44 protein-coding genes, 7 tRNA genes and 2 pseudogenes (2 of these 53 cut by a window edge) are annotated in these 57,671 nt (G+C 51.1%); 34 read left to right on the forward strand and 19 right to left on the reverse strand.

The genetic code is table 11. The features are described from left to right. The 5 genes from cydA to sucA form a co-directional block, all read right to left on the reverse strand. Window positions 1–1,025, reverse strand: the 5' portion of a protein-coding gene (gene cydA, locus DQM29_RS10645) for a cytochrome ubiquinol oxidase subunit I (protein ID WP_111740677.1). The gene continues 547 nt to the left of window position 1, outside the view; the window shows 1,025 of its 1,572 coding nt (coding positions 1–1,025); it begins with the start codon at window positions 1,023–1,025; its stop codon lies off the left edge, out of view. Between the two features lie 738 nt (window positions 1,026–1,763). Beyond that, window positions 1,764–2,675, reverse strand: a complete 912-nt coding sequence (sucD, locus tag DQM29_RS10650) for a succinate--CoA ligase subunit alpha (protein ID WP_111740678.1) — start codon at window positions 2,673–2,675, stop codon at window positions 1,764–1,766. Further along, window positions 2,675–3,847: an ADP-forming succinate--CoA ligase subunit beta gene (gene sucC, locus DQM29_RS10655; protein WP_111740679.1), complete on the reverse strand. Its 1,173-nt coding sequence runs from the start codon at window positions 3,845–3,847 to the stop codon at window positions 2,675–2,677. Before sucC ends, sucD begins: the two co-directional genes overlap by 1 nt. A gap of 215 nt (window positions 3,848–4,062) precedes the next feature. Then, entirely contained in the window at window positions 4,063–5,298 is a 1,236-nt protein-coding gene (gene odhB, locus DQM29_RS10660) for a 2-oxoglutarate dehydrogenase complex dihydrolipoyllysine-residue succinyltransferase (protein ID WP_111740680.1), read from the reverse strand. Between the two features lie 13 nt (window positions 5,299–5,311). Then, complete coding sequence (gene sucA / locus DQM29_RS10665) at window positions 5,312–8,128, reverse strand: 2-oxoglutarate dehydrogenase E1 component (RefSeq protein WP_111740681.1); 2,817 nt, start codon at window positions 8,126–8,128, stop codon at window positions 5,312–5,314. Between the two features lie 644 nt (window positions 8,129–8,772). On the opposite strand from sucA, the pseudogene DQM29_RS10670 reads away from it, so the two are divergent. Next, window positions 8,773–10,069 (forward strand): annotated as a pseudogene (locus DQM29_RS10670) (citrate synthase). Window positions 10,070–10,159: 90 nt separating this feature from the next. Here DQM29_RS10670 and phsC read toward each other — a convergent pair. The 7 genes from phsC to DQM29_RS10705 all read right to left on the reverse strand — a co-directional run bounded on the left by phsC (window position 10,160) and on the right by DQM29_RS10705 (window position 16,261). Continuing rightward, a complete protein-coding gene (gene phsC / locus DQM29_RS10675; protein ID WP_111740682.1) occupies window positions 10,160–10,921 on the reverse strand; it encodes a thiosulfate reductase cytochrome B subunit in 762 nt (253 codons plus the stop codon). Next, window positions 10,918–11,487, reverse strand: a complete 570-nt coding sequence (locus tag DQM29_RS10680) for a 4Fe-4S dicluster domain-containing protein (protein ID WP_111740683.1) — start codon at window positions 11,485–11,487, stop codon at window positions 10,918–10,920. The genes phsC and DQM29_RS10680 overlap by 4 nt, the downstream gene beginning before the upstream one ends. An 11-nt stretch (window positions 11,488–11,498) precedes the next feature. Further along, complete coding sequence (phsA, locus tag DQM29_RS10685; RefSeq protein ID WP_111740684.1) at window positions 11,499–13,778, reverse strand: thiosulfate reductase PhsA; 2,280 nt, start codon at window positions 13,776–13,778, stop codon at window positions 11,499–11,501. A 246-nt stretch (window positions 13,779–14,024) separates the two neighbouring features. Then, window positions 14,025–14,816: an endonuclease VIII gene (gene nei, locus DQM29_RS10690; RefSeq protein WP_111740685.1), complete on the reverse strand. Its 792-nt coding sequence runs from the start codon at window positions 14,814–14,816 to the stop codon at window positions 14,025–14,027. A gap of 34 nt (window positions 14,817–14,850) precedes the next feature. After that, a complete protein-coding gene (locus DQM29_RS10695; RefSeq protein ID WP_111740686.1) occupies window positions 14,851–15,609 on the reverse strand; it encodes a Nif3-like dinuclear metal center hexameric protein in 759 nt (252 codons plus the stop codon). A gap of 89 nt (window positions 15,610–15,698) precedes the next feature. Beyond that, on the reverse strand, window positions 15,699–16,094 hold the full coding sequence (locus DQM29_RS10700) for a hypothetical protein (protein WP_145960360.1): 396 nt from the start codon (window positions 16,092–16,094) through the stop codon (window positions 15,699–15,701). After that, window positions 16,079–16,261 (reverse strand): hypothetical protein, encoded by a 183-nt coding sequence (locus tag DQM29_RS10705; RefSeq protein WP_111740688.1) that lies wholly within the window; start codon window positions 16,259–16,261, stop codon window positions 16,079–16,081. The genes DQM29_RS10700 and DQM29_RS10705 overlap by 16 nt, the downstream gene beginning before the upstream one ends. Before the next feature lie 196 nt (window positions 16,262–16,457). On the opposite strand from DQM29_RS10705, the gene DQM29_RS10710 reads away from it, so the two are divergent. Further along, entirely contained in the window at window positions 16,458–16,886 is a 429-nt protein-coding gene (locus DQM29_RS10710) for an EamA family transporter (RefSeq protein WP_111740689.1), read from the forward strand. An 89-nt stretch (window positions 16,887–16,975) separates the two neighbouring features. On the opposite strand, the gene pgm is transcribed toward DQM29_RS10710, so the two are convergent. Next, window positions 16,976–18,619 (reverse strand): phosphoglucomutase (alpha-D-glucose-1,6-bisphosphate-dependent), encoded by a 1,644-nt coding sequence (gene pgm, locus DQM29_RS10715; protein ID WP_111740690.1) that lies wholly within the window; start codon window positions 18,617–18,619, stop codon window positions 16,976–16,978. Between the two features lie 21 nt (window positions 18,620–18,640). Beyond that, on the reverse strand, window positions 18,641–19,168 hold the full coding sequence (seqA, locus tag DQM29_RS10720) for a replication initiation negative regulator SeqA (protein ID WP_111740691.1): 528 nt from the start codon (window positions 19,166–19,168) through the stop codon (window positions 18,641–18,643). 149 nt (window positions 19,169–19,317) lie between these two features. Here seqA and DQM29_RS10725 point away from each other — a divergent pair, with 149 nt between their 5' ends. Both DQM29_RS10725 and ybfE read left to right on the forward strand, forming a co-directional pair. Next, window positions 19,318–20,067 carry an alpha/beta fold hydrolase gene (locus DQM29_RS10725; RefSeq protein WP_111740692.1) on the forward strand — a complete coding sequence of 250 codons (750 nt, stop codon included), beginning with the start codon at window positions 19,318–19,320 and terminating at the stop codon, window positions 20,065–20,067. A gap of 141 nt (window positions 20,068–20,208) precedes the next feature. Next, on the forward strand, window positions 20,209–20,478 hold the full coding sequence (gene ybfE, locus DQM29_RS10730; protein ID WP_111742068.1) for a LexA regulated protein: 270 nt from the start codon (window positions 20,209–20,211) through the stop codon (window positions 20,476–20,478). Between the two features lie 45 nt (window positions 20,479–20,523). On the opposite strand, the gene DQM29_RS10735 is transcribed toward ybfE, so the two are convergent. Then, window positions 20,524–21,435, reverse strand: coding sequence for a LysR family transcriptional regulator (locus DQM29_RS10735; protein ID WP_111740693.1), 912 nt, complete (start codon window positions 21,433–21,435; stop codon window positions 20,524–20,526). Between the two features lie 105 nt (window positions 21,436–21,540). On the opposite strand from DQM29_RS10735, the gene eamB reads away from it, so the two are divergent. The 6 genes from eamB to fur all read left to right on the forward strand — a co-directional run bounded on the left by eamB (window position 21,541) and on the right by fur (window position 27,578). Beyond that, complete coding sequence (gene eamB, locus DQM29_RS10740; protein ID WP_111740694.1) at window positions 21,541–22,128, forward strand: cysteine/O-acetylserine transporter; 588 nt, start codon at window positions 21,541–21,543, stop codon at window positions 22,126–22,128. Window positions 22,129–22,293: 165 nt separating this feature from the next. Beyond that, window positions 22,294–22,809 carry a flavodoxin FldA gene (gene fldA, locus DQM29_RS10745; RefSeq protein ID WP_111740695.1) on the forward strand — a complete coding sequence of 172 codons (516 nt, stop codon included), beginning with the start codon at window positions 22,294–22,296 and terminating at the stop codon, window positions 22,807–22,809. A gap of 669 nt (window positions 22,810–23,478) precedes the next feature. Continuing rightward, window positions 23,479–25,545 (forward strand): carbon starvation CstA family protein, encoded by a 2,067-nt coding sequence (locus DQM29_RS10750; protein ID WP_111740696.1) that lies wholly within the window; start codon window positions 23,479–23,481, stop codon window positions 25,543–25,545. A gap of 71 nt (window positions 25,546–25,616) precedes the next feature. Further along, on the forward strand, window positions 25,617–25,811 hold the full coding sequence (locus DQM29_RS10755; RefSeq protein WP_111740697.1) for a YbdD/YjiX family protein: 195 nt from the start codon (window positions 25,617–25,619) through the stop codon (window positions 25,809–25,811). A 39-nt stretch (window positions 25,812–25,850) separates the two neighbouring features. Further along, window positions 25,851–26,912: a CobW family GTP-binding protein gene (locus tag DQM29_RS10760; RefSeq protein WP_111740698.1), complete on the forward strand. Its 1,062-nt coding sequence runs from the start codon at window positions 25,851–25,853 to the stop codon at window positions 26,910–26,912. Between the two features lie 216 nt (window positions 26,913–27,128). Beyond that, window positions 27,129–27,578, forward strand: a complete 450-nt coding sequence (fur, locus tag DQM29_RS10765; RefSeq protein WP_111740699.1) for a ferric iron uptake transcriptional regulator — start codon at window positions 27,129–27,131, stop codon at window positions 27,576–27,578. A 249-nt stretch (window positions 27,579–27,827) separates the two neighbouring features. Here the strand turns inward: fur and DQM29_RS10770 are convergent, their stop codons facing one another. The 3 genes from DQM29_RS10770 to nagE all read right to left on the reverse strand — a co-directional run bounded on the left by DQM29_RS10770 (window position 27,828) and on the right by nagE (window position 36,361). Continuing rightward, complete coding sequence (locus tag DQM29_RS10770) at window positions 27,828–30,458, reverse strand: autotransporter family protein (RefSeq protein ID WP_170126523.1); 2,631 nt, start codon at window positions 30,456–30,458, stop codon at window positions 27,828–27,830. A 2,030-nt stretch (window positions 30,459–32,488) separates the two neighbouring features. Continuing rightward, window positions 32,489–34,159, reverse strand: a complete 1,671-nt coding sequence (gene glnS, locus DQM29_RS10775; protein ID WP_111740701.1) for a glutamine--tRNA ligase — start codon at window positions 34,157–34,159, stop codon at window positions 32,489–32,491. A 243-nt stretch (window positions 34,160–34,402) separates the two neighbouring features. Further along, window positions 34,403–36,361 carry a PTS N-acetyl glucosamine transporter subunit IIABC gene (gene nagE / locus DQM29_RS10780; RefSeq protein ID WP_111740702.1) on the reverse strand — a complete coding sequence of 653 codons (1,959 nt, stop codon included), beginning with the start codon at window positions 36,359–36,361 and terminating at the stop codon, window positions 34,403–34,405. 380 nt (window positions 36,362–36,741) lie between these two features. Here nagE and nagB point away from each other — a divergent pair, with 380 nt between their 5' ends. From nagB to DQM29_RS10840, 12 genes are all read left to right on the forward strand, one after another. Continuing rightward, window positions 36,742–37,542 carry a glucosamine-6-phosphate deaminase gene (nagB, locus tag DQM29_RS10785; RefSeq protein ID WP_111740703.1) on the forward strand — a complete coding sequence of 267 codons (801 nt, stop codon included), beginning with the start codon at window positions 36,742–36,744 and terminating at the stop codon, window positions 37,540–37,542. Window positions 37,543–37,562: 20 nt separating this feature from the next. Beyond that, window positions 37,563–38,711: an N-acetylglucosamine-6-phosphate deacetylase gene (gene nagA, locus DQM29_RS10790; protein WP_111740704.1), complete on the forward strand. Its 1,149-nt coding sequence runs from the start codon at window positions 37,563–37,565 to the stop codon at window positions 38,709–38,711. A 19-nt stretch (window positions 38,712–38,730) separates the two neighbouring features. Continuing rightward, entirely contained in the window at window positions 38,731–39,954 is a 1,224-nt protein-coding gene (gene nagC, locus DQM29_RS10795; protein WP_111740705.1) for a DNA-binding transcriptional regulator NagC, read from the forward strand. Window positions 39,955–40,176: 222 nt separating this feature from the next. Beyond that, window positions 40,177–41,847, forward strand: a complete 1,671-nt coding sequence (gene asnB / locus DQM29_RS10800) for an asparagine synthase B (RefSeq protein ID WP_111740706.1) — start codon at window positions 40,177–40,179, stop codon at window positions 41,845–41,847. Window positions 41,848–42,070: 223 nt separating this feature from the next. Then, a tRNA-Met gene (locus tag DQM29_RS10805) sits at window positions 42,071–42,147 on the forward strand. A 3-nt stretch (window positions 42,148–42,150) separates the two neighbouring features. Further along, a tRNA-Leu gene (locus DQM29_RS10810) sits at window positions 42,151–42,235 on the forward strand. A gap of 27 nt (window positions 42,236–42,262) precedes the next feature. Continuing rightward, window positions 42,263–42,337: transfer RNA gene (locus DQM29_RS10815), tRNA-Gln, on the forward strand. 46 nt (window positions 42,338–42,383) lie between these two features. Next, window positions 42,384–42,458, forward strand: a tRNA-Gln gene (locus tag DQM29_RS10820). 194 nt (window positions 42,459–42,652) lie between these two features. Then, a tRNA-Met gene (locus DQM29_RS10825) sits at window positions 42,653–42,729 on the forward strand. An 11-nt stretch (window positions 42,730–42,740) separates the two neighbouring features. Beyond that, window positions 42,741–42,825: transfer RNA gene (locus DQM29_RS10830), tRNA-Leu, on the forward strand. Window positions 42,826–42,855: 30 nt separating this feature from the next. Continuing rightward, window positions 42,856–42,930: transfer RNA gene (locus tag DQM29_RS10835), tRNA-Gln, on the forward strand. A gap of 220 nt (window positions 42,931–43,150) precedes the next feature. Next, complete coding sequence (locus tag DQM29_RS10840) at window positions 43,151–43,525, forward strand: hypothetical protein (RefSeq protein ID WP_145960361.1); 375 nt, start codon at window positions 43,151–43,153, stop codon at window positions 43,523–43,525. 88 nt (window positions 43,526–43,613) lie between these two features. Here DQM29_RS10840 and ubiF read toward each other — a convergent pair whose 3' ends face one another. Beyond that, window positions 43,614–44,795, reverse strand: a complete 1,182-nt coding sequence (gene ubiF, locus DQM29_RS10845; RefSeq protein ID WP_111742069.1) for a 3-demethoxyubiquinol 3-hydroxylase — start codon at window positions 44,793–44,795, stop codon at window positions 43,614–43,616. A gap of 209 nt (window positions 44,796–45,004) precedes the next feature. Here ubiF and miaB point away from each other — a divergent pair, with 209 nt between their 5' ends. The 12 genes and pseudogenes from miaB to holA all read left to right on the forward strand — a co-directional run. Further along, on the forward strand, window positions 45,005–46,429 hold the full coding sequence (gene miaB / locus DQM29_RS10850; RefSeq protein ID WP_111740708.1) for a tRNA (N6-isopentenyl adenosine(37)-C2)-methylthiotransferase MiaB: 1,425 nt from the start codon (window positions 45,005–45,007) through the stop codon (window positions 46,427–46,429). A gap of 107 nt (window positions 46,430–46,536) precedes the next feature. Further along, a complete protein-coding gene (locus tag DQM29_RS10855) occupies window positions 46,537–47,592 on the forward strand; it encodes a PhoH family protein (RefSeq protein ID WP_111740709.1) in 1,056 nt (351 codons plus the stop codon). A 12-nt stretch (window positions 47,593–47,604) separates the two neighbouring features. After that, on the forward strand, window positions 47,605–48,072 hold the full coding sequence (gene ybeY / locus DQM29_RS10860; protein WP_111740710.1) for an rRNA maturation RNase YbeY: 468 nt from the start codon (window positions 47,605–47,607) through the stop codon (window positions 48,070–48,072). A gap of 24 nt (window positions 48,073–48,096) precedes the next feature. After that, complete coding sequence (gene corC / locus DQM29_RS10865; RefSeq protein ID WP_111740711.1) at window positions 48,097–48,975, forward strand: CNNM family magnesium/cobalt transport protein CorC; 879 nt, start codon at window positions 48,097–48,099, stop codon at window positions 48,973–48,975. Window positions 48,976–48,982: 7 nt separating this feature from the next. After that, the gene (gene lnt / locus DQM29_RS10870) at window positions 48,983–50,518 is read left to right on the forward strand and encodes an apolipoprotein N-acyltransferase (protein WP_111740712.1); all 1,536 of its coding nucleotides are present in this window, start codon (window positions 48,983–48,985) and stop codon (window positions 50,516–50,518) included. Between the two features lie 440 nt (window positions 50,519–50,958). Then, window positions 50,959–51,855, forward strand: coding sequence for a glutamate/aspartate ABC transporter substrate-binding protein (locus tag DQM29_RS10875; RefSeq protein ID WP_111740713.1), 897 nt, complete (start codon window positions 50,959–50,961; stop codon window positions 51,853–51,855). Window positions 51,856–51,941: 86 nt separating this feature from the next. Next, window positions 51,942–52,679, forward strand: a complete 738-nt coding sequence (locus DQM29_RS10880; protein WP_111740714.1) for an amino acid ABC transporter permease — start codon at window positions 51,942–51,944, stop codon at window positions 52,677–52,679. Between the two features lie 3 nt (window positions 52,680–52,682). Next, the gene (gene gltK, locus DQM29_RS10885; RefSeq protein WP_111740715.1) at window positions 52,683–53,366 is read left to right on the forward strand and encodes a glutamate/aspartate ABC transporter permease GltK; all 684 of its coding nucleotides are present in this window, start codon (window positions 52,683–52,685) and stop codon (window positions 53,364–53,366) included. Beyond that, a complete protein-coding gene (locus tag DQM29_RS10890) occupies window positions 53,366–54,091 on the forward strand; it encodes an amino acid ABC transporter ATP-binding protein (protein WP_111740716.1) in 726 nt (241 codons plus the stop codon). Before gltK ends, DQM29_RS10890 begins: the two co-directional genes overlap by 1 nt. 306 nt (window positions 54,092–54,397) lie before the next feature. Continuing rightward, on the forward strand, window positions 54,398–56,980 hold the full coding sequence (gene leuS / locus DQM29_RS10895) for a leucine--tRNA ligase (RefSeq protein WP_111740717.1): 2,583 nt from the start codon (window positions 54,398–54,400) through the stop codon (window positions 56,978–56,980). 14 nt (window positions 56,981–56,994) lie between these two features. Continuing rightward, window positions 56,995–57,546, forward strand: coding sequence for an LPS assembly lipoprotein LptE (gene lptE, locus DQM29_RS10900; protein ID WP_111740718.1), 552 nt, complete (start codon window positions 56,995–56,997; stop codon window positions 57,544–57,546). After that, window positions 57,543–57,671, forward strand: a pseudogene (gene holA, locus DQM29_RS10905) (DNA polymerase III subunit delta) (it continues 895 nt past the right edge of the window). Before lptE ends, holA begins: the two are co-directional and overlap by 4 nt.

A 57,671-nucleotide genomic window follows, 5' to 3' on the forward strand; every position in this document is an offset into this window, starting at 1 on the left:
CTGCGAACGGCAGGATCGGTATTACCAGAGCGCAATTTTTCCAGCATTTGATAGGCAGTAACGCCGTTGCGTATACGCTGCTCATTCTCTTCCAGCAGATCTTTAATGCCGGTGATTTCTTTATCCAGAGAGCGTGTTGCAATGATGCCTAGAGCGTAAGGGATCTCGATAGCGTAGTTGTTCTTCATCTCTTTCTGATCGGGGATACTGATCAGGTTGAAGTCCGCAGGCGCTTCCTGAGTGTCCCACTCGGCTTCGATAGCCGCCAGCTTCACGCGCTGCACGTCGCCCAGCTCGTGGCCAGACTCATCCCCTAACAGGATAACGGACAGCGTTGACGCCAGACCAAAACAGGCAGCGATAGCAAATGAACGCTTGGCAAAAGGCAGATCGCGCTTTTTCAGCAGATAGAATGCGCTGATGCCCAGAACGAACATAGAACCGGTGACATAACCCGCGGAAACAGTGTGAACAAACTTCACCTGAGCAACTGGGTTCAGTACCAGTTCGGCGAAGCTGAGCATTTCCATACGCATGGTTTCAAAGTTGAATTCGGAAGCAACCGGGTTCTGCATCCAGCCGTTAGCAACCAGGATCCACAGCGCTGACAGGTTAGAACCCAGCGCAACAAACCAGGTAACAGCCAAGTGTTGAACCTTGCTCAGGCGATCCCAACCAAAGAAGAACAGACCGACCAGCGTGGATTCTAGGAAGAACGCCATCAGGCCTTCAATGGCGAGCGGAGCACCAAAAATGTCTCCGACATAGTGGGAATAGTAAGACCAGTTTGTACCGAACTGGAACTCCATAGTTAAGCCGGTGGCTACACCCAGAGCAAAGTTAATACCGAATAACTTGCCCCAGAACCGGGTCATATCTTTATATATTTGCTTGCCTGTCAGCACATACACCGACTCCATGACTGCCAGCAAAAACGCCATACCGAGCGTTAGCGGGACAAACAGGAAGTGGTACATTGCCGTCAGGGCAAACTGTAATCGTGATAGTTCGACGATATCAAACATCTTGACTCCTTGCTCCTCAGGAAGACCCCGGTCACGCATCAACTGCCGCTCAGCGCACCGTTCGCTTTACCCCATTACTCACCAGAGGTGAATGCCTTAAAAATACTTTCCAACCAAATAATAAACAAAGTTTGCCGCATTAACTCTATTTAGTATACGAAACCGCGCCCATGCGCCAAACCTTGCTTTACACAGCGCGTAAACGACATAACCGTTAACACCCTATACCACACGTTAAATATTACGCCTCTAATCCCCTACAATAAATAGGTATTTCATCTAAAAATCAGAATTGTGAACTCAAATCAAAATCACCATGTGACGCAAAAACACCAAAATTGATGTAAAACAAATTTAGCCAATTACACCATAAATTAAGGATTTTTCAATTCTCTTGAACTGCTATTTTAACCTATGTGCCGCAAATATAGGGTACTTATTTATATGGGCAGTAACTTACCCTTAAAAATAAAAACAATAAATTAACATTTAATCAATTAAATTAACCATTGCAATGATACAAGTGCTAAATAGTGGAGTGATTAACTGTTTCAACCGCTCAATATTTAAGCAGCCATAAAGTAAATAATTTGTTGAGTCTTGATAAAAAGAAGGAAATAGGAGGGTAATTGAATCATTTGACTGAAAATAATCAGGCAAAAATTCGGGCGCACAGAACATTTTCAGTCCTGTGCGCCCGGAGAGCAACCGCTGCGCTAGCTTAAAGCGTATTTCATATCAGCTAACGTCAGCTGAGGTCTTTTTTACGCTACAGGACTTCCCCGCCAGCGCTTTTTTAACCGTATCACCAATGTCTGCTAGGCTGCGAACAGTATGAACCCCAGCGGCTTCCAGCGCAGCGAATTTCTCATCCGCAGTGCCCTTCCCACCCGCAATGATTGCACCCGCATGGCCCATTCGTTTGCCTTTCGGCGCCGTCACCCCGGCAATGTAGCCCACAACGGGCTTTGTCACGTGGTGCTTGATATAGTGAGCCGCCTCTTCTTCGGCAGAACCCCCTATTTCACCAATCATGATGATGGCCTCGGTTTGAGGATCCTGTTCAAACAGCTTAAGGATATCGATAAAGCTGGATCCCGCGATGGGATCGCCACCAATGCCGACACAGGTAGACTGCCCTAACCCTACGTCAGTTGTCTGCTTGACCGCTTCATAGGTTAGCGTCCCGGAGCGAGAAACAATGCCAATTCGACCCGGCTTATGAATATTCCCCGGCATAATGCCAATTTTGCAGGCACCCGGTGTGATAACGCCTGGGCAGTTTGGCCCAATCATTCGCACACCCATCTGATCCAGCTTGACTTTGACAGTCAGCATGTCCAGAACCGGAATGCCTTCTGTAATGCAAATCACCAGCTTAATGCCCGCATCAGCAGCTTCGATGATAGAGTCTTTGCAAAACGGTGCCGGAACATAAATTACGGATGCCGTGGCGCCAGTCGCCTCAACCGCCTCGCGAACAGTATTAAATACCGGTAAGCCAAGGTGTAACGTGCCGCCTTTCCCCGGCGTAACGCCACCCACCAGCTTTGTTCCGTATTCCAACGCCTGCTCAGAGTGGAAAGTCCCCTGACTGCCAGTAAATCCTTGGCAGATGACTTTAGTATCTTTATCAATAAGAATAGACATTAGATTCTCTCCCCGGCGGCAAGCGCCACCGCTCGTTGCGCCGCGTCGGTCAGGCTTGACGCACCGACGATATTCAAGCCGCTTTGGCTGAGCGTTTTCACACCAAGCTCTGCGTTGTTGCCCTCCAGTCTCACGATGACCGGAACAGTAACGCCAACCTCTTCAACGGCGCTGATAATACCGTCAGCAATCAGGTCACAGCGCACGATGCCGCCAAAAATATTGACCAGCACGGCCTTGACCTTTTCATCGGAAAGAATGATTTTGAACGCTTCACTGACGCGCTCTTTTGTCGCACCACCGCCTACGTCAAGGAAGTTAGCCGGTTCACCGCCGTGCAGCTTAACAATGTCCATCGTACCCATCGCTAGGCCAGCGCCGTTCACCATACAGCCAATATTTCCGTCCAGCGCAACATAGTTGAGCTCCCACTGAGTCGCGTGCTCTTCTCTTACGTCCTCTTGGGAAGGATCGTGCATTGCCCGCAGCTCTGGCTGACGATATAAAGCATTCGCATCAATATTGAGTTTGCCGTCCAGACAGATAAGTTCGCCAGAAGTGGTCACCACCAGAGGGTTGATTTCCACCAGCGACAGATCGCATTCCAAAAACAGCTTGCCTAAAGAGACAAAGATTTGGCTGAACTGATTGATCTGTTTACCGCTCAGGCCCAGCTTAAACGCCAGTTCCCTTCCCTGATACGGCATAGGACCCATTAAAGGATCAATAGCGACTTTATGGATAAGGTGGGGCGTTTCATGAGCTACCGTCTCAATGTCTACCCCGCCCTCTGTAGAGGCCATAAACACCACTCGGCGAGAAGCGCGATCGACAACGGCGCCTAAATAAAGCTCCTGACCAATGTCAGTTGCGGCTTCAACGAGTATCTGCCCTACCGGCAGCCCTTCCGGTACAGTTTGATAGGTGGCCAGACGTTGACCAAACCAGCGTTGGGTAAAGCTCAGGATATCTTCCTGATTTTTTGCCAGCATCACGCCGCCAGATTTTCCTCGCCCTCCTGCGTGCACTTGGCATTTTAAAACCCAAGGCGCTTCACCAAGCTTGTCGGCAGCCTCAAGTGCTTCCTGAGCGTTTTTGCAGGCATACCCGGCGGGCACCGGTAACCCATACCGAGCAAAAAGCTGTTTTGCCTGATATTCATGTAGGTTCATGTGTTCTTTCCAAATAGGTGTGATTAAAGAACAACGTATTTCAGCGTTCGGGCCATCTTTTGGTATTGCTTGATGACCGATGCAAAAACACACTCATAATGACAGGCATTTTTATTTCCAGGGCGGAAACGTTCCCATCAAACTTAATTTCGCGTTAGCACAGCCGCCGTTAGAGCGGCTGTGCCCGTTTGCCTGACGCCAAAAGCATCGGGGCGCTATACGTCCAGCAGCAGGCGAGCCGGATCTTCCAACAGGTCTTTCACTGCAACCAGGAAGCTCACTGACTCACGTCCATCAATCAGACGGTGATCGTAAGAAAGCGCCAAATACATCATCGGCAAAATAACGACCTGACCATCAACCGCCATTGGGCGATCCTTAATGGCGTGCATTCCCAAAATGGCGCTCTGCGGTGGGTTAATGATCGGCGTCGACATCAGTGAACCAAAGACACCGCCGTTGGTGATCGTGAAGTTACCACCGGTCAGATCTTCTACCGTCAGCTTGCCGTCACGCCCTTTCACAGCCAGATCTTTAATATTTTTTTCGATGTCAGCCATGCTTAACGCATCAACGTCGCGCAGCACCGGAGTGACCAAGCCACGCGGAGTGGATACCGCAATGCTGATGTCAAAGTAGTTGTGGTAAACCACGTCGTCACCGTCAATAGAGGCGTTGATTTCAGGAAAACGCTTCAGCGCTTCCACAACCGCCTTCAGGTAGAACGACATAAAGCCCAAACGGACACCGTGGCGTTTTTCAAACACATCGCCGTACTGCTTGCGTAAATCCATTACCGGCTTCATGTTGACTTCGTTAAACGTGGTCAGCATCGCGGTATTGTTTTTCGCTTCCAGCAGGCGCTCTGCAATGCGCTTACGCAGGCGAGTCATCGGTACGCGTTTTTCGCTACGGTGAGCCAGAGGCGCTGCGGCAGCCTGAGGTTTTTTAACCTCTGGAGCGGTTGTTGCCGAAGCAGGCTTAGCGCTGGCCTGCTGCGCTAAATACTGATTAACGTCTTCGCGAACGATACGACCGCCAACGCCTGAACCTTTAATCGCGTTAGGATCGAGGCCGTGTTCCGCAATCAGTCGACGCACAGCTGGGCTAAGGGCGTCATTGCTGCCCTCTTCCAGACTTGCAGTCTGACGCTGAGCCGGGGTAGATTCGGTAGCCTGTGGCGATTCGGTGATCTGATGACCGGTGATATCAGCAGGACGCAGGCGACCAAGCAGCTGACGAGAGCCCACCGTTGCGCCTTCGTCTTCAACGATAGCATCCAGAACGCCAGACTCCAGCGCGGGGACTTCCAGCACCACTTTATCTGTCTCGATTTCAACCAGCACTTCATCACGCTCAACGCTGTCACCAGGTTTCTTGTGCCACGTGGCGACAGTCGCATCCGCAACAGATTCAGGAAGGTCTGGAACGAGAATATCTATGCTACTCATTGTTTATCCTTATTCATTTTACGTTAAGCGCGTCTTCAATTAACTGTTTTTGCTGTTCCTGGTGCACCGACATATAGCCCACCGCCGGAGAGGCAGAGGCCGGGCGACCGGCATACTTCAGCGCGGCTCCCTGAGGAATAGCTTCCCGGAAGTGGTGCTGGCTACAGTACCAGGCACCCTGGTTCTGTGGCTCTTCCTGACACCAGACAAAGTCTTTCACATGGGCATAGTCACGCAGCGCGTTGGCCACTGCCTGCATAGGGAAAGGATAAAGCTGTTCAATCCGTACGATGGCGACGTTAGTCTGACCGTTAGCGCGGCGCTGTTCCAGAAGGTCGTAATAAACTTTACCGGAACAAAACACAACGCGTTTAACTTTTTTCGCATTCAGATTGTCCACTTCCCCAATGGCTGGCTGGAAGCTGCCGTTAGCCAATTCATCCAGTGATGAAATAGCCAGAGGATGACGCAGTAGAGACTTCGGCGACATCACAATAAGCGGGCGACGCATACCGCGCAGCGCCTGACGCCGCAGCATGTGGTAAACCTGAGCAGGTGTAGAAGGCACACAAACCTGAATATTCTGCTCTGCACACAGCTGCAGATAGCGTTCTAAACGGGCTGAAGAGTGCTCAGGCCCCTGTCCTTCATAGCCGTGCGGCAGCAGCATCACTAGGCCACACATCCGCCCCCACTTCTGCTCACCGGAGCTGATGAACTGGTCAATCACTACCTGAGCGCCGTTGGCGAAATCACCAAACTGCGCTTCCCAAATGGTGAGCGTACGGGGGTCTGCGGTCGCATAGCCGTACTCAAAGGCCAGCACGCCCGCTTCCGTTAGCACAGAATCCCACACCTGAAATCCGCTCTGCCCACTGTGAATGTTCGCCAGAGGTATATAGTAGGAACCGTCTTTCTGGTTGTGCACCACCGCGTGACGGTGGAAGAACGTGCCTCGACCAGAATCTTCACCGGAAATACGAACCGGTGTGTTTTCATCTACCAGCGTCGCATAGGCCAAGTTTTCTGCCGCGCCCCAGTCAAACGGCTTTTCGCCTTCCGCCATCAGTGCCCGGTCGTCATAAATCTTGGACACCCTAGGATGCAGCTCAATACCCTCAGGGATCTGACTAATACGGCGCGCCAGATCCTGAAGGCGTTTGGTATCCACTTCGCTAGCGTAGGGCTCGTCCCATTCGTGATTCAGGTACGGTGCCCACGACAGGTTTTGCGTATTGATGGGCCGCCACTCGTCCACCACACAGTCTCCGCGATCCAACGCGTCGCGATAGACGTTCACCATTTCGGTCACGTCCTCTGCGGATGCCGTTTTTTCTTCAATCAGGCGATCGGCATACACTTTACGCGGCGTCGGGTGCTTTTTAATCTTGGTGTACATCATCGGCTGAGTCGCACTTGGCTCATCCGCTTCATTGTGCCCATGGCGGCGATAGCACAGCAGGTCGATCATCACGTCCCGCTTAAAGGTGTTGCGATAGTCCAGCGATAGGCGAGTAATAAAAGCAACTGCTTCCGGATCGTCCGCGTTTACGTGGAAAATCGGCGCCTGAACCATCTTGGCAATGTCAGTACAGTATTCTGTCGAACGAACGTCCTGCGGATACGACGTGGTAAAACCGATCTGGTTGTTAATCACAATACGTACCGTGCCACCCACTTCGTAGGCGCGCACTTGAGACATGTTCAGCGTCTCCTGAACGATGCCCTGACCGATGACCGCCGCGTCACCGTGGATAGTAATAGGCAGAACACGATTGCTGTCCCCCATGCCTGCGGCCTCCAAGCGATCCCGACGGGCGCGTACAGAGCCGATAACAACAGGGCTAACAATTTCCAAATGCGAAGGGTTAAACGCCAGCGTAAGGTGAACCTGAGCGCCTTCTGTTTCAAAATCTGAAGAGAAGCCCTGGTGATACTTCACGTCGCCAGTGCCGAGGTGGTCTTTATGGATACCCGCAAACTCGTCAAACAGATCCCCGGGACGTTTACCCAGTAGGTTAACCAGAACGTTAAGACGCCCGCGGTGAGCCATACCTAACACCACTTCTTTCGCACCGCCGCGCGCGGCGTGGCGAACCATCTCTTTCAGCATAGGGATCAGCGCATCACCACCTTCCAGCGAGAAGCGCTTAGCGCCGGGGTACTTAGCGCCCAGATAGCGCTCTAGCCCTTCCGCCGCCGTCAGCTCGCGTAAAAAGCGTTTTTTCTCTTCGCGACCAAAGTCACCCTTGCCTGACACCGATTCAAGCCGCTGTTGGATCCAGCGCTTTTCTTCTGTGTTGGTAATGTGCATATATTCAGCGCCGATAGAGTCGCAGTAAGTCTGCTTCAGCGCCTGATACAGGTCAGCCAGCTTCATGGTTTCTTTGCCGATGGCGTAAGAGCCCACGTTGAAGGTCTCCTGCATGTCTTCTTCGGTCAGGTTGTGAAACGCAGGATCGAGCTCCTGTACCGGCTCTTTATAGCGAAGCTTGATAGGATCGAGATTGGCGTTTTGATGACCGCGAAAGCGGAAGGCGTTAATTAACTGCAGGACTCTAACCTGCTTGGCGTCTTTTTCCGGGTCGCTGACGTTGGACGTATAGCGTTTAGTGTCTTTAGCCAGACGGCGAAAATAGTCGCGAGTCGTTGAATGAAACTGTTCAGGGCTGAGAGCGTCAGCGGGCATCGTGTCAAACGTTTTACGCCAGCTTTCGTCGATAGAGTCCGGGTCCGTCAGATAGTCTTCATAGAGTTGTTCTATATAGGACTGGTTTGCACCAGCAAGATAGGAGGAGTCTAACCAAGACTTCAGTGCACCGTTCTGCATTATGACCTCTTAAGCATCATGCTTTAAGTATGTGCCGTCGCAGAATCAGTAGCGTCTTTAACATGTCGTTACTAAAAAACCACAATCCCATATGGTAAATGATAAAAGATGCTGTCTGTTTTGCGCTGCGCGGCACGGAAAACGTTCGCCGTGACTACATTCGCTTTTATTAATACCAGATAATTGCTTTCAATATAAGCCGTTACGCGATAATGACTGCTGTTTTTATAGACACTCAGTCCACCATCAAGGTATTAAATAAATGAGGTATAACTCATATCACTTGCTATCACTTATCTCGATACTGCAACTTTCTTGCAACATTTCGATTGGAATGCCCTGAGTATAGAGCCTATTTTCACAAATACAATTCAAATAAAAACAGATTTATAACATTTTGCCCAAATAGTGAGCACGATCACAATCAATAAAAAACCATTAAAAACAATAAGTTTATCTCGACACCTCAATCTACAATGTTAATGGAATGATAAATAAGGGTCAATTTGTAAAAAAAAAGTAAAATACCGCTTCACGGTGGTCTAAATTTATGCAACTGTAATAAGTATAGTTTGTGACGAAAAAGGCAATCGCGGTTTTACATTGCCTGACTCCTTAGAAATGAATATATAGCGGAGACAATCATGGCTGTAGAAAAAAAAGCGACGTTGATCCTCGACGACGGCAGAAATATTGAACTCCCGATCTTGAGCGGAACTCTGGGTGAAGACGTGTTGGACGTTAGAACTTTGGGTTCAAAAGGACTGTTCACTTACGATCCGGGCTATCTGTCCACTGCGTCTTGCGAATCGCAAATCACCTTTATCGACGGTAACGAAGGGATTTTATTGCACCGCGGTTTTCCCATTGCCCAACTGGCGAAACAGTCCACCTACCTAGAGGTGTGCTACATTCTGCTGTACGGCGAGACGCCCAGCGCAGAGCAATTCGCCACTTTTAAAGACATCGTTACACGCCACACGATGATCCACGAGCAGATCACTCGGCTATTCCAAGGATTTCGCCGCGACTCACACCCCATGGCAGTGCTGTGCGGTGTGACAGGCGCGCTGGCGGCGTTCTATCACGATTCTTTAGACGTTCACAACGAACGCCATCGCGAAATTACCGCCTTCCGGCTGCTGTCCAAAATGCCCACCGTGGCCGCTATGTGCTACAAATACTCTGTTGGTCAGCCGTTTATGTACCCGCGCAATGACCTCTCCTATGCGGGGAACTTCCTGCATATGATGTTTGCGACCCCTTGTGAAAACTATGTGGTGAATCCGGTCATTGAACGCGCTATGGATCGCATCCTTATTCTACATGCTGACCACGAACAGAATGCGTCAACCTCAACGGTGAGAACGGCCGGCTCCTCGGGCGCCAATCCGTTCGCCTGTATTGCAGCAGGCATCGCCTCACTGTGGGGGCCCCGCTCACGGCGGCGCCAACGAAGCCTGCCTGAAGATGCTGGAAGAAATCGGCAGCGTAGACCGCATTCCTGAATTTATCGCCAAGGCTAAAGATAAAGACGATCCGTTCCGACTGATGGGCTTCGGCCACCGGGTCTATAAAAACTATGACCCGCGCGCTACCGTCATGCGTGAAACCTGTCATGAAGTCCTTCAGGAGCTGAAGCTTGAAGATGAATTGCTGGATATCGCGATGGAGCTGGAAAAAATTGCCTTAAGCGATCCCTACTTTATCGAGAAGAAGCTTTACCCGAACGTGGACTTCTACTCAGGTATCATTCTGAAGGCCATCGGTATTCCAACCTCGATGTTTACGGTTATCTTTGCCATTGCCCGCACCATCGGCTGGATCGCCCACTGGAACGAAATGTATGCCGACGGCATACGTATCGCCCGCCCACGCCAACGCTATATGGGCTATACCGAACGTGAGTTTCACAGTCAATTGCCGAAAGACAACGAGTAAGCGTTAATCGTCACAGTAAAAAGTCCGGGATATCCCGGACTTTTTTATTTCTATTCAAACTAGCGTCAAACTAACACTCGCAGGCTAATCTTACTCTTTTGCCGAGTGACTATCGGGATGTTGGCGATGACGATGGTAGCCGTCCACCATGCTCTTAAAGGTCTGCGTCGGCGTATCCCCGATGGTACAAAGATAGAAATGGCCAAAGATAAACAGTAGCCCTACGACAGCCAGCACCAGATGCGCCTTCAGCATCCAGTAACCGCCCGCCACCTCAGGGAACAGGCACAGCAAACCGGTTAACAGCAACAGTGGTACCAGTAAATACATCACGCCAATGTAGGCCAGTTGCTGTAGCGGATTAAACTTACTCTGTTCAGTGACCGGGAACGGATGGGATTCCCCTTTCATAATGCCAAACAGATAAAAGCGCGCCTGCTGAATACTGCGCCCCACCAGCCCCTGCCACTGAATGCGGTAGTGAACGCCGTTGCCGCTGACCATATTAATCGCCACAAAGCCCAGCCAAAAGACAAGCAGCAGATAGCCACAGATCTCGTGCAGCGCAACCTGAGCCGGAACGTTGCCAATAGAAAAGTGATTAAACAGGCCACTGACTAACAGAAGAATAAACAGCAGCGCGTTCCCCCAGTGCCAGCAGCGCACGGCTTTAGAGTAAAGATAGGTTTTCTCCTCTGCGCCGGCTTCTGTCTTTGGCGTTAACCAACATCGCAGCAGCCCGTGTAGCGCAAGTACAGCCAACAGGCCAACCACCAGCACCCCTGCGATAATCAGCCACGTGGGCCAGTAGTTCGGCGTATAGTAAAGCTCGGCACCCCATAAGCTGTTCATGCTTTATCCCCCAAATGTGTCTCTTTGCGGCGAAACAGTGCCGGTTTACCTACGTTCTCCAACTGATACTGATAGGCATTATGCTGAGAAATCCACTGTGTTATCTCTGGCGCATCGGCCCGCCCAAAGCGCAGCGCATCTGTTGGGCAAACGCTAACACAGGCGGGATCGAGCCCTTGAGCAAGGCGTGTATCGGCACAGAAGTTGCACTTATCGGCAACGTGAGTTTCCGGATGAAGGTAGCGCACATGGTACGGGCAAGCCGCCACGCAGTAGTCACAGCCTAGGCATTTTTTCGCATCAACGCGCACGATGCCGTTGTCGTCGCGCCAGGATGCACCGGTCGGGCAAACGGAAATACAGGGTGCATCTTCACAGTGCTGGCAGGAGACGCGGAAAAACTGGAAGTGCATGCCTCCAGCACTCTCCTCTGGCCCTCGAACCTGAACCTGAAGACGGCTATAGCCTTCGGGCACATCGTTAACGGTTTTACAGGCGACAGTACAGGCCTGACAGCCAATGCAGCGTTTTTCATCGTGCAGCATGACGTAATGATTATTGCTCATCTCTTTTCTCCTTAACCACGACTCAGCTGAACGCCTGCGGTGTGAACATTGGTACCGCAAACCGGGCTTGTTTCATGGGGTAGAAGGTTACCGCAGTGTACGCCGTGGGTTGTGGCCGCCGTTTTGGCTCCCGCTTTAGCACCAAAGCCCATGTAGACAAACAGCGTGTCAGGCCGGACGGCTGGGGTCACCAAAGCGGTGCCCTTCTCTTTGCCGACTGCGTTGCTAAGCCACACTTCGTCACCGGTTTTAATGCCCTTGGATTTTGCCGTTTCAGGATGGATCCAGACTGGGTTATCCCACATCAACTCTGACAGCATGGGGACATACTGCGTCGCGCCGTTGGTGTGAACCGCCACCTTGCCCTGAATAAAGTAGAGTTCCCCCTCCTCTTTCAAAGGGAATTGACGATAGAGCGGAGCGCCAAAGCCCGCAGCCAGTCCTTCCAGCGTTTCGGAATACAGCTCAATCAGGCCACTGGGAGATTTAAACTTCAGCTCGTCGCTAAAGGTGCCATCGGCAGACAGCCCTGCAGCTGCTTTTGGATAGGCGCGGATAAACGCGTTAACAGACTCAGGCTCGCGCAGCAGTAGCGGAATGCCGTAAGAAAGATAGCCCGTCTGGCGGATTTTCTTGTAGAACGCCTCATCGCCCTTAGCCTGAAACAGCTGCCGTGTCGCCATATCCTTCCAGGGGAAGAACTTCTCCAGCCCTAACACACCGCCCAGCTCCTGCCATATCTGCCAGCTTGGTCTGGCGTTGCCAATCGGCGTGACCACCTGTTGGCGAACCGCATAGGCTGGGTTCAGACCGGATACGTCAGAAATCTCCTCATCGCGCTCTAAATAGGTACATTCAGGCAGCAGATAGTCGGCATAGGCAGCGCTTTCGCTAAGATAAACGTCACAGCTGACCACCAGCTCCAGCTTCTCCAGCGTTTTCACCAGTTCAGGACGACCGGTGACCGTTTGCAAAGGATTGTGGCGTGACATAACCCAGGCTTTCACTGCATAGGGTTTTTCCGTCTCCACGGCGTCAATAATGCTTTGAACAATGCCACCGCTCTTATTGATGTATTTAAACTCCGGCCGCGTGGCATCAATCCTTTTGGCGGTAATTTTTGGCATATCCTTCACGCCGGGTTTCGCCAGCGAAGGGGCAACGGCTTCACCAGCCAGCTTGTTATACTTATCCGCACCTTTTTTCTGATACATCCCGCCGCTGCGTTCAATGCTGCCGAGCAGCGCGTTCATAGTGAAAATCATGCGGCGCATGTCGAGCTCTTCTTTGTTATAGGTCGCCCGGTGCCCTGGGTTCACGATAACATGAGGCGCCGCAGCGGCGATCTCTCTGGCAATGCGGCGGATAACCTCTGCGGAAATATCCGAGTGCTTTTCCGCCCATTCTGGTGTGGTTTCTTTCAGCGATGCCGACAGCTGTTCGAAGCCAACCGTGTAACGCTGTACGAAGGCCTTGTCATACAGGTCTTCTTCTATTAATACGTGACACATAGCCTGCAGGACTGGCAGATCGCCGCCGGGTCGGATTGCGTGCCACTCGTCAGCCTTGCTGGAAAATACCGACAGTCTGGGATCGAAGCTAACGACTTTGGCACCATTCTCCTGCGCCATCATCATTTCGTGCGTATCGGCAACTTCAATGCCTTCATAGAGGTTATGGCCAAAGGCCAACATATAGCGCGTATTTCCAATATCCATCGCCAGATCGCCGCCCATCATGACCTGAGCTGCAATGGCTTTTCCCGCTGGGCAAGTTGAAGCATGAGTAAAGGTATTGGGTGAACCAAACGCGCTCGCCAGATGGAACAGATGAGAAGACAGCGAGCCAGATTTCGAGGAAAAGGCAACGCTTTCTGCGCCGAAGCTCTGTTTGATCCCGTTGAGCTTTTCGGCAATTTCCCGATAGGCCTGCTCCCAAGTAATGACCTCCCACTCTCCAGCACCTCTGGGGCCTTTACGCTTCATCGGTTGAACAATTCGCGCAGGATCGTTAATCAGGCTCACACCGCTGCCACCGCGCGCACACACTCGAGATCCTTGATGTTCTGCGTGCGTATTACCTTGAATAAAAACGGTTTTGTTATTGATAACCTGTGCCTCTATCGGGCAGCGAAATGAACACATCTCACACAGGCTTGGGGTTAAACTGCTCTTGCCATTTAGCATCTCAGGCGGTTGAAGCGCCAGTGCGCCCGGAGCAAAGCTGCCGATAGCATATCCGGCACACCCTACTCCAACACCTTTGATAAAATCACGACGATTAATGCTCACACATCCTCCTATCTATTTTTTTAATTATTGAAATAATCATAAAGAGTTATGCCAGCGATTTTATTGATCGACACGACAGTTTCACTTACAGATGGCGAACCAAGCCATACATAAAAATAATATTATCTAAATAATTGGTAGATAATGTGGTGAATATGTTAAGCATAGGAATCATTCGCTAATGCGAATGATTCCTGCTCTATTCAGTAGAAAGCGTTTGTAGGTAAGTTCTAAAACGAGGGTTGTCTAGTGCTGGCAGCCGGGACAGTAATAGAAAGGCCGGGACGACAAAGAGCTTTTGACGATCTCTGTGCCGCACCGTTCACAGGGCTGCCCGTCTTTAGCAAAGACGTGAAACTGAAACAGCGCCCCGTGATGATGTGCGGGATTAGCTTCACCGCGAGTCTGATAAGAAAGCAGAGGAATAGACACCAGCGATTTTGCCAGCGTGTCCAGAGCATCCTCTGTCAGGGAAGATGGTTTATGGGAAGGATGTATTCCGGCATCCCACAAAATTTCGACCCGTAGATAGTTCCCCAGCCCAGCAAGAAAGGCCTGATCGAGCAGCATGCCCCCCAACTGACGCTGGCGAAAGGGTTTATCCAACAGACGTTCACGCACTTTTTGCCAGGTTAGCGATGGGTCAAGTACGTCTGGCCCGATGCGCAGTAAAAAAGGGTGTTGGAGAATAGCGTCTCTGGAGCCAACCTCTATATCTGACGCGCTATACAGCAGGATCCCCTGCTCTGCCGTTTCCAGCGCCACCCGCAGCTCGCGCTTGGTTTCAGGGCGTTCCCCTGATACCACTACGTCCCAAATACCGTATAGCTGATTGTGGCTATACATCGTTAAGCCATTGGAGAAATGGGTTAACAGTGCCTTTCCTCGCGTCTCAATTTCAGCGATTTTTTGACCAACAAGCTGGGATTCATAGGGCTTAAGAGAGGAAAACGCAAACCACACGTTGGTTAATATTTTTCCCTCAACGGCGTCGATCAGTTTGTCTGCGGCGCGACGGATTTCAGGTCCTTCCGGCATCTTTCAACTCCTTGAACAATAAAGATAACGGTGATTAAACCGGATTATCTATATCAACAAAGGTTACGTCAAACTGATAGTGATGAGCGAGCCATTCCCCCAGTGCCTTAATGCCGTAGCGCTCCGTCGCGTGATGCCCCGCAGCGTAAAAATGGATCCCCATTTCTCGAGCGATGTGGATCGTTCTCTCAGACACTTCACCGGTAATAAAGGCATCAAATCCCCGCTCAGCGGCCTCTATCAGGTAATCTTGCCCACCGCCGGTACACCAGGCGACTCGCCTTATGGCCTCAGGGCCGCTGTCGCCACAGTGCAGCGGCGTTCGGCCAAGACGATCGGCAATGCGCTTGGCCAGATCGCAGCCGCTGAGCGGCACAGAAAGCTCACCCTGCCAGATAAAGCAGTCCGCGGCTTCCGGCTCAAGGGGCGCACCGCTCTCAATACCCAGCAGGTTGCCCAGCAACGCGTTATTTCCCATCGCTGAGTGGGCGTCCAACGGCAGATGATAGCCATAAAGGTTAATATCGTGCGTCATTAGGGTTTTCAAACGGCGGTGTAGCATGCCGGTCACTACTGGCTCATCATTTTTCCAGAAGTAGCCGTGGTGAACCAAAACCGCATCGGCCTCTAATTCTACCGCAGCATCAAGCAGCGCCTGACAGGCCGTCACGCCGGTCACAATGCGTTTTACTTCCGTACGCCCCTGTACCTGTAATCCGTTGGGGGCATAGTCGCGAAAGCGGCGAATTTTCAGCTCATCGTTAATGAGCGTTTCCAGTTCAATATTCAGCATAGCCAGTCCTGCAAAATAGACGATAAAACGATAGCGCGGCGCCAGTAGGCGTTAGGAATGGGCAGTATACCTGCCCTGTTCTAAAGCTGCTACTCAGAGCCTTGCCACATATCTTCCAGCCCGGCAGCACCCACGACGGACAGCGGCATCAGCGCCAGAAGGTAGATTGACGGCAGCCTGTTAAGGTAGAGAATCAGCCAGCCGTCGTCACTAAGCTCTCTCAGTTCTGGGCTTTCAAATCTCTGAGCCAGCTGCCATCTCAAGCGCTGATTATCACTGTTGGTCGCAGAGCGATTGAGAAACAGCCGCCCCCTACAGGGGTAACGGCCAATATCCAACAAAATTTTTTGCCTGACCCAGCCTCTCGAAACGACGTTACGCGCCGAGGCTTCCTCCATCATGCGCAAAAACTGGTGCGTATAGTAAAAGCGGTAACCCTGTGCTCGCTCGTCTACTGCCGGTGCGGGCGTCACACTCGTTGGCATAGCAAAGGTTCCATATCCTTTTCTAGCCGCTGGCTGACCATATGGCTCTGGTTTACTTCGTCCATACCTTGAAGAGCCGCTAAGAGTGTTGCGTTATGTAGCTGCTGATAAACTGCACACAGCGTCATTGACGCTGACGAACTCTTTTCACTCATGACTGTCACCATATTTTTTCCTTTGTTCCATATCATTCATCTTTGGCTGCTTTTTCTCGTTTCTTACCCGTTCAAGTAACATATTGAGCCCATAGCCCAATCGCCAGACTTCGTAGAAAAAACTGCGTAATGTCTCCAAATAATTTTTCACAAATGAGAATAAGTCGTAATATTAAGAATTCAATTTATCATCATAATAAGGAACACTATGAGTCCATGGCTTTTTTACGCGCTGCTTTCTGCCCTTGCGGCAGCAATGGTGGCGATTTTTGGCAAGATCGGTCTGCAGCATCTTGATGCTAATACGGCGACTGCTGTCCGCGCTGTCGTTATGGCGATTTTTCTGGTTGGCGTTGTTGTTGTACAGGGGAAAACTCAGCTGGTCAGTGAGGTTCTGGCAGATAGAAAAGCGCTGCTGTTTATTGTTCTCAGCGGCGTGGCGGGTGCCCTTTCGTGGCTTTTTTACTTTATGGCGATTAAGTCCGGCACGGTGTCTCAGGTCGCACCTATCGACAAGCTTAGCGTGGTATTCGCCGTTATTTTGGCGGTCGTTCTGTTTGGCGAAAAAGTATCACTCTATGCAGGGATCGGGATCGGTATGATTTCTGTCGGCGCGCTGCTGGTTGCTTTAGGATGACCGACATCGAGACGATAAAAAAGAGGCGCTGATAAACCATGCGCCTCTTTTTTAATCCTCTGCTTAAAGGGATTTATCTGTAAAAACAGTTACATCTCTTCGTTAAGCACATCGCTGACGATTTCAACGGCTTCACGCTCAATCTGCTCGCGGTGGGCATCGCCAAGGAAACTCTCACAGTAAATCTTGTAGGCCTCTTCCGTACCTGACGGACGCGCGGCAAACCAGCCGTTGTCGGTCATCACCTTCAGGCCGCCAATCGCCGCGCCGTTACCGGGAGCGTTTGTCAGACGAGCCACGATCTTGTCCCCAGCCAGCGTATCTGCTTTCACCATTTCCGGAGAAAGGCGGGACAGAATCGCCTTCTGAGCATGAGTTGCTGACGCCTGAATGCGGTTATAGCTAGGGGCACCAAAGCGCTGGGCCAAAAGCTCATAGTGTTCCTGCGGGTCTTTACCGGTGACCGCCGTCACTTCAGCCGCTAGCAGGCACATAATGATGCCGTCTTTGTCTGTTGACCAAGGCTGGCCGTCAAAGCGTAAGAATGACGCCCCTGCGCTTTCTTCACCGCCAAAACCTAAAGTGCCGTCAAACAAACCGTCCACAAACCACTTAAAGCCAACCGGTACCTCCACTAGGCGACGACCTAAGCTTGTAACTACGCGATCAATCATCGCACTGGACACCAGCGTTTTACCAACACCAACGTCCTGACGCCACTGCGGGCGATGCTGATAAAGGTAGTCAATGGCAACGGCAAGATAGTGGTTCGGATTCATCAGCCCTTTGGGTGTCACAATACCGTGGCGGTCATAGTCAGGATCGTTGGCGAACGCCAGCCGGAAGTCATTTTTTATCGCCAGCAGCCCAGCCATCGCATATTCGGAAGAACAGTCCATCCGGATGATGCCGTCATGGTCGAGATGCATAAAGCGAAATGAAGGATCAAACGCGTCGTTAACCAGCGTCAGATCGAGTTGATAGTGTTCACCAATGCGCTGCCAGTATTCAATGCCTGCGCCTCCCAGCGGATCGACGCCAAGCTTAAGGCCGGCATTCTGAATAGCCGCCATGTCAACTACCTGCGGCAGTTGCTCAACATAGGATTGAACCAGATCGCACTCGTGGATACGTCCACTGCTTTTCGCCGCCGCCAGCGTCATTCGCTTAACGCCGGATAGGCCATCTCGAATAAGGGCGTTAGCGCGCTGCTCAATCCACTGAGTCAGCGTAGTATCTGCTGGGCCCCCGTTCGGCGGATTGTACTTAATACCGCCGTCTTCCGGTGGATTGTGGGAAGGGGTAATAACAATGCCGTCAGCCAGCACCTTTTCATCGCGATTATGGCAGAGAATGGCGTGAGAAACGGCAGGGGTCGGCGTAAAGCCGTTGTTCTGAGCAATAATGACGTCAACGCCGTTCGCGGCCAGCACTTCCAGAACAGAGATAAAAGCGGGTTCAGAGAGACCGTGAGTGTCTTTTCCCACAAAGCATGGGCCGCTGATGCCGTTGGCTTTTCGACTTTCGGCAATGGCCTGAGCGATAGCTAAAATATGCGATTCATTAAAGCTTTGACGCCCGGCGCTTCCCCGGTGACCAGAGGTACCAAACTTGACGGCCTGAGCCTGATCGTCACAGTCAGGTTGCAGGACGTAATACTGAGCAATGAGCTGCGGCACATTAATCAAATCACACTGTTGAGCAGGCAGGCCTGCCCTTGGGTGGTTTGCCATAACACTCTCCCTGATAGAAAGTTAAATCATTAAACAGACTTCCCCGGTCAGCGTCTCCGGGAACTGCATCGCCGTCATAATATGCTCGACCATGCTGCGCTTGCGCTCAGTATTGGTATTTGTGATCACCCAGTAAGGAGTTTGCGGAATGCTCTTCGGCTTAGTATGGCGACCGCTTTTCAACAGCGTCGCCTCGGAAAGCGAAAAATAAACGCGAGTTCTCCCCATCAGGGACTCCGTCGCTTCGGCAAAACCCGATTTATCCGAATGGTGCAGGGAAGATAAAATCAGCAAAAAGCGATCGACTGCCTTTTTCTGTTCAGCTGCGCCGCTGTCGTTCAGACGCTGACGAAAATCCGCTTCGCGATCGGCTGGAGCAGTAGCCACTGGTGCTGTCGGTAAGCTCTCGCACTCCACTTGAACGTCATCGTTTGATGCCGGAGGAAGGCCAAGCATGCGGCGTAAAATTTCAGAGGCGCTCTCGCCAATATGCAGCGTATGGCTGGCAATAAAGCGATAAAGCGCCTCATCAACTTCGATAGTTTTCATCTTTATCCTATAATCTCTTCGAATGATTCCGATAAATTATACCTATTCGGTCGGCGATACTCTAGGCAAGCCCTTCAATTATGCCCCGTTGTCATCGTGAATGACGAGATATCGCTCAACTTAACGTAACACACAGTGATGAAATAGTGATGAATGTAAACTATCACCTTCAGGGAAGCGGTGACACCGTTGTTCTGATCCACGGGCTATTCGGCAGCCTCGACAATCTGGGCGTTTTAGGCCGCAGCCTACAGGAAAGCTATCAAGTCCTGCAGGTTGATTTACGCAACCACGGGCTTTCCCCTCACTCTGAAGACATGAACTACCGGCTGATGGCCGAAGACGTGATCGCACTGCTCAACAGGCTCTCATTGGATAACGTCACACTGATTGGGCACTCCATGGGAGGGAAGGTTGCCATGACTCTCACCGCCCTCATTCCTGACAGAATAACCCGTCTGGCAGTGATTGACATTGCGCCCATTGCCTATCCGACCCGCCACCATGACGACGTTTTCGAAGCGCTGAACGCCGTTCATCACGCTGGCATCACGACTCGCCCAGAGGCCGCAGCCATCATGCGCGAAAGTGGGCTTGCTGAAGGCGTTATTCAATTCTTACTCAAGTCGTTTCATCAAGGTGAATGGCGCTTTAACGTCCCTGCCCTTTGGCAGCACTATGATGAGATCATCGGCTGGCAGGAGGTGCCGGTCTGGGAAGGGCCGACGATCTTTATTCGCGGCGAGCTGTCCCCCTATATTCAGGAAAGCGCTCGTCCCGCCATCGCCCGCCAGTTTCCTCACGCCCGCGCATACACCGTGGCGGGAAGCGGTCATTGGGTACACGCAGAAAAGCCGCAGCAGGTCATTAGCATACTGCAGCGATTTATGAGTAAGTAGAAACTAGCGTGCTGCCCGAGTAACCATTGGCATACGGCGCAGTAGGCGTTATGATTGCGCCGCAATGAAACACATTAAGCTTTGAGCTGCATTTCACTGCGCGCCGATTTGCTTTTATATTTCGTGATTAATACTAGGGTTATGGCCAAAGAACAGTTAGACCGCACGACTATCGATCTCTTCGCTGATGACAAAAGGCCCGGTCGCCCAAAGACCAGCATGCTGTCGCGCGATGAGCAGTTGAGGATCAACAAGCGCAATCAGCTTCGCCGGGATCGGGTCAGAGGCCTTAAGCGCGTGGAGCTAAAGCTTTCTCAAGAAGCTGTCGACGTGCTGGATAAACTGGCTCAAGAGCAGGATCTTAACCGCAGCGAGCTGATAGAAAAGCTGCTGTTTCAACAGGGGCGCTAAAGCGCCTTTTTACGTTTTCCCTTCTTACACGTTTGCCTTTGTACACTATAACGCTAAAGCTTCGATGTTCACTTCTGCATCGTTTTCTAAGCACTCACGCATACACGCCATGAAAACCTCCATCGCCGGGCTCACACACTTTCCTGCGTGGTGCGCGCAAACGGCGTTAATACTTAAAGGAGAGGTGGAAAACGTCAGCTCGCGTAACCTGCCTGAACGAAGCTCCTTTTCTACCGTAAACCGAGGCAAAAATGACACGCCGAGGTTGCCTTCAACACACTGCTTTATGCTTTCAATACTCCACAGCTCAATAGTGTTGTCGATAGTGATCCCGCGCTGGCGAAGAGTGTTTTCAAATATCTGGCGAAAAATGCACTGTGGTTCATTAATGATGAACGTCACAGGGATATGCTGGTTAATGCCCATGAAGTCCGCCCCTTCAAATTCAGGGGATGACACCAGCACCAGTTGCCGTTTACCGTAGTCTTCCATTTTCAGAGAGCTGTCGTTACCCACGCGATAAAACACCCCTAGATCGGTCTCGTCTGCCAGCAGAGCGTCTCTGATGTGATAACAGTTAAGGGATTTCAACGAGAGGCGAACGCCGGGAGCCTGCTTCTTAAACAGCTTCAATACCTGTGGCATTTTATAAGAAAGCAGCGTTTCCGCGGTTGCGATACGCAGCTCTCCCCGAGGCTCGGCGCTTTGCTGAGCCGCCTGCTTGAGCCCGCTCATGACGCGTATCATCTCGTGCACGTGAGGCAGGATCCCCTGTGCTGCACCGGTCACAACCATTCGTCGACCGATTTTTTCAAACAGCTGTAGGCCAAGCTCTCGCTCAAGCTGCTGGATCTGAAAAGTCACCGTTGACTGTGTACAGCACAGCTTGCTGGCCGCCCTGGCAAAAGAGCCTTCCTCAATAATGGTTTTAAAGGTAACCAGTCGACGTAAATCCATCTCTTCCCCTAATGCATTGAATATATCGAATCGACAATAGCAAAAATTTCAATTTTTTAAACAGTTGATTCTGCGTATGGTGAAAAAAACTAGGGGAGACACACCGTGACCATTGCACTTGTCAGCACATTTTTAACCTATACCTTTATCACAGCCCTAACGCCCGGCCCGAACAATATTCTCGCTCTCAGCTCTGTACACAACTACGGATTTCGCCGCAGCCTGAGGGTTCTTACCGGTATGATCGCCGGATTTTTGATTATCATGCTGCTGTGCGCGCTGTTTACGTACACGCTGCTTCACTTCCTGCCGTCAGTCACCGAATGGCTAACCTACGTAGGTACGGCCTACATTCTCTGGCTAGCGGCAAAAGTTGCCCGAAGCAATCCGACAGCATCTTCTTCCAGTGATGTGCCCATTAGTTTCTGGAGCAGCTTTATGCTGCAGTTTGCTAACGTTAAAATCATTCTCTACGGTATTACAGCACTGTCGACCTTTGTGCTGCCCTATACCCAAAAGCCGGTTTGGATTATTAGCGTCAGCCTGTTGCTGTCGGCTATCGGCACTTTTGGCATCATCTGCTGGGCAGCGATCGGCCACCTTTTTCAGAACGTCTTTCGTCGCTACGGACGAACGGTCAATCTGATTTTAGCCGCCCTGCTGGTCTGGGTCGCTATAGATATGCTGTGGTAGTCATCAATCACAGAAAACTCCTTAAAAGCGCGTTTTGATTACGCCACAAAATACGCCGGTCTCTTTACGCCTTGGCAGCACAGATTAACGATGCCAAGGCGTCCTAACGATGCTATATTACGGAAGACATTGTCTTAAATATTGACTTAAAGGTGTAACGCAACTATGGCAACCGTAGGCATTTTCTTTGGTAGCGACACGGGCAATACGGAAAATATTGCCAAGATGATTCAAAAACAGCTGGGAGCTGACGTCGCTGAGATTCACGACATCGCCAAGAGCAGCAAAGAAGACATCGAACGTTTTAACACACTGCTGCTCGGCATTCCCACGTGGTATTACGGTGAAGCACAGTGCGACTGGGACGACTTCTTCCCAACGCTGGAAGAGATCGACTTTGAAGGCAAGATAGTTGCGATATTCGGCTGCGGCGATCAGGAAGACTATGCAGAGTACTTCTGTGACGCAATGGGCACGATCCGCGACATCATTGAACCTCGCGGCGCCACCATCGTCGGCAACTGGCCTTCTGCCAGCTATCATTTTGAAGCCTCTAAAGGTTTGGCTGATGACAACCACTTTATTGGCCTTGCCATCGACGAAGACCGTCAGCCAGAATTAACCGCTGAGCGCGTTAATGCTTGGGTAAAGCAGATTGTCGAAGAAATGAACCTTGCCTGATTTCCTTTCACTCACTCTCTTTATTGCGAAATAAAAACGCAATTATTCCCGAGTTCCCCAATAGAATAATCATCCTTTTCCGTTAAGGATGGTTATTCATACTTTTATTCTTAAAATTGAATTACTCAATAAAAGTTGAAACACCCTATAATTCACAGGGTGAATTATGACTTTTCAGCTAAAAATTTTTTCAACCTGTGAGCAAGTGCAAAATCAATTTATCGAAGTGTTGATACACTGGTTTTATATATTTCTTAACCTGTTCTATTCTAATTAACACAGAAAGTGTGGAAATAAAAAAACGCCTTGGCGACATTTTTGAGGAAATAATCAAGACGACAATCTATATTTATACTTTCATTCACTCAGGCCATGGAAAGACGAGAGAGAACGCAGTCTCTTTGGGGCTTGAGCGTGAATACTTAGCTATTTATAACACAAATAAGAAAGCTTGACCTGAAAGGATTAAGCCGGGAACAGCAGCTTGGAAAATGGGAGGTATATATCGATCGCTAACGTCACTGTTAATCGAACACAGTCCGATTTATAACAGCATGTATATAGACTTAATTGCTGTCTTTGGCTGGAAACTTTATTTTTAGGGTAACAGTAGTTCTACTTTCTATTCTATTTTTCTTATCGTTTCATTGAAAATGAGGAGGAGCGCTTATGCGCAGCATAGCGTCTCATATTATATGGCTCGCACTCGCTATTCTTGGTGCCTGTGGGCTTGCTATTATTGCCTTAAATAATGGCGAAAAGGTGAATGCCCTCTGGATTGTGGTCGTTGCCGTTTCCGTCTATTTAATTGCCTATCGCTACTACAGTAAGTTTATTGCGGACAAGGTATTAACGCTTGACGCTACGCGTATGACGCCAGCCTACCGCCACAATGACGGTTTGGACTACGTCCCCACCAACAAGTATGTGCTATACGGCCACCACTTCGCCGCTATCGCTGGTGCTGGCCCGCTGGTTGGCCCAGTGCTTGCCGCCCAGATGGGCTACCTACCCGGCATGATCTGGATCCTGGCCGGTGTGGTTCTGGCTGGTGCCGTACAGGACTTTATGGTGCTGTTTGTCTCCACGCGCCGCGACGGTCGCTCTCTCGGTGACCTTGTCAAGGCTGAGTTGGGCCAGGTTCCTGGCATTATTGCCCTGTTCGGCGCGTTCATGATCATGATTATTATTCTGGCCGTACTGGCTCTTATCGTGGTCAAGGCGCTGATCAACAGTCCATGGGGCTTCTTTACCGTAGCTATCACCATTCCTATTGCGCTGTTTATGGGGGTTTATACCCGCTACATTCGACCAGGAAAAATTGGTGAAGTGTCCATCATCGGCTTTGTGTTGCTTATGCTGGCCATCATCTACGGTGGTGAAGTTGCCAAGAGCCCGTCTATCGCCCCCTACTTTACGCTGGACGGCGTAGAGCTGACCTGGGCGCTGATTATCTACGGCGGCATCGCCTCTGTTCTTCCTGTTTGGCTGCTGCTCGCCCCTCGCGACTACCTGTCTACGTTCCTGAAGATCGGTACCATCGTTGGTCTGGCTATCGGCATCGTCTTTATCGCTCCGTCGCTGGAAATGCCGGCAACCACACAGTTTATCGACGGTACTGGGCCGGTATGGGCAGGAAACCTGTTCCCATTCCTGTTCATCACCATCGCCTGTGGCGCGATCTCTGGCTTCCACGCCCTGATTTCTTCAGGTACTACGCCTAAGATGCTGGAAAACGAGTCTCACGCTCGCTTTATCGGCTATGGCGGCATGCTGATGGAATCTTTCGTTGCCATTATGGCGCTGATCGCCGCATGCGTTATCGATCCAGGCGTCTACTTCGCCATGAACAGCCCGCTGGCGGTTCTTGGTCCAACAGTAGACTCTGCCGCTCAGGTGGTTAGCTCTTGGGGCTTTACTGTTACCCCTGAGATTCTGACCCAGTACGCTAAAGACGTCGGCGAAGCCTCTATCGTCTCCCGTGCGGGCGGAGCACCAACGCTGGCTGTCGGCATGGCGCACATCCTGAGTCAGATTACCGGCCCGTCCATGATGGCCTTCTGGTACCACTTCGCCATTCTGTTCGAAGCGCTGTTTATCCTGACGGCCGTTGACGCAGGCACCCGCGCAGGTCGCTTTATGCTGCAAGACCTGATGGGCACCTTCGTTCCCGCTATGAGACGCACTGACTCCTTCGTCGCTAACATTACCGCTACAGGTCTGTGTGTAGCCGCCTGGGGTTACTTCCTCTATCAAGGCGTCGTCGATCCTCTTGGCGGCATCAACACCCTGTGGCCTCTGTTCGGTATTGCAAACCAGATGCTGGCAGCGATTGCCCTCACGCTGTGTGCTGTCGTACTGTTCAAGATGAAGCGGGAAAAATATGCCTGGGTTGCCGTACTGCCAACTATCTTCCTGCTGGTTTGTACGCTGACCGCTGGCTGGCAGAAGGTGTTTGACGCCAACCCGCGCGTTGGCTTCCTGGCGCTGGCCAAGAAGTATCAGGCATCGCTGGACAAGGGTGAAATTCTGGCCCCGGCCAAGTCTCTTGACCAGATGAGCGCGCTGATCTTCAATAACCAGCTTGATGCAGGGCTGACCGTGCTGTTTATGCTGATAACGGTGAGCATCGTGGTGTTTGGCCTTCGCACTGCCTTCCAGGCCAGAGCGAACTCTAAGCCAACCGCCAACGAAGTACCCTACGAGCCGTTACCAAGTTCTGCAACACAAAGCTAATCGTTGATGTACACTAAAAGCAGCCGCAGTTCATTTTTGCGGCTGCTTTCTTAACGATAAAAGGCAACGCTATGTTTGAAGATTTAGCCAAAGTAGGACGCTATCTCGGCCAGGCTGCTCGTCTGATGGTAGGCGTACCTGACTATGATACTTATGTGCAGCACATGCGCCTGACCCATCCCGAACAGGAAGTTATGACGTACGAAGAGTTCTTTCGCGAACGTCAAGAAGCGCGCTACGGCGCCGGTGGCGGGCGCTGCTGTTAATCCGTTAAGATTTTTCTACGCTGAGGTAACACAACCGCAATGACCAGCCACACTCCCCTTCCGGTAACTATTCTGACTGGCTTTTTAGGCTCGGGTAAAACCACGTTAATTAACCACCTGTTGAAACACTACCCTGACGAAAAGCTCGCTATTGTAGAAAACGAGTTTGGCGCAGTCGGTATTGACGGCGGTTTACTTGAGCGAGGCGGTGATATTGAAGTTATTGAGCTGACCAACGGCTGTGTATGCTGTAGCGTCCGAGGTGAATTGACGGAGGCATTGAAAAGCCTGCTGACTCAGCGAGATGCTGGAACCCTTTCCTTTGAGCGTCTGTTACTAGAAACGACGGGCCTTGCCGACCCAGCGCCGATCGTACAAACCTTTTTTGTTGACGACCAGCTGAGAGAGCGTCTGATGCTGGATGCCGTTATCACTCTGGTTGATGCAGAACACGCGCAAAAACAGCTTAGTGAACACCGAGTTGCCGTTTCTCAGGTTGGGTTTGCTGACCGTCTGATCCTGACTAAGCTCGACCGCATAGATGAAGAGGCCAAGCAGCTTCTACTGGAGCGTCTTCGCACCATCAATGGAAAAGCCATTGTCTGTGAAGCCCAAGGGGGCAAACTGGAAAAAGAAGCCTGGATTGGTATTGAAGCCTTTAATCTGGACGAGAACTTCCCCCTTAACGCAACCTTTTCTCCAACATTAAAGAACAGCACCACGCCGCTGCGTTTTCATCCCATTCCTTCTTCAAACACCTCGACTGCACGCTCGTGGAACGACGACATTTCGTCTCACGTCTTTGAGGCGGGAGAGGTGAACGTGAAGCTTATCGGCGCCTTTATGGAAAACGCCATTGAACAACACGGCAACGATATGCTGCGCTACAAGGGCATTCTGGCCATTGCCGGAGAACCGCGTCGCCTTATCGTTCAGGGTGTACATCGCGTTGTTGGGTTTGACTACGGCAGCGAATGGCGGCCAGATGAGGCGCGCAGCACTAAACTGGTTATCATCGGTAGACGTTTGCCCTTAGAGGCATTAGAACAGGCGTTTAAAGCCTGCTCAACTGAAAATCAAGCCAGCGTTCAAGCACCTTAAGTCGATTTTTGTATGAGAAGCTCGGTTGCAACACACGATTCAGCGCCTGATTTAACGTTAGAGTCAATGAATCAGTGATGAAACCTATTGATACTATCGGTTTTTCCAACGCTTTCGAAAGATTTTCATTTAGCGTCTCAGGCTCTATAATGATACATTATACTTTAATTAAGTATCCGCCGGCTGTAGCACGACGCCTCGATTAGGACAATTCGAATGACTGATAACAATACCGCACTGAAGAAAGCAGGACTCAAAGTAACGCTTCCTCGCCTTAAGATTCTGGAAATTCTTCAGGAGCCCGAGAACCATCACGTCAGCGCCGAAGACCTCTACAAAAGGCTGATCGATATGGGCGAAGAGATTGGTTTAGCGACGGTCTATCGCGTATTAAACCAGTTTGATGACGCCGGAATAGTGACTCGCCACAGCTTTGAAGGCGGAAAGTCCGTTTTTGAACTGACGCAAAAGCATCACCACGATCACCTTATCTGCTTGGACTGCGGTAAAGTCATTGAATTCAGCGATGAGTTTATTGAACAGCGACAGCATGAGATTTCTGAAAAGTACAACATCAAGCTGACCAACCACAGCCTTTATCTGTACGGTAAATGCAGCAGCGGCGACTGTCGTAAAGACGAAACAGCTCACAACCCCAAAGCTTAATCACACCCTTTTCTACAAACCACCTGCTTTAGCGGGTGGTCACCCGTTTAGTCTTCTTCCCTATTCCTACTCGTCTCTTTCGGCAATCTGCCGATTGACGTGACTTTGCCTGTCTTATTCACCGCTTTAATAGGCAATTTGGTTTACACTCAACGCAAAAAAACAGCGCAGGTTTATCACCTGCGCTGCTTATCAATACGACTGTTGGCGTTTTATCTGGCATGTTGAAACGCCTTCAAGACCAACTCATTAGAACTGGTATTTCACACCCAAATTAACCGACGTATCGCTGTAGCCGTGATTTCCCACCTGCTGTGCAACGTTAGACCACAGAGCAACGTTCTTGCTCAACTGCCCTTCCGTACCCAGCTTCAGTTCACCCACATTGCGGCTGCCCGCCTGATTCAGACGGCTTCCGTTCATCACTACGCCCGGCTCTTTGCTGTTGTACAGCCAGTTGGCTTCAGCATAAACGGTAAACTGTGCGGCTTTTTCACTTGCCGGAGCGGTGACGCCATCTCGGGATAGCTTAAAACCTAAGCGGGTTTGTAGGTTATCGTGCCCATCGCTTTGGATGCGCGTGCCGTTCTTCTCCCAGTGCGTGTCAGCCTTCAGACCGTTCCAGGTCAGTTGCCCCTGCGGGGTGATAAAGACCGACGAAATGTCGCTCTGGTAGATCGGCATCCGATAGCCCATCTCTACTGACGCGCTGTAGCCCTTAATGCTGTAGGTTTCCGGGGACATCTCTTCACCGTTGACCGATGCATCCAGCCAGCTGTAGTTGACCCAGCTGTCCACATATGCGCCGTTCAGCGTGTTGGCATTTTGATACCACGTGCCGTACAGGCCGGCGTTGTAGCCCTTCACATTGCCTTTAGACGAATAGCCGCTCACCGTTGAATGAGTATTGGTTTGCGCTCTGCCGTACCCGACCATGACGCCAAGACCCAGTCGGCTTTCGTTGCCGAGGTCAAGGCCCATAATTTCACCGCCGCCCTGCACCACATAGCGATTGGTCTGGTTGCGCAGCTGCCCTGAACTGTCGCGAAAACGCGTGTGGGAACCCACCTGACGCAGCCACATGCTGGAGTTCTCCGCACGACCTTCGCGATCTTCCAGACGCAGGTTAAACAGGGTGTTTGCCGCTGCGATGTTCCCCATATAGCTTCCCGCTTCAGGGCGGTAAACCGGGGTTTTCTTGTCTGCTGGCGCAGGTGCCGGATCTTCCCCACCCGGCGTCGGCTCAGGCGTTGGAGTTGGCTCTGGTGTTGGAGTTGGTTCCGGCTCCGGAGGTGGCTCAGGGATCAGCTCAGAACGCAAGAACCAGCCGCCGTTGTCTTTATGCAGGAAGTACTCGAACGCACCGCCAATGGCACGACCGTCTAGGGTAAACTCTCCATCGTCAGACTGGCCGCTGACGCTAACCACTTCGATACCCTGAGTGGTCACGGCTCCAGCGCCGTTGACATTGGTCACGCGGATCTTGCTCTCTCCCGAATAGTCACCGTTAATCAGCAGCTTATCCGTAAGTGAATCGTCGTCTTCCAGAACGGTATTCAGCGCAAAAGTACCGCCATAGCCAACGTAGTCGCCGTTGATGGTTAAGGTTTTAAAACCGCTGCCGTCCTCCGGAGAAGAAAACGCTACCGTGCCCCGGTTTATCAAACTGCTAACCGTTGAGCTGCCGTTCATGTTCCATACGCTGTTTTCATCAATATCCAACAGGTTAATTCTAGAGAAGGCTGTGGTCAGATCGGAGCCATTGCGCAGCGCCACGCGAAGATCGCGATCGCTCTGTTGAGTATTGAGCAGAATATTCCCTGTCATTCGCGACCCATCAAGAGACACGGACACTTTATCGGCAAGCTGGCGGTTAGTGTTGGTATTGTTAAGCGTGATGTCGCCTACCAGCTCTGCTCCGTTCGTCAGGCTGACGTCAAGCGTCGAATTACGGTGATTCACCGAGTTAGCCTTATCAAGATTGATATTGCCGTTCATCAGTGAGTTGTTTAGCGTCACGCCCAGTTTGGTTTCCTGCGTACCTCGGGACTGCAGAGACGAAAAGAGGATATTGCCGTTAATGGTACTCCCTTCGCGGATGTCCAGCGTCGACTGGTCGCTGATACTGTTCGTGCTGTTGTCAGCAATATAAATCGCTACGTTATCCCGACCGCCGACCAGCGTCGTGCCCTGCACGTTCAGATCCAGATTGCCGTTCTGATTGCGCACGGCGTAGCCGTCCTGCGCCTCAATGTAGCTGTCTTTAATCGTCATGGCGCTTTCGCCGCCGCGGAAATTAAAGTTGACCCCGTGGCTGTCGCTTCCGGTCAAAAATAGTCGGCTGCCCTCAAGATATGCCGTTGCGCCATTTTCTACGTTCATTCCCAACGAACGAGTACCGGAAATTTCAGCCATCACGCCGCGGGCGTTGATTTCAGAACCTAACTCTTTCGCCCACAGCCCGGTAGACTTATCGCCCGTTGAGGTCAGGGTCATTCCATAAATATCGACAATGGAGTTTGCCGCTGCTGCCATCACGCCAGTGCTGTTCTCTCCTGACTGGTTTATTTTTACACCGATAGCGTCAACAGTAGTGTTTACTTGATTGGTATAGTGGTAGTTACCGGAATATAGCCCCACTCCCCCCTGATTATGGTCAACATAAATTCCGGTGGAGCTATCCCCTTCGGAATTAAGTCCGCTGTTTTCCAACGTTATATGCGCACCCGCAGCAACATACACGTTTGTTGAATTGTTATATCGGGTGGTGATAAAGGAACTCTCTGCCGACGCTCCGCCAAAATAATGTCTGTCTCGGGTATCTTTTATCAGAATGCCAATACTGCTGGTCGCTGTCGGGGCACCATCAACTTTATACATATCAATTCTGACGTTATTCAGAGTAGCCTGTGATTTACCGAAACCTAAAAAACCCGCTAATCCATAGCCGTAACCATTTAATGAGGACCGAACGATTATATCGGTATCCTCTACAACGGCACTCATTACTCTGGTCTCATATTTACTGGATGCATTCGTATCCCAACTCATAGAGAGCGCCGTATTTGTTGTCTCTATCCGACTTCCCTCTACCTCCAGCAGTCCGCCCATCCTTACACTAATGCCCGAATCACCCGATGTAATATGAGTATTCTTTATTGACATCGATGAACTGTCAGTGCTGGTTGAGTTTAAGTCGGTAACTGAGATATTTCCCTTGTCCCCCATCGCGATCGAGGAGTTTTCAACAGTAATTCTTCCCGCATGGTGGGCTAGAAGAGCGCGGGCAAAAGTATTAATGGTAGAGTCGCTGATCTCAATCAACGAGCCCTCACCCACTGCTCTAAGTGCACTATAATAATTATACGAATCTATAGAGGTATTAGGGTTATCAGTGCGGTCGTTGATATGGTAAGCATCAACGTTTTTTAATCGTATCGCACTACCAGCGTAAGCCACGCCTAAAACAACGAGATCCCGTGCAAATAAATTAGTTGACAGAGGTCGATGTGATTCTAATACGATACGGTTGTTTTCATCACCGTAGCCGTGAATTTCCCCACCGCCTGATGCGCTCAATACCTGATAGTATCTGCCGCCTGCTGTCAAACCCGAACCAACGTAGACCGTGCTACCATTATGTAGATAGCTTTGCCCGGGGTTCAAAGTAGCAACATCTTCAGCCTCTGTTACCCAAAGACTGGCCTGATTAGAAACCGAAGATTGCCAAATACTGGCCTGAGCGGTAAATGAAGTAAGGCAGGAAAATATAGAGACAGCTAATAATTTCCTTTTAAATTTTAATGAATTAAAATCCATTTCAAAAATCCCTCTTTATGAACTTATATAACCACTAAGTCATTGATAACCTGTGCACATATACACTTCTTAGAGAAAGCAGAAAATACCCTATGCATCAATATCCATAATCAGTCACATAAAGGTGCATTTATGAATCATAATCCTAATCATTTTAAAATCTTCAGAATATAAATTCACTCTCTTACAAAAAATCCCATTTTAAAAATTACGGCCACCGACAAAAAAGAACATGCACCCAATAAATAACCATAAATAATTATATAACTCTAATTTATTTGTATATTTCGAAATTATAGATCGATATTTGTTTCAATGAAAGAAAAAAAAGAATCAGAAAAGAAAAATTATCAGAAATTAATTTATTTTTCAATCTGATAATGATTTAAAAAGTAAAAATAAAAACCCCAAATAGATACGCATTCAAAGAAAAACCCCCTATATAATCTTCAAAAAAATTCCTTACTAGCAATGCATTCATCAACACATAATATTTAACATGAAACTATTATCACGAAAACAATAAAAATATACCCTACATTAAAAAAACACAAAAATAACAAAGACAACGCGTATCACTAGGATAAAAACAACATTAAAAATCCCCATAAAAAACAAATAACAACCTACCACCAACGCTTAGGAATCACTAGCCATTTATACAAAAACAGGGTAACTTAAAGAATGAACTACGCCTTTACCAAACAACCCCTGCATGTACAAAGAAGTAGGTATTACTGTGCTGCGGACGTAACGATAGCCCACTGCTGATGCTGTGAGGGAATAGACAAAAAAAGCGCCGGCTTATCGCCAGCGCTTCTATTGCTCTAAGTGTTTGCGCTTTCATCAAGCGCCTTTAGGGACGTTTTATAACAATATGTTAGAACTGATATTTGATACCAAGGTTAACAGACGTATCGCTATTACGCTCTCGCACCGCGAGATGCAGCAATAATAAGATGAAAGTTTAGCGATTGCTGAATGCCATCGGCCATGGAAGAAAATAGACAAAAAAATGCACCTCTACTCGTTGAATACTCAACTTTTGAGGTGCAGCTTACAGTACTTCTCAGATATTGCTTTTTTATGCCTTAGGCAGCGTTCGCCGCGCCCCAGGTGTCTCTTAAGCCAACGGTTTTGTTAAAGACCAGCGCATCCGCCTTAGAGTGGCGCGCGTCCGCACAGAAATAGCCTTCACGCTCAAACTGATAAGCAAACTGCGGCTTAGCCTCTTTCAGGCTCGGCTCAACAAAGCCGTGAACCACCCTCAGCGACTCAGGGTTAATCGTTGACAGGAAGTCATCTGCGGCCCCCGGGTTGGCAACGCTAAACAGACGATCGTAAAGCCGAAATTCTGCCGGAACCGCATGAGCTGCAGATACCCAGTGAATAACGCCCTTAACCTTACGCCCGTCCGCCGGATCTTTACTCAGCGTGTCTGCGTCGTGGCTACAGTAAATAGTCGTAATATTGCCCTGAGCATCTTTCTCAATTCGCTCAGCTTTAATCACGTAGGCGTGTCTTAAGCGAACCTCTTTACCCAGTACCAGACGCTTATACTGCTTGTTGGCCTCTTCACGGAAGTCAGCACGGTCAATATACACTTCGTTGCTAAACGGCACCTGACGCGCCCCCATTTCAGGTCGACTAGGATGGGCGCTAAGAGTTAACATCTCTTCATGACCCTGAGGCAGGGTTTCAATCACAACTTTTACCGGATCCAGTACGGCCATAGCGCGAGGCGCATTCTCATTCAGGTCGTCACGAATACAGGTTTCCAGCGCCACCATTTCCACGTTGTTTTCCTGCTTGGTCACACCGATTCGACGGCAGAACTCGCGGATGGCCGAAGCGGTATAGCCGCGACGACGAAGGCCGGAAATTGTCGGCATACGCGGGTCGTCCCATCCCTCTACGATCTTTTCTGTCACCAGCAGGTTCAGCTTGCGCTTGGACATGATGGCATATTCCAGATTCAGGCGAGAAAACTCGTACTGGCGCGGATGACAAGGAATAGTGATATTGTCTAGCACCCAGTCGTACAAACGGCGGTTGTCTTGAAACTCCAGCGTACACAGGGAATGAGTAATGCCTTCCAGCGCATCGGAAATGCAGTGGGTAAAGTCGTACATCGGGTAGATGCACCACTTGTTGCCGGTCTGATGATGTTCAGCAAACTTAATGCGGTAAATAACCGGATCGCGCATAACGATAAACGACGATGCCATATCGATTTTAGCGCGCAGACAGGCAGCGCCTTCGGCGAATTCACCGCTCTTCATTTTTTCAAACAGCGCCAGGTTCTCTTCTACGCTGCGATCGCGATATGGGCTGTTTTTACCGGGCTGAGTTAGCGTGCCGCGGTACTCGCGCATCTCTTCAGCGGACAGCTCATCTACATAGGCCAGGCCTTTGTTAATCAGCTCCAGTGCGTACTGATAAAGCTGCTCAAAGTAGTCAGACGAATAGCGCACTGCGCCATCCCAGTGGAAGCCCAGCCACTCTACGTCAGTCTTGATGGACTCGACGTACTCGACGTCTTCTTTAACCGGGTTGGTATCGTCAAAGCGCAGGTTACAGCGCCCTTGATAGTCCTGTGCGATGCCAAAGTTCAGACAAATAGACTTGGCGTGGCCAATGTGCAGATAACCGTTTGGCTCGGGCGGGAAGCGGGTTACAACGGTAGTGTGCTTACCCGATGCCAGATCTTCATCAATAATATGGCGAATAAAGTTAGTCGGGCGGACTTCGGCCTCACTCATTTATAATTTTCCTCTGTGCAAAAAAGTGCAAAAGCGCTCACGGCGTATAACCGCATATCATCTAACAACGCCCCGCCGGACACAACCGTTAGTTATGCCCAGAGGTCGCTTTCCTAATAAAAATGATAAGAATAATGACGACTTGCACCATAGAAAAGAGAAGCTTCAGGATCTCTATGTATAAAAAAGCGGGAAGGTTTCCCTTCCCGCTTAAGCGATGAGCCAAACTGACTGTGGGGTTACTTAACCCTGAATATCAAACAGCCTGGTTTGACCGGCCACGACGCTGCCGCCGGCAACGTCTGTCAGGCCTTTAAAGTCGTCGATGTTGCTGACCACTACCGGGCTAATGATAGACGCTGCATTCAGCGTCAGATATTCCAAATCAAGCTCCAGCACCGGATCGCCAGCCTTCACTTCCGCACCCTCTTCAGCAAGACGCTTAAAGCCCTGACCGCCAAGTTTCACGGTATCGATACCGATATGAACAACCACTTCTGCGCCGTCCTCAGTTTCCAGACAGAAAGCATGGTTAGTGCCGAAAATCTTCACGAGTGTACCATTTGCCGGAGCAACGACCGTCTTGTCCGTAGGACGAATGGCGATACCGTCACCGACAGCACCACTGGCAAAAGCTTCATCAGGAACGTCGCTCAGCGCGACGGTTTCACCGGTAATGGGCGAAACGAGCGTGCTAACGCGGGTCGTCTCTGCTTTTTTCGCTTCCACTTTTGTTTCAGCTGTCGCGCTTTCCTGAGCCTTGACGGCCGCCGGAGCTACAGAGCCCTTTGGCGCACTGCCGGAGGCAATCAGTTTACGCATGCTGTCGGCAATAGATTCCGCTTTCGCGCCTACGACGATCTGAATGCTTTGCTTGTTCAGTTTCACCACGCCTGCAGCGCCAAGGTGTTTAGCCGCCGCAGAGTCAACCAGCCCAGAGTCCTTCACGGTCAGGCGCAGGCGAGTAATACAGGCGTCGATACCCGTCAGGTTGTCGCTACCGCCAATCGCGCCGATGTAGCCGTTGGCCAAACCGTCCAGACCTTCTTCCGTATTGCTGTTTTCCGGTGAGTTCTCATCCTGAACGACGTCTTCACGGCCCGGCGTTTTCAGATTGAGTACGCGAATAATGACGGAGAACAGTACAAAGTAGACGACAAACGCCACCACACCCATCACTAACAGCATCCAGACGTTGCTGCTGGCGGCCGGGAGTTTAAACATCAGAGCGTAGTCGATAGCCCCTGCGGAGAAGGTAAAGCCCGCATGAATACCTAATGCCGTCGCGATGTACATACTGATACCCGTCAGCACTGCGTGAACGAGATACAGCAGCGGCGCCAGGAACATAAACATGAATTCGATAGGCTCAGTCACCCCTGTCAGGAACGCAGTCAGCGCAACAGACAGCAGCAGCCCGCCCACGGAAGAACGGCGCTCTGGCTTGGCAGCCAGATACATAGCAAACGCCGCACCCGGCAGGCCGAACATCATGATCGGGAAGAAGCCCGACATGAACATCCCTGCGGTAGCATCACCGTTATAGAAACGGTTGATATCGCCGTGGAACACTTGACCGGCCGCATTGGTAAAGTCACCAATCTGGAACCAGGCAATGGTGTTCAGCACCTGATGCAGACCGGTTGGGATCAGCAGACGGTTAACAAAACCGAAGATACCAGAGCCAAGCGCGCCCTGTGACACAATCCACTCACCGCCTTTCGCAATAGCTAACTGAACCGGCGGCCACACATAGCCAAAGATCCCCGCCAAAATCAGACAGAAGAATCCAGTTGCAATGGGCACAAAGCGCTTGCCGCCAAAGAAGCTCAAAAAGTCAGGCAGCTTGATGTCGCTCCAGCGGTTATACACCATGCCGCCAATCAGGCCGGAGATAATACCCGCCAGCACGCCCATATTGATGCTCGCTTCAATCGTCACTGTTGCTTTAGTGAGGATGAAGAACCCCACAGCGCCAGCAAGTGCGGCAGAGCCCGCGTTGTCTTTAGACCAGGTTGCTGCAACGCCGATGGCGAAGATCAGCGCCAGGTTGTCGAAAATCGCCGCCCCGGCCTGTGCCATAAACGGCAGATTCAACAGATCTGGCTGGCCAAACCGCAGCAGCAGCGCTGCTACGGGCAGTACAGCGATCGGCAACTGTAGCGATCGCCCTAGCCGTTGAAAAAACCCAAGTATATTCACCTTGCTTCCCCCTGCTTACCCTGAGTGAGACGTTATTTTTATGCTCAGCGTCGGTTCAACTTAATGTGTTTGTCCGCCGCTGACGAAGTTGAAATAGGTCTATTAGGTATAACCGATTTATAGTGTAAAAAATATATTTCGCATCACAAATTAAAAGCTTCTATTTTGTGATGAGAATCACTAAACAGCTCAATAATTATTCTAATCATCTGGCCTTGCATCGCCACTTATTTTATGATTTAAAATATCAGTTATCCACGTGAGAACGTGTGCTATCGGCACTGAGGCACTATAGTCAATGCATCAGTACGCGGCGTTCATCTTCACGTATGAGTTTCACGTATGAGTATAGACTCGTTACGTCTTTAAGAGGTTCTAAAATGAGACTTATTCCATTGGAAAGCGCGCAGGATGTCGGCTTATGGTCAGCTCGCCATATTGTTAACCGCATTAACGCCTTTAAACCGACCGCTGAACGCCCCTTTGTCCTCGGCCTTCCCACTGGCAGTACGCCGCTAAAAACCTATGTTCGACTTATCGAACTCTACAAAGCGGGTGAAGTCAGCTTCAAACACGTTGTGACGTTTAATATGGATGAATACGTCGGGCTGGAGGAAACGCATCCTCAAAGCTACCACACCTTTATGTATGAAAACTTTTTCAGCCATATCGATATCCAGCCAGAAAATATCAACCTGCTTGACGGCTGTGCTGAAGACGTTCAGGCCGAATGCCAGCGCTATGAAGATAAAATCAAATCCTACGGCAAGATAAACCTGTTTATGGGCGGCGTCGGCAATGACGGTCATATTGCCTTCAACGAGCCGGCGTCCTCCCTCTCTTCACGCACTCGGATTAAAACCCTCACGGAAGACACTCGTATCGCCAACTCGCGCTTTTTTGATAACGATATCAACAAAGTGCCTAAGTATGCGCTGACGATCGGTGTTGGCACATTGCTGGATTCAGAAGAGATCATGATTTTGGTGACTGGCCCTAACAAGGCGCTAGCGCTAGAAGCGGCTGTTGAAGGCTGCGTCAATCACCTGTGGACGGTTTCAGCACTGCAGCTTCATCCCAAGTCCATTCTGGTTTGTGACGAACCAGCCACCATGGAGCTGAAAATGAAAACCGTGAAGTACTTCCGCGAACTGGAAGCAGAAAACATTAAGAAGCTATAGCCTGTTGTAGGGGGTTTATGATGTACGCACTCGCTCATGGTCGGATCTATACCGGTCACGATATTCTTGACGGCTACGCTGTGGTCGTAGACGACGGTCTTATCCAGCAGGTTTGCCCTATTGACACCCTTCCTGCCGGCATTGAAACCATTGACCTTCAGGGCGCCACGCTGTCTCCAGGGTTTATTGACCTTCAGCTCAACGGCTGCGGCGGTGTGCAGTTTAATGACTCGCTGGAAAATATCTCTGAGAAAACGTTAGAGATCATGCAGGCCGCTAACGAGAAATCCGGCTGTACCAGCTATCTTCCCACGCTGATTACCTGCAGCGATGAGTACATGAAGCACGCGGTTGGCGTCATGCGCCGCTACCTTGCAGGCAGTCACAATCAGGCTTTAGGGCTTCATCTGGAAGGGCCCTATATTAACGTCGTCAAGAAGGGGACACACAATCCTGACTTTATCCGTAAGCCGAACGACGCCATGATTGACTACCTGTGCGATAACGCTGATGTTATTGCAAAAATCACGCTGGCACCCGAACAGGTTGACGGTAGCGTTATTCGTAAACTGGTTGCTTCCGGTATCACGGTGTCCGCCGGGCATTCTAACGCCAGCTATGAGCAGGCTCGAGCGGGTTTCGCTGCCGGTATAGGCTTCGCAACTCACCTGTACAACGCTATGCCCTATCTGACAGGGCGTGAACCCGGCCTTATTGGCGCTATTTTCGATACGCCAGAAGCCTATACTGGCGTTATTGCTGACGGCTATCACGTGGCCTGGCCCAGCATTCGCAACGCGAAAAAGCTAAAGGGCGAACGCCTAGTGCTGGTGACGGATGCCACTGCCGCCGCGGGCGCGGATATCGACCACTTTATTTTTGCGGGTAAACCCGTATATTATCGCGATGGTAAATGCGTTGACGCAAACGGCACGCTGAGCGGCTCTGCTCTCACCATGATCGACGCTGTCGCCAACAGCGTTCGGCACGTGGGGATCGCTCTTGACGAAGCGCTTCGTATGGCAACGCTCTACCCCGCACGCGCTATCGGCGCGGACGGTCGACTAGGCAGCATTGAAGCCGGCAAAGTCGCCAACCTCACCGCGTTTACTCACGACTTCAAAATCATGCATACCTGGGTTAACGGCAAACTCAGCGGGCAAAAATAAAATAGCAGCAGAGGTAACGATGACGACGGACGGCCAAATTGGCAATATCGATCTGGTAAAACAGCTAAATGGCGCCGTCGTTTATCGGCTTATCGATCAGCAGGGCCCTATTTCACGTATTCAAATTGCTGAACTCAGCCAGCTCGCACCTGCCAGCATTACTAAAATTACCCGCCAGCTGTTAGAGCGAGGCCTGATAAAAGAGGTTGAACAGCAGGCTTCTACCGGCGGGCGGCGAGCCGTCTCTATCGTTTCTGAATACCGCCATTTTCACAGCATCGCTGTACGCCTTGGAAGAAATAACGCCACGGTCGCGCTTTACAATCTCGGCGGCAAAGCGCTGGCTGAAGAGCATTACACCCTGCCAGAACGCACTCAAAGCGAGCTGGAAACCAGTCTGATAGAAGCCATCTCCCGCTTTATTGACGCCTACAGCAGTAAAATACGCGAGCTTATCGCCATTGCCGTTTCGCTTCCTGGGTTGGTCGATCCGGAAAGCGGTGTGGTCAAATACATGCCGCACATTTCAGTCGCCAACTGGTCTTTAGGGCAGGTTCTGAAAGAGCGGTTTAACGTCAGCTGTTTTATCGGACACGATATCCGCAGCCTGGCGCTGGCGGAGCACTATTTTGGTGCTACCAAGGACTGCGAAGACTCTATGCTAGTGAGGATCCACCGAGGAACGGGCGCTGGCTTTATTATTAACGGCCAAATTTTTCTCGGCAAAAACCGCAACGTAGGCGAACTGGGGCACATACAGATAGACCCGCTCGGCGAGCGCTGCTACTGCGGCAACTTCGGCTGCCTAGAAACCGTCGCGACCAATTCGGCCATTGAGCAGCGGGTTCGTCGGCTGCTCAATCAGGGCTATGCCAGCAGATTAACGCCGAATGACTGCACAATTTCCTCAATTTGCAAAGCTGCCAACAAAGGTGATGAGCTGGCTATCAACGTTATTGACGACGTGGGTCGACAGCTGGGTAAAGTTATTTCTCAGGCGGTTAACCTGTTTAATCCACAAAAAGTGGTTATTGCGGGTGACATTATTGAAGCGCAGAAAGTGCTGGTTAACGCCATTCAGCGCTGCATTGACCATCAGGTGCTGCCTAACTTTCGACAGAATCTTCCCGTCGTGACGACTCTTCTCGATCATCGTTCAGCTATTGGATCTTTCGCGCTGGTTAAGCGCGCCATGCTCAACGGCTCTCTGCTTCAGCAGCTTTTAGGCGACAGCGCCGACTAACCTTCCCCTTTCGCCAGCGCACCGCGCTGGCGCACTGAGTCTGATCTTTCACTGTTCTGTGCACTGCTACTGTGCAAAACGCACTATGCTTACTTTAACGATTTCCGTTTTTCCCACACGGCCAGCCCGTGCTGCATATTTGGCTTAGTTCTTGCTTATTTTTACCTGTTCCTATTTAAGGTGACGCAGAGTGAATGCACGACAACAGAATAAGGAGAAGATATGTGTTCTATATTTGGTGTACTCGATATTAAATCCGATCCGGTAGAGCTGCGTAAGAAGGCGCTGGAGATGTCCCGCCTGATGCGTCATCGGGGGCCGGACTGGTCCGGCATTTACGCAACAGACCGCGCTATTTTAGCTCACGAGCGCCTGTCCATTGTTGACGTCAACAACGGCGCTCAGCCGCTGTACAACGCAGCACACACCCATATTCTGGCCGTTAATGGCGAAATCTATAACCATCAGGAACTGCGTCGCCAGCTCAAGGATAAGTACGAATTTCAAACTGACTCTGACTGCGAAGTCATTCTGGCGCTCTATCAGGAAAAGGGGGTCGACTTTCTTGACGAGCTTCAGGGCATGTTTGCCTTTATTCTTTATGACAGCGTGCACAACCGCTACCTGCTCAGCCGCGATCATATCGGTATTATTCCTATGTACACTGGTCATGACGAACACGGTAACTTCTATGTCGCCTCAGAAATGAAAGCGCTGGTGCCAGTCTGCAAAACCCTGAAAGAGTTTCCTCCCGGAAGCTATCTGTGCAGTGACGATAATCAAGTACATCGCTATTACCAGCGCGACTGGATGTCCTATGACAGCGTTAAGGACAGCGAAACTGACGCCTATGCGCTGCGTAACGCGCTGGAAGAGTCGGTAAAAAGCCACCTGATGTCGGATGTCCCTTACGGCGTGCTGCTTTCCGGCGGCCTTGATTCTTCCGTCGTCTCCGCCATCACTAAAAAATACGCGGCTCGGCGTATTGAAGACGATGAGCGCAGCGAAGCCTGGTGGCCACAGCTTCACTCTTTCGCCGTAGGCTTAAAGGGCTCTCCCGATCTAGCTGCATCGCTGGAGGTCGCTCGCCACCTGGGAACCGTACACCACGAAATTCACTTCACGGTTCAGGAAGGTCTGGACGCCATTCGCGATGTTATCTACCACATTGAAACCTATGACGTCACAACTATTCGCGCCTCAACGCCTATGTACCTAATGGCAAGGAAAATCAAAGCAATGGGAATCAAAATGGTGCTGTCAGGAGAAGGCGCTGACGAAGTATTTGGTGGATACCTCTATTTTCACAAAGCTCCTAACGCCAAAGAGTTTCATGAAGAAACCGTACGCAAGCTTTTGGCGCTGAATATGTACGACTGTGCGCGTGCCAACAAGGCCATGGCAGCCTGGGGCGTTGAAGCCAGAGTGCCGTTTCTGGATAAAAAATTCCTCGACGTCGCCATGCGCATTAATCCTAAAGATAAAATGTGCGGCAACGGCAAAATGGAGAAGTACATCATCCGCGAGAGTTTCGAGTCCTACATTCCAGCCAGTATCGCCTGGCGCCAGAAAGAACAGTTTTCTGACGGCGTAGGCTATAGCTGGATTGACTCCCTCAAAGCCGTCGCTGCCGAACAGGTAGACGACAAACAGCTGGCTAACGCCGCGTTTCGCTTCCCCTACAATACGCCGACGTCAAAAGAGGCCTATCTGTATCGGGAAATTTTTGAGGAGCTGTTCCCACTGCCCAGCGCCGCAGAATGCGTCCCCGGTGGCCCTTCTGTTGCCTGCTCATCGGCCAAGGCTATCGAGTGGGATGAGTCGTTTAAAAAGATGGATGACCCGTCAGGACGCGCCGTTGGCGTTCACCAGTCGGCCTATCGTGCATCATAATTACACTCATTAGGGCGGTAAGCACGAGTTCCACCACCACGCTTATCGCCCTTTCTTTTTATTCATCAATGCGATCAATTCGCCTTTTTTATAAGCATATCGGTTATAACCCAAGCAGTTGAACAGTCCATTCCTCGTTAAGAGAAAAAACTTGTTGACGATGATGAACGAGATACGCATAATGCGCCCCGCAACGCTGTTGAAGGTAATGCGAAAAAAGAATGGCTACGTAGCTCAGCTGGTTAGAGCACATCACTCATAATGATGGGGTCACAGGTTCAAATCCCGTCGTAGCCACCATTCGCGGGAGTGGCGAAATTGGTAGACGCACCAGATTTAGGTTCTGGCGCCGCAAGGTGTGCGAGTTCAAGTCTCGCCTCCCGCACCATTTATCTTCGACAAGTATCGTATCTTTTGGGATATCGCCAAGCGGTAAGGCAGCGGGTTTTGATCCCGCCATTCCCAGGTTCGAATCCTGGTATCCCAGCCATTTTTTTGCGTTTAGTTATCTAAACGTATTTGGATATATCTTCAGTTGGGATATCGCCAAGCGGTAAGGCAGCGGGTTTTGATCCCGCCATTCCCAGGTTCGAATCCTGGTATCCCAGCCATTCCTTCCCCACCCTTTCATTTCGTTCGTCTAATCACTCGCGATCTATCTTTTAATAGATACCGGAAGAGTCACACTGTTCCTTTATTGTACAACCGCGTTTTTTACTCTTTTTGAAGCCAACGAACGTCTTGACGAACGGGAAAGAGATACGCATAATGCGTCCCCTACGCTGTTGAAGATAAGCAGAAGTACGGCTACGTAGCTCAGCTGGTTAGAGCACATCACTCATAATGATGGGGTCACAGGTTCAAATCCCGTCGTAGCCACCATTTTTATATCTGCGGAAGTGGCGAAATTGGTAGACGCACCAGATTTAGGTTCTGGCGCCGCGAGGTGTGCGAGTTCAAGTCTCGCCTTCCGCACCATTTATCTTCAACGCGTAAGCACCTTTCTTATGGGGTATGGCCAAGCGGTAAGGCAGCGGATTCTGATTCCGCCATTCCCAGGTTCGAATCCTGGTACCCCAGCCAATTTTTCTTCTCTTCACTACATAGCTATCTCATTTAGTTATCCCAGAGATGTAAACTCGCATAATTATTCTAGATTGACCCATAAAGCCTAACAATATGATTTTAAAAGACAAAAATCCTTTGCAATACATGTTCTTTTACTAATTGCCTTCCTCAGGGTAGAATTCCATAGGAAGGTGAATTTTTATACACTTATCATTAATGGAATAACTATTATCTTATGAAGAATATTACTATTACGCTTGGTCTTATCGCGACACTCTCACTTGTCTCCGGATGTGCAAAAATGAAAGATATTGGTGCCTACACAACGGGTACCGAAGTATCTCAAAACGTAATGAATTCTTTTGTTGATGGTAAAACCAAACAAAAGGACGTCATTGCCGCTATTGGGCACCCCAATGAGAAATCGCAGTTAGGTAAAGTGGAAGTCTGGAAATACAACTACACAAAAATCAGACATGTCGGCAGTAACGTGAACGAGTCAACCGTTTTTGAATGGAACTCTAAAGGCGTACTGAAATCCCACTATAAAACCAACGGTGGCGGTGGTGCGACAGGCAATGCGCTTCTTGACGCCGCTGCGGGTCGTTAATTACCCAATACAAAAAAGCCTTACGCGAGTAAGGCTTTTTTATTGATAGCTAGAACGGTTGCCGCTAAGTACGTCAGCCTCTCGTTAATTAAATCCCCAGCGCATACTTCAGCGCCTGCGTTTTCAGGCCGCCTGAACGCTCGGCAATCATTAATGTCGCATTGCGTATCATCGCCACGGGAAGCAGATTATTGCTAAAGGCGCTGTAGAATACGTCCATGCCGGTCTGCATCAGAAGATTGTCCGGATAGCGCCGGCGCTCGTATCGCTTAAGGACGTCGTTACTGGCGCTGTTTTCTCCACGCTTCTGGGCTTCTGACAGCACGTCCAACAGCGTCTCAACGTCGCGATAGCCCAGATTAACTCCCTGCCCCGCCAAAGGATTGATCGTATGAGCGGCGTCTCCAACGAGAACTATGCCGTCTTTAACGTAGCGCTGTGCATGTCTGCGAACGAGAGGGAACGACCCAGCCCCCTTAACGTCAAAGTTACCCAGCCGTTCAGGAAACGCCTTACGGACTTCCTCGGTCAACTCACTGTGCGACATACTCTGCAGCTGGCGTATGCGTGACGGTGCGTCATACCACACCAGAGTGGCATAGCCTTCTGACAGCGGTAAAAACGCGCGCGGGCCGCTGGGATAAAATCGCTGCCAGGTAATATCCTGCTGAGGCAAGTCAGTTTTTATCAGCATCAGCATGCACCACTGGCGATACTGCCAGCCCGTCACGCCAATCCCGGCCAGTTTCCTGACCATCGAGTTCGCTCCGTCAGCGCCTATGACCAGAGGCGCATTCAGCGTTTCACCACTGTCTAACGTCAAACGCCAACTATCAGCCAGCCGAGTCATATTCGACAGCCTTGACGGACAGTAAAGATGGAGGTTTGAAGCGCTCTCAAACTGCTGCCACAGCCCTAACTGCAACAGTCGATTTTCCACCATAAAACCCAGTTCCGGCAGCGCGAGGTCTTTGGCATCAAACTCAACGTTGCTGTTATCCCACTCCCAGGTTTCCAGCCGACGATAGGGCGTTATGCGCATTGCGGCAACATTGTCCCAAGCTCGCAGCCTCTTGAGCAGGTTGACCGAGCGACAGCCAACGGCAGAAATACGAATGTCCGGCTCGCTGCCGGGTAAGAAAGGCGCCGGAGCATCATGCTCAACAACCGCCACAGAACGCCCCTGCATCGCTAAGCCAATCGCTGCCGCAGCACCAACCATACCGCCGCCAATCACGATTGCGTCGTGTGTTTTCACTGTGCTATCCATCATATTTTTGCGCCACCGTTAAACTATGATATTGCGAAGTGTACCGGAATTTTGCCCGCGCTTCAGCGACAGAGATCGTCAATCTCTGGTCAGGAGAACAACAAACCATTACAATACGCGCCCTGCACGGGAGTTCGCGTCGCCTTTGTCGATGCGGTTGCAGGAGCCTATGACAACGGGCATCACGCCTTTCACTGAGTAACAAACCGATGACGAAGAAACTGTATATTAAAACCTGGGGCTGTCAGATGAATGAGTATGACTCATCCAAGATGGCCGACCTGTTGGCAAGCACGCACGGCTATCAGCTGACGGAAGACGCGGAAGACGCGGACGTTCTTCTGCTGAATACCTGTTCGATCCGCGAAAAGGCACAGGAGAAGGTTTTTCATCAGTTAGGCCGCTGGAAAACCTTTAAAGAGGGAAAGCCGGACCTCATCATCGGCGTCGGCGGCTGTGTCGCCTCTCAAGAGGGTGAGCACATTCGCCAGCGTGCGCCTTTCGTTGACGTGATCTTTGGTCCACAGACGCTTCATCGCCTACCGGAAATGATCAATCGCGCCAGCGGCACTCGCAGCCCGGTCGTTGACGTAAGCTTCCCCGAAATTGAAAAATTTGACCGCCTTCCCGAACCCAAAGCGGACGGCCCAACGGCCTTCGTTTCCATTATGGAAGGCTGTAACAAGTACTGTACCTACTGCGTGGTTCCCTATACGCGCGGTGAAGAAGTCAGCCGCCCTAGCGATGACGTGCTGTTTGAGATTGCCCAGCTTGCCGCTCAGGGCGTTCGCGAAGTGAACCTGCTTGGCCAAAACGTTAACGCCTATCGAGGGCCCGCCTATGACGGCGGCATCTGCACGTTTGCCGAGCTGTTGCGCCTGGTCGCCAGCATTGACGGTATTGACCGCGTGCGCTTCACCACCAGCCACCCGATTGAATTTACTGACGATATTATCGAAGTGTATAAAGACACGCCTGAGCTGGTCAGCTTCCTGCACCTGCCGGTACAAAGCGGCTCCGATCGCGTGCTCAACCTGATGGGTCGAACCCACACGGCTCTGGAATACAAGTCGATTATCCGCAAGCTGCGCGCTGCGCGCCCAGATATTCAAATCAGTTCGGACTTTATCGTCGGTTTCCCCGGTGAAACCACGCAAGACTTCGAACAAACCATGAAGCTCATCGCAGACGTCAATTTCGATATGAGCTATAGCTTTATCTTCTCCGCCCGCCCCGGCACACCGGCAGCCGACATGGTGGACGACGTCAGCGAAGAAGAGAAAAAGCAGCGTCTCTACATTCTTCAAGAGCGCATCAACCAGCAGGCCATGCAGTACAGCCGCCACATGATGGGCACCGTTCAGCGCATTCTGGTTGAAGGAACGTCGCGTAAAAACGTGATGGAGCTTTCCGGGCGCACGGAAAACAACCGAGTCGTCAACTTTGAAGGAACGCCGGACATGGTTGGCGGTTTTGTCGACGTCGAAATTGTTGATGTCTATACCAACTCTCTGCGTGGCAAAGTCGTCAGAACGGAAGCGGAAATGGGGCTGCGGGTTCAGGAATCACCGCAGGCGGTTATGGCCAGAACCCGCAAAGAAGACGAACTGGGCGTTGGTCACTATAAGCCTTAACCCTGTGCCTCAGTGCCGAAGCCTATGAATAATGGCGACTGTTTACCTATACTCAGAAGAGAGACGCGCCATCCGGCGCGGTCTTTCTCACTACGACGAGGTCCAATTTGAAGATTGATACTCAGGAAGTCGTGCTGGAACCTTCTGATAACGAGCGCCTACAGAGCCTGTGCGGCCCGTTTGACGATAACATCAAGCAGCTTGAACGCCGCCTCGGCATTGAAATTAGCCACCGAAACAACCACTTTAAGCTGGTCGGAAAAGCCTCCTGCGTCAGCGTCGCCAAAGACATCCTGCTCAACCTTTACGTCGACACGGCGCCAGTGCGCGGCCTAATTACCGATATAGAACCTGACCAGATCCATCTGGCGATTAAAGAATCCGGCGTGCTGGAGCAAATTGCCGAATCGGTTCCCGACTACGGCAAAGCGGTTATCATCAAGACCAAGCGCGGGATGATCAAGCCTCGCACGCCCAATCAGGCACAGTACATAGCCAACATTCTCGATCACGACATTACCTTTGGTATCGGCCCCGCCGGGACCGGCAAAACCTATCTGGCGGTTGCCGCTGCGGTAGACGCGCTAGAGCGTCAGGAAATTCGCCGCATTCTGCTCACCCGCCCTGCCGTTGAAGCCGGGGAAAAGCTCGGCTTTCTGCCGGGAGATCTGAGCCAAAAGGTTGATCCTTATCTGCGCCCGCTCTATGACGCGCTGTTTGAAATGCTTGGCTTTGAGCGGGTTGAGAAACTGATTGAGCGCAACGTTATTGAAGTCGCCCCGCTGGCCTATATGCGCGGTCGCACTCTTAACGACGCTTTTATCATTCTGGACGAAAGCCAGAACACTACTATCGAACAAATGAAGATGTTTCTGACCCGCATCGGCTTTAACTCCCGTGCAGTGATCACCGGGGACGTCACGCAAATAGACCTGCCGCGCAACCAGAAGTCCGGCCTGCGCCACGCCGTTGAAGTGCTCTCCAACGTTGAAGAAATCAGCTTCAACTTTTTCCACAGCGAAGACGTTGTCCGACACCCGGTCGTTGCCCGTATCGTAACGGCCTACGAAGTGTGGGAAAACGAAGAGCAAAAGCGTAAAGACGCGCTGGCGCAACAGCGGAAAAGCGAACACCCATCCATTTCTAACGCGGGCTCCGAATAAATCAAGGACACTATGGAACACGTTATTTTAGACCTGCAGATTGCCTGTGAAAATCAGCAGGCGCTGCCAAGTGAAGAAGACATTCAGCGCTGGCTGGACGCCGCGGTACTGCCCTTTCAGGCCGATGCCGAAGTCACCGTTCGTCTGGTGGATATTGAGGAAAGCCACACCCTTAACCACACCTATCGCGGTATGGACAAGCCGACCAACGTGCTGTCGTTTCCCTTTGAAGCGCCGCCTGGCCTAGAGATGCCGCTGCTGGGCGATTTGGTCATCTGCCGTCAGGTTGTTGAAAAAGAAGCGGAAGAGCAAAACAAAATTTTAGCTGCACACTGGGCTCACATGGTTGTCCACGGTAGCCTCCATCTGTTAGGGTATGATCACATCAACGATGACGATGCGCAGGAAATGGAGTCTTTAGAGACTGAGATTATGCAAGAACTGGGGTATTCCGACCCCTATGCCTCAGAAAAAGACTAATTTTAACCAACTAATTGATATTGCATGAGCGACGATCACTCTCAAAATAATGAAGGCCCTGCCCCCAAAAAGGGCTTCTTTTCTCTTATTCTCGGCCAGCTGTTTCACGGTGAGCCCAAAAACCGTGGCGATCTGGTTGAGCTAATCCGCGATTCAGAGCAAAACGATCTGATTGACCCGGACACCCGCGACATGCTTGAAGGCGTGATGGATATTGCCGAGCAGCGCGTGCGCGATATTATGATCCCGCGTTCTCAGATGATCACACTAAAAGTGAACCAGCCGCTGGAGGAGTGCCTTGACGTCATTATCGAGTCCGCACACTCCCGTTTCCCGGTCATCAGTGAAGACAAGGATCATATCGAAGGTATCCTGATGGCAAAGGATCTGCTGCCGTTTATGAACAAAGGCGCAGAGACGTTCAGCATTGATAAAGTGCTACGCCCTGCCGTCGTTGTTCCTGAGAGCAAGCGGGTTGACCGCATGCTGAAAGAGTTCCGCTCACAGCGCTACCACATGGCGATCGTTATCGACGAATTCGGCGGCGTATCGGGTCTGGTAACCATTGAAGACATTCTGGAGCTTATCGTCGGCGAAATTGAAGACGAATACGACGACGTGGAGGACAGAGACGTGCGCCAGCTTAGCCGCCATACCTTTACTGTTCGCGCGCTGACGCCTATCGAAGATTTTAACGATGCCTTCTCCACCAGCTTTAGCGATGACGAAGTAGACACCATTGGCGGCCTAGTCATGCAGGCGCTGGGCCACCTCCCTTCCAGAGGTGAAATCGTCACTATTGACGGCTACCAGTTTAAAGTTGCCATGGCCGACAGCAGGCGCATTATTCAGGTCCACGTCACTATTCCCAATGAAGCCCCGCAGCCCTATTTGGAAGACTAATTAGCGAATGACTCTTACCTCTATACTGGACCGCCGCCCGATTCGCCTCGGGCTGGCGCTGGCCTTTGGCGCCATTGGAACGCTGGCGTTTTCACCGTTTAACCTGTGGCCGGCGTCCCTAATCTCCCTCTCTGCCCTGCTGGCATTGACCTTAAACCGAACGCCTAAAGCGGCCATGGGGGTAGGATTCTTTTGGGGACTTGGTCTGTTTGGCAGCGGCGTTAACTGGGTCTACGTCAGTATCGATCAGTTTGGCGGTCTCCCGGTTCCCATCAGCATGGGCCTGGTGCTGCTTTTGGCCTCTTATCTGTCTCTTTACCCTATGCTGTTCACCGGGCTCTTAGCCCGATTTTGGCCAAAGGCGGACGCCTGGCGGCTGGTTCTGGTCGCACCCGCGCTGTGGCAGGTCACTGAGTTTTTACGCGGCTGGGTATTTACCGGTTTTCCGTGGCTACAGTTTGGCTACAGCCAAATTGACGGGCCGCTTAAGGGTATCGCTCCGCTGTTTGGCGTTAACGCCATTACGTTTATTCTGATGGCCGTCAGCGGCCTGCTGGTTTTAGCGACTGTGCGCCACCGCGTACTTCCTGCCGTTTTAGCCGTCGCTCTGGTGCTTCTCGCCTGGCCGCTGCAAAAGCTTCAGTGGTTTACCGAGCAGCCCGAACGCACCGCAGACGTCGCACTGGTACAGGGCAACATCGCTCAGTCGTTAAAATGGCAGCCAGACCACCTTCTGCCGACGCTGGAAGCTTACGTCAATGAATCAGAGCCGTACGTTGGCAAATCCCGCTTGGTCATCTGGCCGGAAGCGGCTATTCCTGACGTTGAAATGCGACAGGCTTCTTTCCTTAAGTCTCTGGATGAAGGCTATCGCCAAAAGCACACTTCACTGATTACCGGCATTATTGACTACCGCATCAAGCAGAACGGCGACGGCGGCAACTACTACAACACACTGATCGTGCTCGGTAACCAAAAGCCCTACCAGTACGAAGGCGGCAATCGTTACAACAAGCACCACTTGGTGATCTTTGGCGAGTATGTACCCTTTGAATCTTTCCTTCGCCCGCTGGCCGCGTTTTTCGATTTACCCATGTCCTCCATCAGCTCTGGCGAATACCGACAGTCACCTATTGAGGCCAACGGCTACAAGATTGCCAGCGCCATCTGCTATGAAGTGATCCTCGGCGAGCAGGTCAGAGTCAACTGGACGCCTGACACCGACTTTTTACTGACTATCTCCAACGATGCCTGGTTCGGCGACTCTCTAGGCCCCTGGCAGCACTTTGAAATGGCCCGTATGCGCGCTCTTGAGCTCGGCCGTCCGATGCTTCGCAGCACCAATAACGGTATTACAGCAGCGGTTTCAGCAAGCGGTGACATCATTGCTCAAATTCCTCAATTCAAGCGCCAAGTGCTCGAACTGCGCATCGCCCCGACAACCGGCATTACCCCCTATGCACGCTGGGGCAGCCTGCCGCTCTGGGTACTGGCGGCGGCGTTTATTGTGGCTTCACGTCTCTTCAGTCGCCGCAGCCGATAGTCCGATTAAGCCTGCTTACGACAGGGCTAGCAATACGGCTAGCCCTGTTTCATTTCTTTAGTCTTTCTCTATTCCCCCTATTCTCCCTATTCCCTATCGCTCTTTCTTCCTAAAAATTAACAGAAAAGAAACATAACTAAGAGTTGGCACAGGCCTTGCAATACATTCTAGTAGCCTGAACAAAAAGACCAAAATGTGGTTAAACCTTCAGGTTACTGAACGGAGTCGCACTCTATAAGTGCAGGAATGCACCAATAAAGAGCGAAGATGTGAAACCGTTCACTATTGGTGCAATTTGTAGGTAAATGAAGTGTTATACGTTTTACACAAATGCATCATTAAACTACATTTTAATTACATCACGGGCGGCCTGTTCGCCGACCTGTGAGCTATAAAACACAGCAACAAACACCACACTGATAATATTGAAGGAGTAAGTCATGCAATTACGCAAGTTAGTACTGCCGCTGGTTTTAATGGGTTTGGCAAGCACTTCGCTCCATGCAGAAGAACTGGACGGCACACTGAAGAAAATCAAAGACAGCGGTGTGATCACCGTAGGTCACCGCGAGTCTTCAGTCCCTTTCTCTTACTATGACAATCAGCAAAACGTCGTGGGTTATTCACAGGACTACTCCAACCTTATCGTTGACGCCGTGAAGAAACAGCTGAACATGCCTGACCTGAAGGTTAAGCTGATCCCTGTTACTTCTCAGAACCGTATTCCTCTGCTGCAAAACGGTACCTATGACTTTGAGTGCGGCTCAACAACCAACAACGTCGAACGCCAAAAGCAAGCGGACTTCTCCAACACTCTGTTTATCGTTGGCACTCGCCTGCTGGTTAATAAGGACAGCGGCATTAAAGACTTCGCTGACCTGAAAGGTAAAAACGTCGTCGTTACTTCGGGCACCACCTCTGAAGCCCTGCTGAACAAAATGAACGACGCCGACAAGCTTGATCTTCGCATCATCAGTGCAAAAGACCACGGTGATTCATTCCGCACCGTTGAAAGCGGCCGCGCTGTTGCCTTTATGATCGACGACGCTCTGCTGGCGGGTGAAAGAGCGAAATCCAAAAAGCCCGATCAGTGGGAAATCGTCGGCAAGCCGCAGTCCTTTGAAGCCTACGGCTGTATGCTGCGCAAGGGCGACGCTCAGTTTAAAAAGCTGATGGACGACACCATTGCTCAGGCTCAAACCTCCGGTGCCGCTGAGAAGTCCTTCGACAAGTGGTTCAAGAATCCGATCCCGCCAAAGGGTCTGAACATGAACTTCGACCTGTCAGACAACATGAAAAAGCTGTTTAGCGCACCGAACGACAAAGCTCTGAACTAACGGCGGATCTACCGATACCGTCTCTGGGTTAGCGGCCCCGCCTCGCTGCGGGGCCGCTGATAAGAAGAATAAAAAAGGGCTTAGTTATGTTTGGAAACTGGCATTGGGGAATATTTCTAGAGCAGGCCCCATTCGGCGATGCGACCTATCTGGACTGGCTGTGGGCTGGCTTTCAGGTAACGATCGCACTGTCTTTCTGCGCATGGATTATTGCATTCGTTCTGGGATCGCTGTTCGGCATTTTGCGCACCGTGCCCAATCGCTTTTTATCCGCGCTTGGCACTCTCTACGTGGCACTGTTTCGCAACGTTCCGCTGATCGTACAGTTTTTTATCTGGTATCTGCTGGTTCCAGAACTGCTGCCAGCGTCTATCGGCAACTGGTTTAAGGCCGATCTCGACCCTAACATCCAGTTCTTTATCATTTCTATCTGCTGCTTGGGCGTCTTTACCGGCGCGCGCGTGTGCGAACAGGTAAGAACCGCCATTCAGGCTCTGCCCCGCGGTCAAAAAAACGCGGCGCTGGCAATGGGCCTGACGCTGCCGCAGGCCTACCGCTACGTTCTGCTGCCTAACGCCTACCGCATTGTTATTCCGCCGTTGACGTCTGAAATGCTCAACATGGTGAAGAACTCTGCTGTGGCCTCTACTATCGGCCTGATTGAGCTGTCCGCTCAGGCCAGTAAGCTGCTTGAATACTCCGGCTACGCCTATGAGTCGTTTCTGGCCGTCACCGTCGCCTATGTGCTGATTAACGCCGTTCTTATCAGAGTGATGAAGCGCGTTGAAAAGAAACTTCGTCTACCAGGCACTTTCGGAGGATAAGCCATGTACGAATTTGACTGGAGTACCATTATTCCCAATCTGCCTTATCTGTTAGAAGGCATGTGGGTAACGTTAAAAATTGCCGGTAGTGCGATTCTCGTCGGCATCGCTTGGGGAACGGCGCTGGCCATTTTCCGCCTCGCGCCGCCCAAGTTCCGCTGGATAAGCTACATTGCCGCCGCGTACGTCAACACCTTCCGCTCAGTGCCGCTGTTTATGGTGCTGCTGTGGTTCTATCTGATCGTGCCGCAGCTGCTGCAAAAGTTTTTGAACCTCTCGCCGGAGACTGACATTCGCTTTATTTCCGCCGTGGTCGCCTTCTCGCTGTTTGAAGCCGCCTACTATTCGGAAATTATTCGTGCCGGTTTGCAAAGCGTCGCCCGCGGGCAAAACTCTGCTGCGATGGCTTTGGGCATGACCCCTTGGCAGTCTATGCGTCTGGTCATTCTGCCTCAGGCGTTCAGGGCAATGACGCCTCTGCTGTTGACGCAGGCAGTCATTCTGTTTCAAGACACCTCGCTGGTTTATATTATTGGGGTGGCGGACTTCTTCCGTAGCGCAAGCAACATTGGCAAAACCTCGGGAACCGAAGTCGAGATGGTTTTATTCGCCGGTTTCGTTTACTTTGTCATTTGCCTCTCCGCTTCTCTGCTTGTTACATATATGAAGAAAAGGACAACCGTTTAATGATTTCCTTAAAGAACGTTTCTAAATGGTACGACCACTTTCAAGTGCTGTCAGACTGCTCAACTGAAGTCAAAAAAGGCGAGGTTGTCGTTGTTTGCGGCCCTTCCGGTTCAGGCAAGTCAACGCTGATAAAAACCGTGAATGGTCTTGAACCAATTCAACAGGGAACTATTACGGTTGATGGCATCGTCGTTAACGATCCGCACACCAATCTGGCTCAGCTGCGCGCTCGCGTCGGCATGGTGTTTCAGCACTTTGAGCTGTTCCCGCACTTATCGATTATTGAAAACCTGACACTGGCACAGGTTAAGGTGCTTAACCGCAGCAAGGTAGAGGCCGAACATAAAGCCATGGCGCTGCTTGAGCGCGTCGGGCTTGCCAGCCATGCCGCCAAGTTTCCGAGCCAGCTCTCCGGCGGCCAGCAGCAGCGTGTCGCCATTGCCCGCGCGCTGTGTATGGATCCTATCGCTATGCTGTTTGATGAACCGACTTCGGCTCTTGACCCAGAAATGATCAACGAAGTGCTCGACGTCATGGTTGAACTGGCCTACGAAGGCATGACCATGATGGTTGTCACGCACGAAATGGGTTTTGCCAAAAAAGTAGCGCACCGCATCCTGTTTATGGATGAAGGCAAAATTGTTGAAGACACCAAGAAAGAAGAGTTTTTTGATAATCCACAGTCTGAACGAGCAAAAGACTTTCTGGCGAAAATTCTACACTAGTCTCCTAAGGCGCCCTCAGAGGCGCCTTTTTCTTTCAGGTTTTTCCACGCTTTTCCGCTCTGTCCTGTTCCCTGTGCCGCTAATGTCAAAAGTAAAACAGCCAATAAACGAAGCGCATCAAAATCCGATGACCTCTTTTCCGACAAATAATTACCTCAAAGCGCATTTCCATCGCTTTTGAGTATTGTTGAGCGGGATGCTTATCGCTATCCTATACGGATCTGTGTATCGCAAACGAATACCGTCGCGATGGCGTAGCCGATAGCCAATCGACGGTTTGATAAAATATAAGGACGACGCGTCGCCATGCAAGAGCATTACCGCCCGGAAGATATTGAATCTCACGTACAAACTCACTGGCAAGAAAAGAAAACCTTTCAGGTCACCGAAGATCCGACCAAAGAAAAGTACTACTGCCTCTCCATGCTCCCTTATCCTTCAGGGCGACTTCACATGGGCCACGTGCGTAACTATACGATTGGCGACGTTATCTCCCGCTACCAGCGCATGCTCGGCAAAAACGTGCTTCAGCCTATTGGCTGGGACGCCTTCGGCCTGCCGGCAGAAGGCGCTGCGGTTAAGAACAATACCGCTCCCGCGCCCTGGACTTACGAAAACATCGACTACATGAAGAACCAGCTCAAGCTGCTGGGATTCGGCTACGACTGGAGCCGAGAGTTCTCAACCTGCGATCCTGACTACTATCGCTGGGAGCAGTGGTTCTTCACCAAGCTGTATGAAAAAGGCATGGTTTACAAGAAAACCTCCGCAGTGAACTGGTGCCCGAACGATCAGACCGTTCTGGCTAACGAACAGGTTATTGACGGCTGCTGCTGGCGCTGCGATACCCCTATCGAGCGCAAAGAGATCCCGCAGTGGTTTATTAAAATCACCGCCTATGCCGACCAGCTGCTTAACGATCTGGATACGCTGGAGAGCTGGCCTGAGCAGGTTAAGACCATGCAGCGCAACTGGATTGGCCGCTCTGAAGGGGTTGAAATTACCTTTGCTGTCGACGGCAGCGATGACACCCTGTCCATCTATACCACCCGCCCGGATACCTTTATGGGGGTCTCTTACGTAGCGATCGCCGCGGGTCACCCTCTTGCCGCTCGCGCAGCGCAGAACAACCCAACGCTGAGCAGCTTTATCGACGAGTGCCGCAATACCAAAGTTGCCGAAGCCGACATGGCGACCATGGAGAAAAAAGGCGTTGCCACTGGCCTGTTCGCTGTTCACCCGCTGAGCGGCGAGAAACTGCCGGTCTGGGTCGCCAACTTTGTTCTGATGGACTACGGCACCGGTGCCGTCATGGCGGTACCTGGTCACGACCAGCGCGACTGGGAGTTTGCCACCAAATACAGTCTGCCGCTTAAGCCGGTTATCTTGACCGCTGACGGCGCAGCTCCCGATCTTTCCGAGAGCGCCAGCACCGAAAAAGGCGTGCTGTTTAATTCTGGTGAATTCGACGGCCTCGACTTTGATGCTGCCTTTAACGCCATTGTTGAACGTCTGGTTGCCATGGGCATTGGCGAGCGCAAGGTCAACTATCGCCTGCGCGACTGGGGTGTTTCCCGTCAGCGCTACTGGGGCGCACCAATCCCAATGGTTACCCTGCAGGACGGTACCGTGGTGCCTACGCCGGAAGACCAGCTGCCGGTTATCCTCCCGGAAGACGTCACGATGGACGGTATCACCAGCCCCATTAAAGCCGATCCTAACTGGGCAAAAACCACCTATCAGGGCCAGCCTGCACTGCGTGAAACAGATACCTTTGATACCTTTATGGAATCTTCCTGGTACTACGCTCGCTACACTTGCCCACAGTACGACAAAGGCATGCTGGATCCGGCAGCAGCGAACTACTGGCTGCCGGTAGATCAGTATGTTGGCGGTATCGAACACGCCATCATGCACCTGATGTACTTCCGCTTCTTCCACAAGCTGATGCGCGATGCAGGCCTAGTCAATTCCGACGAGCCCGCTAAACGCCTGTTGTGCCAAGGCATGGTGCTGGCTGACGCGTTTTACTACACCTCTGCCACCAACGAACGCATTTGGGTTTCGCCAAAAGACGTTACCGTTGAGCGCGACGACAAGCAGCGCATCGTTAAAGCCTTTGATAAAGACGGCCGTGAGCTGATCTACAGCGGAATGACCAAGATGTCGAAGTCTAAAAACAACGGCATCGATCCGCAGGACATCGTCGAGAAATACGGCGCCGATACCGTTCGTCTGTTCATGATGTTCGCCTCTCCGGCAGAAATGACGCTGGAATGGCAAGAGTCTGGCGTCGAAGGTGCCAACCGCTTTATCAAACGCGTCTGGCGTCTGGCGTATGATCACATTGCCAAAGGCCCGGTGGACGCGCTAGACGTCAACAGCCTGAACGAAGAGCAAAAAGCGCTGCGTCGCGAACTGCATAAGACCATTGCGAAAGTGACTGACGATATTGGCCGCCGTCAAATCTTCAACACTGCCATCGCTGCGGTGATGGAGCTGATGAACAAGCTGACCCGCGCCCCACAGGAAAGCGCACAGGATCGCGCCCTGATGCAGGAAGCGCTGTTAGCCGTGGCTCGTCTGCTTTATCCGTTTACACCACACGTCAGCTTTACTCTGTGGAGCGAGCTGGGCGGTGAAGGCGATATCGACGTGGCTCCGTGGCCGGTCGCCGATCAAAGCGCTATGGTTGAAGACGCCAAACTGGTGGTCGTTCAGGTTAACGGCAAAGTGCGTGCCCGCATTACCGTCCCTGCCGACATCAGTGAGGACGACGTTAAAGCTGCCGCTCTGGCCGATCCTATGGTAACGAAGCATCTGGACGGCGTTACGATCCGTAAGGCCATTTACGTGCCCGGAAAACTGTTAAACCTGGTAGCGGGTTAATCTAAGGAACGACTATGCGACATCCTATTCTCGCTCTTCTGCTGTCTGCCGCCGTGCTGGTCACGGCCGGATGCGGATTTAACCTGCGCGGTACCACCAGCGTACCGCAGGGTTTACAAACTCTCTTGATGGAGGGCGGCGATCCCTATGGCCCAATGTCCCGCGCAGTGCGCAGCGAGCTGCGTCAAAGCGGCGTTACCATTGTGGATGATAAAACCCGTAAAGACCTACCGGTTCTTCGCCTAGGCGGTGTAGGTTCTAACAAAGAGACGGTCTCTATTTTTCAGACCGGCTCTACCGCTGAGTACCAAATAGTGATGTCTGCCAGCGCTCAGGTCATTATCCCTGGAGAAGGCATTTACCGCATCAACGCGAAAGTCTTCCGCTCTTTCTTCGATAACCCTTTAACCGCACTGGCCAAGGATAACGAAGAAGAAATGATCTATCAGGAGATGCGGGAACAGCTAGCCCAACAGCTGGTACGCAAGCTGGCAACTGTTCAATCGACCGTCAAAGACCAGAGCGATGACGAAGCGCTGGCCGAAGGCGCCGTACCGGCTCAATGATAAAAGTGTATCCTGAACAGCTCGCAGCGCAGCTCCATGAGGGGCTGCGCTCTTGCTATCAGCTGTACGGCAATGAGCCGCTGCTGCTGGAAGAGAGTCAGGATGCCGTGCGTCGGGCTGCCGCT

Source organism: Leminorella richardii (assembly GCF_900478135.1).
Taxonomy (GTDB): domain Bacteria; phylum Pseudomonadota; class Gammaproteobacteria; order Enterobacterales; family Enterobacteriaceae; genus Leminorella; species Leminorella richardii.

Bases quoted from the DNA above. Each gene is read 5' to 3' on its own strand.
- nagA (WP_111740704.1), top strand. From the start codon at position 37,563: ATGTACGCACTCGCTCATGGTCGGATCTATACCGGTCACGATATTCTT.
- corC (WP_111740711.1), top strand. From the start codon at position 48,097: ATGAGCGACGATCACTCTCAAAATAATGAAGGCCCTGCCCCCAAAAAG.
- sucA (WP_111740681.1), bottom strand. From the start codon at position 8,128: ATGCAGAACGGTGCACTGAAGTCTTGGTTAGACTCCTCCTATCTTGCT.
- DQM29_RS10680 (WP_111740683.1), bottom strand. From the start codon at position 11,487: ATGAGCAATAATCATTACGTCATGCTGCACGATGAAAAACGCTGCATT.
- DQM29_RS10840 (WP_145960361.1), top strand. From the start codon at position 43,151: ATGAAGAATATTACTATTACGCTTGGTCTTATCGCGACACTCTCACTT.
- DQM29_RS10890 (WP_111740716.1), top strand. From the start codon at position 53,366: ATGATTTCCTTAAAGAACGTTTCTAAATGGTACGACCACTTTCAAGTG.
- odhB (WP_111740680.1), bottom strand. From the start codon at position 5,298: ATGAGTAGCATAGATATTCTCGTTCCAGACCTTCCTGAATCTGTTGCG.
- DQM29_RS10735 (WP_111740693.1), bottom strand. From the start codon at position 21,435: ATGGATTTACGTCGACTGGTTACCTTTAAAACCATTATTGAGGAAGGC.
- nei (WP_111740685.1), bottom strand. From the start codon at position 14,816: ATGCCGGAAGGACCTGAAATCCGTCGCGCCGCAGACAAACTGATCGAC.
- seqA (WP_111740691.1), bottom strand. From the start codon at position 19,168: ATGAAAACTATCGAAGTTGATGAGGCGCTTTATCGCTTTATTGCCAGC.
- gltK (WP_111740715.1), top strand. From the start codon at position 52,683: ATGTACGAATTTGACTGGAGTACCATTATTCCCAATCTGCCTTATCTG.
- DQM29_RS10700 (WP_145960360.1), bottom strand. From the start codon at position 16,094: ATGCCAACGAGTGTGACGCCCGCACCGGCAGTAGACGAGCGAGCACAG.
- glnS (WP_111740701.1), bottom strand. From the start codon at position 34,159: ATGAGTGAGGCCGAAGTCCGCCCGACTAACTTTATTCGCCATATTATT.
- nagC (WP_111740705.1), top strand. From the start codon at position 38,731: ATGACGACGGACGGCCAAATTGGCAATATCGATCTGGTAAAACAGCTA.
- DQM29_RS10710 (WP_111740689.1), top strand. From the start codon at position 16,458: ATGAGTCCATGGCTTTTTTACGCGCTGCTTTCTGCCCTTGCGGCAGCA.
- DQM29_RS10705 (WP_111740688.1), bottom strand. From the start codon at position 16,261: ATGGTGACAGTCATGAGTGAAAAGAGTTCGTCAGCGTCAATGACGCTG.
- DQM29_RS10880 (WP_111740714.1), top strand. From the start codon at position 51,942: ATGTTTGGAAACTGGCATTGGGGAATATTTCTAGAGCAGGCCCCATTC.
- DQM29_RS10695 (WP_111740686.1), bottom strand. From the start codon at position 15,609: ATGCTGAATATTGAACTGGAAACGCTCATTAACGATGAGCTGAAAATT.
- lptE (WP_111740718.1), top strand. From the start codon at position 56,995: ATGCGACATCCTATTCTCGCTCTTCTGCTGTCTGCCGCCGTGCTGGTC.
- DQM29_RS10755 (WP_111740697.1), top strand. From the start codon at position 25,617: ATGTTTGAAGATTTAGCCAAAGTAGGACGCTATCTCGGCCAGGCTGCT.
- sucC (WP_111740679.1), bottom strand. From the start codon at position 3,847: ATGAACCTACATGAATATCAGGCAAAACAGCTTTTTGCTCGGTATGGG.
- DQM29_RS10750 (WP_111740696.1), top strand. From the start codon at position 23,479: ATGCGCAGCATAGCGTCTCATATTATATGGCTCGCACTCGCTATTCTT.
- asnB (WP_111740706.1), top strand. From the start codon at position 40,177: ATGTGTTCTATATTTGGTGTACTCGATATTAAATCCGATCCGGTAGAG.
- DQM29_RS10725 (WP_111740692.1), top strand. From the start codon at position 19,318: ATGAATGTAAACTATCACCTTCAGGGAAGCGGTGACACCGTTGTTCTG.
- pgm (WP_111740690.1), bottom strand. From the start codon at position 18,619: ATGGCAAACCACCCAAGGGCAGGCCTGCCTGCTCAACAGTGTGATTTG.
- nagB (WP_111740703.1), top strand. From the start codon at position 36,742: ATGAGACTTATTCCATTGGAAAGCGCGCAGGATGTCGGCTTATGGTCA.
- leuS (WP_111740717.1), top strand. From the start codon at position 54,398: ATGCAAGAGCATTACCGCCCGGAAGATATTGAATCTCACGTACAAACT.
- phsC (WP_111740682.1), bottom strand. From the start codon at position 10,921: ATGAACAGCTTATGGGGTGCCGAGCTTTACTATACGCCGAACTACTGG.
- sucD (WP_111740678.1), bottom strand. From the start codon at position 2,675: ATGTCTATTCTTATTGATAAAGATACTAAAGTCATCTGCCAAGGATTT.
- ubiF (WP_111742069.1), bottom strand. From the start codon at position 44,795: ATGGATAGCACAGTGAAAACACACGACGCAATCGTGATTGGCGGCGGT.
- DQM29_RS10770 (WP_170126523.1), bottom strand. From the start codon at position 30,458: ATGTATAAAGTTGATGGTGCCCCGACAGCGACCAGCAGTATTGGCATT.
- DQM29_RS10875 (WP_111740713.1), top strand. From the start codon at position 50,959: ATGCAATTACGCAAGTTAGTACTGCCGCTGGTTTTAATGGGTTTGGCA.
- fur (WP_111740699.1), top strand. From the start codon at position 27,129: ATGACTGATAACAATACCGCACTGAAGAAAGCAGGACTCAAAGTAACG.
- ybeY (WP_111740710.1), top strand. From the start codon at position 47,605: ATGGAACACGTTATTTTAGACCTGCAGATTGCCTGTGAAAATCAGCAG.
- miaB (WP_111740708.1), top strand. From the start codon at position 45,005: ATGACGAAGAAACTGTATATTAAAACCTGGGGCTGTCAGATGAATGAG.
- ybfE (WP_111742068.1), top strand. From the start codon at position 20,209: ATGGCCAAAGAACAGTTAGACCGCACGACTATCGATCTCTTCGCTGAT.
- fldA (WP_111740695.1), top strand. From the start codon at position 22,294: ATGGCAACCGTAGGCATTTTCTTTGGTAGCGACACGGGCAATACGGAA.
- lnt (WP_111740712.1), top strand. From the start codon at position 48,983: ATGACTCTTACCTCTATACTGGACCGCCGCCCGATTCGCCTCGGGCTG.
- DQM29_RS10760 (WP_111740698.1), top strand. From the start codon at position 25,851: ATGACCAGCCACACTCCCCTTCCGGTAACTATTCTGACTGGCTTTTTA.